General features: G+C 55.2%; 54 protein-coding genes and 1 pseudogene (2 of these 55 only partly in view). 34 read left to right on the forward strand and 21 right to left on the reverse strand.

Features of this window, described 5'->3' with window-relative positions:
- Window positions 1-109, forward strand: partial view of an L-ribulose-5-phosphate 3-epimerase gene (locus ACQ3G7_RS08215; protein WP_430889483.1) — the 3' portion only. It extends 758 nt beyond the left edge of the window; only the last 109 of its 867 coding nucleotides appear in the window; its start codon lies beyond the left edge, outside the window; it ends in the stop codon at window positions 107-109.
- Window positions 96-782 carry an L-ribulose-5-phosphate 4-epimerase gene (locus ACQ3G7_RS08220; protein WP_430889484.1) on the forward strand — a complete coding sequence of 229 codons (687 nt, stop codon included), beginning with the start codon at window positions 96-98 and terminating at the stop codon, window positions 780-782. The genes ACQ3G7_RS08215 and ACQ3G7_RS08220 overlap by 14 nt, the downstream gene beginning before the upstream one ends.
- A 43-nt stretch (window positions 783-825) precedes the next feature.
- Here ACQ3G7_RS08220 and ACQ3G7_RS08225 read toward each other — a convergent pair whose 3' ends face one another.
- Together ACQ3G7_RS08225 and yjfY are read right to left on the reverse strand one after the other, a co-directional pair.
- Window positions 826-2019, reverse strand: coding sequence for an MFS transporter (locus ACQ3G7_RS08225; RefSeq protein WP_430889485.1), 1194 nt, complete (start codon window positions 2017-2019; stop codon window positions 826-828).
- Window positions 2020-2171: 152 nt separating this feature from the next.
- On the reverse strand, window positions 2172-2444 hold the full coding sequence (gene yjfY / locus ACQ3G7_RS08230) for a DUF1471 family protein YjfY (protein ID WP_430889486.1): 273 nt from the start codon (window positions 2442-2444) through the stop codon (window positions 2172-2174).
- Between the two features lie 343 nt (window positions 2445-2787).
- Here yjfY and rpsF point away from each other — a divergent pair, with 343 nt between their 5' ends.
- The 5 genes from rpsF (at window position 2788) to ACQ3G7_RS08255 (ending at window position 5311) form a co-directional block, all read left to right on the forward strand.
- Entirely contained in the window at window positions 2788-3183 is a 396-nt protein-coding gene (gene rpsF, locus ACQ3G7_RS08235; RefSeq protein WP_043955435.1) for a 30S ribosomal protein S6, read from the forward strand.
- Window positions 3184-3189: 6 nt separating this feature from the next.
- Window positions 3190-3504 (forward strand): primosomal replication protein N, encoded by a 315-nt coding sequence (priB, locus tag ACQ3G7_RS08240; protein ID WP_061498391.1) that lies wholly within the window; start codon window positions 3190-3192, stop codon window positions 3502-3504.
- 4 nt (window positions 3505-3508) lie between these two features.
- Window positions 3509-3736, forward strand: a complete 228-nt coding sequence (gene rpsR / locus ACQ3G7_RS08245) for a 30S ribosomal protein S18 (RefSeq protein WP_000135199.1) — start codon at window positions 3509-3511, stop codon at window positions 3734-3736.
- Between the two features lie 41 nt (window positions 3737-3777).
- Window positions 3778-4227, forward strand: a complete 450-nt coding sequence (gene rplI, locus ACQ3G7_RS08250) for a 50S ribosomal protein L9 (protein ID WP_017459146.1) — start codon at window positions 3778-3780, stop codon at window positions 4225-4227.
- Between the two features lie 154 nt (window positions 4228-4381).
- Window positions 4382-5311: a DMT family transporter gene (locus tag ACQ3G7_RS08255; protein WP_430889487.1), complete on the forward strand. Its 930-nt coding sequence runs from the start codon at window positions 4382-4384 to the stop codon at window positions 5309-5311.
- 20 nt (window positions 5312-5331) lie between these two features.
- On the opposite strand, the gene ACQ3G7_RS08260 is transcribed toward ACQ3G7_RS08255, so the two are convergent.
- On the reverse strand, window positions 5332-5976 hold the full coding sequence (locus ACQ3G7_RS08260; RefSeq protein ID WP_430889488.1) for a LysM-like peptidoglycan-binding domain-containing protein: 645 nt from the start codon (window positions 5974-5976) through the stop codon (window positions 5332-5334).
- A gap of 264 nt (window positions 5977-6240) precedes the next feature.
- Here ACQ3G7_RS08260 and bamJ point away from each other — a divergent pair, with 264 nt between their 5' ends.
- Together bamJ and cycA are read left to right on the forward strand one after the other, a co-directional pair.
- The gene (gene bamJ / locus ACQ3G7_RS08265; protein ID WP_263098304.1) at window positions 6241-6861 is read left to right on the forward strand and encodes a BamJ family beta-barrel-assembly machinery protein; all 621 of its coding nucleotides are present in this window, start codon (window positions 6241-6243) and stop codon (window positions 6859-6861) included.
- A gap of 301 nt (window positions 6862-7162) precedes the next feature.
- Window positions 7163-8575, forward strand: a complete 1413-nt coding sequence (gene cycA / locus ACQ3G7_RS08270) for a D-serine/D-alanine/glycine transporter (protein ID WP_263098303.1) — start codon at window positions 7163-7165, stop codon at window positions 8573-8575.
- A gap of 59 nt (window positions 8576-8634) precedes the next feature.
- Here cycA and ytfE read toward each other — a convergent pair whose 3' ends face one another.
- Window positions 8635-9300: an iron-sulfur cluster repair protein YtfE gene (gene ytfE / locus ACQ3G7_RS08275; RefSeq protein ID WP_430889489.1), complete on the reverse strand. Its 666-nt coding sequence runs from the start codon at window positions 9298-9300 to the stop codon at window positions 8635-8637.
- Window positions 9301-9573: 273 nt separating this feature from the next.
- Here ytfE and ACQ3G7_RS08280 point away from each other — a divergent pair, with 273 nt between their 5' ends.
- Window positions 9574-11229: a methyl-accepting chemotaxis protein gene (locus ACQ3G7_RS08280; RefSeq protein ID WP_430889490.1), complete on the forward strand. Its 1656-nt coding sequence runs from the start codon at window positions 9574-9576 to the stop codon at window positions 11227-11229.
- Between the two features lie 45 nt (window positions 11230-11274).
- On the opposite strand, the gene ACQ3G7_RS08285 is transcribed toward ACQ3G7_RS08280, so the two are convergent.
- The 3 genes from ACQ3G7_RS08285 to ACQ3G7_RS08295 all read right to left on the reverse strand — a co-directional run bounded on the left by ACQ3G7_RS08285 (window position 11275) and on the right by ACQ3G7_RS08295 (window position 14075).
- Entirely contained in the window at window positions 11275-12243 is a 969-nt protein-coding gene (locus ACQ3G7_RS08285) for a DMT family transporter (RefSeq protein WP_430889491.1), read from the reverse strand.
- A 75-nt stretch (window positions 12244-12318) separates the two neighbouring features.
- Window positions 12319-13143: an AraC family transcriptional regulator gene (locus tag ACQ3G7_RS08290; RefSeq protein WP_430889492.1), complete on the reverse strand. Its 825-nt coding sequence runs from the start codon at window positions 13141-13143 to the stop codon at window positions 12319-12321.
- Window positions 13144-13226: 83 nt separating this feature from the next.
- On the reverse strand, window positions 13227-14075 hold the full coding sequence (locus ACQ3G7_RS08295) for an SDR family oxidoreductase (RefSeq protein WP_430889493.1): 849 nt from the start codon (window positions 14073-14075) through the stop codon (window positions 13227-13229).
- An 84-nt stretch (window positions 14076-14159) separates the two neighbouring features.
- On the opposite strand from ACQ3G7_RS08295, the gene ACQ3G7_RS08300 reads away from it, so the two are divergent.
- Window positions 14160-14552, forward strand: coding sequence for a winged helix-turn-helix transcriptional regulator (locus ACQ3G7_RS08300; protein ID WP_263098298.1), 393 nt, complete (start codon window positions 14160-14162; stop codon window positions 14550-14552).
- A gap of 67 nt (window positions 14553-14619) precedes the next feature.
- Here the strand turns inward: ACQ3G7_RS08300 and ACQ3G7_RS08305 are convergent, their stop codons facing one another.
- The gene (locus tag ACQ3G7_RS08305; protein WP_430889494.1) at window positions 14620-16563 is read right to left on the reverse strand and encodes a bifunctional 2',3'-cyclic-nucleotide 2'-phosphodiesterase/3'-nucleotidase; all 1944 of its coding nucleotides are present in this window, start codon (window positions 16561-16563) and stop codon (window positions 14620-14622) included.
- 191 nt (window positions 16564-16754) lie between these two features.
- On the opposite strand from ACQ3G7_RS08305, the gene cysQ reads away from it, so the two are divergent.
- Complete coding sequence (gene cysQ, locus ACQ3G7_RS08310; protein ID WP_263098296.1) at window positions 16755-17495, forward strand: 3'(2'),5'-bisphosphate nucleotidase CysQ; 741 nt, start codon at window positions 16755-16757, stop codon at window positions 17493-17495.
- Here the strand turns inward: cysQ and ACQ3G7_RS08315 are convergent.
- Window positions 17485-18042: a YtfJ family protein gene (locus ACQ3G7_RS08315; RefSeq protein ID WP_430889495.1), complete on the reverse strand. Its 558-nt coding sequence runs from the start codon at window positions 18040-18042 to the stop codon at window positions 17485-17487. The two genes, cysQ and ACQ3G7_RS08315, sit on opposite strands and share 11 nt — an antisense overlap.
- A gap of 324 nt (window positions 18043-18366) precedes the next feature.
- Between ACQ3G7_RS08315 and ACQ3G7_RS08320 the strand changes: the two genes are divergently transcribed.
- The gene (locus ACQ3G7_RS08320) at window positions 18367-18573 is read left to right on the forward strand and encodes a DUF1107 domain-containing protein (RefSeq protein WP_008501430.1); all 207 of its coding nucleotides are present in this window, start codon (window positions 18367-18369) and stop codon (window positions 18571-18573) included.
- A gap of 81 nt (window positions 18574-18654) precedes the next feature.
- Here the strand turns inward: ACQ3G7_RS08320 and paeA are convergent, their stop codons facing one another.
- Together paeA and msrA are read right to left on the reverse strand one after the other, a co-directional pair.
- Window positions 18655-19989, reverse strand: a complete 1335-nt coding sequence (paeA, locus tag ACQ3G7_RS08325; RefSeq protein ID WP_430889496.1) for a polyamine export protein PaeA — start codon at window positions 19987-19989, stop codon at window positions 18655-18657.
- 181 nt (window positions 19990-20170) lie between these two features.
- Window positions 20171-20815 (reverse strand): peptide-methionine (S)-S-oxide reductase MsrA, encoded by a 645-nt coding sequence (msrA, locus tag ACQ3G7_RS08330; RefSeq protein ID WP_430889732.1) that lies wholly within the window; start codon window positions 20813-20815, stop codon window positions 20171-20173.
- Between the two features lie 245 nt (window positions 20816-21060).
- Between msrA and tamA the strand changes: the two genes are divergently transcribed.
- The 3 genes from tamA to ACQ3G7_RS08345 are packed head-to-tail and all read left to right on the forward strand — an operon-like array spanning window position 21061 to window position 26923.
- Complete coding sequence (gene tamA / locus ACQ3G7_RS08335; protein WP_263098292.1) at window positions 21061-22794, forward strand: autotransporter assembly complex protein TamA; 1734 nt, start codon at window positions 21061-21063, stop codon at window positions 22792-22794.
- Complete coding sequence (gene tamB, locus ACQ3G7_RS08340; RefSeq protein WP_430889497.1) at window positions 22791-26573, forward strand: autotransporter assembly complex protein TamB; 3783 nt, start codon at window positions 22791-22793, stop codon at window positions 26571-26573. Before tamA ends, tamB begins: the two co-directional genes overlap by 4 nt.
- 2 nt (window positions 26574-26575) lie before the next feature.
- The gene (locus ACQ3G7_RS08345) at window positions 26576-26923 is read left to right on the forward strand and encodes a gamma-glutamylcyclotransferase family protein (protein ID WP_263098290.1); all 348 of its coding nucleotides are present in this window, start codon (window positions 26576-26578) and stop codon (window positions 26921-26923) included.
- Window positions 26924-26982: 59 nt separating this feature from the next.
- Here the strand turns inward: ACQ3G7_RS08345 and ACQ3G7_RS08350 are convergent, their stop codons facing one another.
- The 3 genes from ACQ3G7_RS08350 to ppa all read right to left on the reverse strand — a co-directional run bounded on the left by ACQ3G7_RS08350 (window position 26983) and on the right by ppa (window position 30877).
- Window positions 26983-28980, reverse strand: a complete 1998-nt coding sequence (locus tag ACQ3G7_RS08350) for a TonB-dependent receptor domain-containing protein (RefSeq protein ID WP_430889498.1) — start codon at window positions 28978-28980, stop codon at window positions 26983-26985.
- A 70-nt stretch (window positions 28981-29050) separates the two neighbouring features.
- Window positions 29051-30118, reverse strand: a complete 1068-nt coding sequence (gene yncE / locus ACQ3G7_RS08355; RefSeq protein WP_430889499.1) for a 7-bladed beta-propeller protein YncE — start codon at window positions 30116-30118, stop codon at window positions 29051-29053.
- Between the two features lie 228 nt (window positions 30119-30346).
- Window positions 30347-30877 (reverse strand): inorganic diphosphatase, encoded by a 531-nt coding sequence (ppa, locus tag ACQ3G7_RS08360; protein ID WP_263098289.1) that lies wholly within the window; start codon window positions 30875-30877, stop codon window positions 30347-30349.
- 400 nt (window positions 30878-31277) lie between these two features.
- Between ppa and ytfQ the strand changes: the two genes are divergently transcribed.
- The 5 genes from ytfQ (at window position 31278) to ACQ3G7_RS08385 (ending at window position 37544) form a co-directional block, all read left to right on the forward strand.
- Complete coding sequence (gene ytfQ, locus ACQ3G7_RS08365; RefSeq protein WP_061498330.1) at window positions 31278-32234, forward strand: galactofuranose ABC transporter substrate-binding protein YtfQ; 957 nt, start codon at window positions 31278-31280, stop codon at window positions 32232-32234.
- A gap of 110 nt (window positions 32235-32344) precedes the next feature.
- Window positions 32345-33847 carry a galactofuranose ABC transporter, ATP-binding protein YtfR gene (gene ytfR, locus ACQ3G7_RS08370; protein ID WP_430889500.1) on the forward strand — a complete coding sequence of 501 codons (1503 nt, stop codon included), beginning with the start codon at window positions 32345-32347 and terminating at the stop codon, window positions 33845-33847.
- 10 nt (window positions 33848-33857) lie between these two features.
- Window positions 33858-34883 carry a galactofuranose ABC transporter, ATP-binding protein YtfT gene (gene ytfT / locus ACQ3G7_RS08375; RefSeq protein WP_430889501.1) on the forward strand — a complete coding sequence of 342 codons (1026 nt, stop codon included), beginning with the start codon at window positions 33858-33860 and terminating at the stop codon, window positions 34881-34883.
- Window positions 34870-35868, forward strand: coding sequence for a galactofuranose ABC transporter, permease protein YjfF (gene yjfF, locus ACQ3G7_RS08380; protein ID WP_263098286.1), 999 nt, complete (start codon window positions 34870-34872; stop codon window positions 35866-35868). Before ytfT ends, yjfF begins: the two co-directional genes overlap by 14 nt.
- 110 nt (window positions 35869-35978) lie before the next feature.
- Window positions 35979-37544, forward strand: a complete 1566-nt coding sequence (locus tag ACQ3G7_RS08385; protein WP_430889502.1) for a methyl-accepting chemotaxis protein — start codon at window positions 35979-35981, stop codon at window positions 37542-37544.
- A 75-nt stretch (window positions 37545-37619) separates the two neighbouring features.
- Here ACQ3G7_RS08385 and fbp read toward each other — a convergent pair whose 3' ends face one another.
- Complete coding sequence (gene fbp, locus ACQ3G7_RS08390) at window positions 37620-38618, reverse strand: class 1 fructose-bisphosphatase (RefSeq protein WP_263098284.1); 999 nt, start codon at window positions 38616-38618, stop codon at window positions 37620-37622.
- A 279-nt stretch (window positions 38619-38897) separates the two neighbouring features.
- On the opposite strand from fbp, the gene mpl reads away from it, so the two are divergent.
- Entirely contained in the window at window positions 38898-40280 is a 1383-nt protein-coding gene (gene mpl / locus ACQ3G7_RS08395) for a UDP-N-acetylmuramate:L-alanyl-gamma-D-glutamyl-meso-diaminopimelate ligase (protein WP_430889503.1), read from the forward strand.
- 63 nt (window positions 40281-40343) lie between these two features.
- Here mpl and ACQ3G7_RS08400 read toward each other — a convergent pair whose 3' ends face one another.
- Together ACQ3G7_RS08400 and yjgA are read right to left on the reverse strand one after the other, a co-directional pair.
- Window positions 40344-41552 carry an aldose 1-epimerase family protein gene (locus tag ACQ3G7_RS08400; protein WP_430889733.1) on the reverse strand — a complete coding sequence of 403 codons (1209 nt, stop codon included), beginning with the start codon at window positions 41550-41552 and terminating at the stop codon, window positions 40344-40346.
- Window positions 41553-41861: 309 nt separating this feature from the next.
- Window positions 41862-42416: a ribosome biogenesis factor YjgA gene (yjgA, locus tag ACQ3G7_RS08405; RefSeq protein ID WP_263098282.1), complete on the reverse strand. Its 555-nt coding sequence runs from the start codon at window positions 42414-42416 to the stop codon at window positions 41862-41864.
- Between the two features lie 95 nt (window positions 42417-42511).
- Between yjgA and pmbA the strand changes: the two genes are divergently transcribed.
- The 11 genes from pmbA (at window position 42512) to ACQ3G7_RS08460 (ending at window position 52053) form a co-directional block, all read left to right on the forward strand.
- Entirely contained in the window at window positions 42512-43864 is a 1353-nt protein-coding gene (gene pmbA / locus ACQ3G7_RS08410) for a metalloprotease PmbA (protein WP_263098281.1), read from the forward strand.
- A 55-nt stretch (window positions 43865-43919) separates the two neighbouring features.
- The gene (gene cybC / locus ACQ3G7_RS08415; RefSeq protein WP_061498298.1) at window positions 43920-44306 is read left to right on the forward strand and encodes a cytochrome b562; all 387 of its coding nucleotides are present in this window, start codon (window positions 43920-43922) and stop codon (window positions 44304-44306) included.
- 288 nt (window positions 44307-44594) lie between these two features.
- On the forward strand, window positions 44595-44930 hold the full coding sequence (locus ACQ3G7_RS08420; RefSeq protein WP_263098279.1) for a glycine dehydrogenase: 336 nt from the start codon (window positions 44595-44597) through the stop codon (window positions 44928-44930).
- Between the two features lie 10 nt (window positions 44931-44940).
- A complete protein-coding gene (locus tag ACQ3G7_RS08425) occupies window positions 44941-45303 on the forward strand; it encodes an SFCGS family glycine-rich protein (protein WP_061498291.1) in 363 nt (120 codons plus the stop codon).
- A gap of 2 nt (window positions 45304-45305) precedes the next feature.
- Window positions 45306-45602 (forward strand): DUF4312 family protein, encoded by a 297-nt coding sequence (locus ACQ3G7_RS08430; RefSeq protein ID WP_263098278.1) that lies wholly within the window; start codon window positions 45306-45308, stop codon window positions 45600-45602.
- Window positions 45603-45652: 50 nt separating this feature from the next.
- Window positions 45653-46429 (forward strand): DUF4311 domain-containing protein, encoded by a 777-nt coding sequence (locus ACQ3G7_RS08435; protein WP_061498284.1) that lies wholly within the window; start codon window positions 45653-45655, stop codon window positions 46427-46429.
- 9 nt (window positions 46430-46438) lie between these two features.
- Window positions 46439-47080 (forward strand): DUF4310 family protein, encoded by a 642-nt coding sequence (locus ACQ3G7_RS08440; RefSeq protein WP_061498282.1) that lies wholly within the window; start codon window positions 46439-46441, stop codon window positions 47078-47080.
- Between the two features lie 42 nt (window positions 47081-47122).
- Complete coding sequence (locus tag ACQ3G7_RS08445) at window positions 47123-48256, forward strand: amidohydrolase/deacetylase family metallohydrolase (protein ID WP_430889504.1); 1134 nt, start codon at window positions 47123-47125, stop codon at window positions 48254-48256.
- Window positions 48240-49358: a DgaE family pyridoxal phosphate-dependent ammonia lyase gene (locus ACQ3G7_RS08450; protein ID WP_430889505.1), complete on the forward strand. Its 1119-nt coding sequence runs from the start codon at window positions 48240-48242 to the stop codon at window positions 49356-49358. Before ACQ3G7_RS08445 ends, ACQ3G7_RS08450 begins: the two co-directional genes overlap by 17 nt.
- Window positions 49355-50092, forward strand: a complete 738-nt coding sequence (gene dagF / locus ACQ3G7_RS08455; RefSeq protein WP_430889506.1) for a 2-dehydro-3-deoxy-phosphogluconate aldolase — start codon at window positions 49355-49357, stop codon at window positions 50090-50092. The genes ACQ3G7_RS08450 and dagF overlap by 4 nt, the downstream gene beginning before the upstream one ends.
- A 50-nt stretch (window positions 50093-50142) precedes the next feature.
- Window positions 50143-52053: a BglG family transcription antiterminator gene (locus ACQ3G7_RS08460; protein WP_430889507.1), complete on the forward strand. Its 1911-nt coding sequence runs from the start codon at window positions 50143-50145 to the stop codon at window positions 52051-52053.
- Between the two features lie 53 nt (window positions 52054-52106).
- On the opposite strand, the gene ACQ3G7_RS08465 is transcribed toward ACQ3G7_RS08460, so the two are convergent.
- Together ACQ3G7_RS08465 and ACQ3G7_RS08470 are read right to left on the reverse strand one after the other, a co-directional pair.
- A complete protein-coding gene (locus ACQ3G7_RS08465; RefSeq protein ID WP_430889508.1) occupies window positions 52107-52850 on the reverse strand; it encodes an oligogalacturonate-specific porin KdgM family protein in 744 nt (247 codons plus the stop codon).
- Window positions 52851-52938: 88 nt separating this feature from the next.
- Window positions 52939-54654 (reverse strand): polysaccharide lyase family protein, encoded by a 1716-nt coding sequence (locus ACQ3G7_RS08470; RefSeq protein WP_430889509.1) that lies wholly within the window; start codon window positions 54652-54654, stop codon window positions 52939-52941.
- Window positions 54655-55041: 387 nt separating this feature from the next.
- Between ACQ3G7_RS08470 and ACQ3G7_RS08475 the strand changes: the two are divergent.
- Window positions 55042-55137: pseudogene (locus tag ACQ3G7_RS08475) on the forward strand (type II toxin-antitoxin system mRNA interferase toxin, RelE/StbE family); the annotation flags it as partial.
- A 9-nt stretch (window positions 55138-55146) separates the two neighbouring features.
- Here the strand turns inward: ACQ3G7_RS08475 and nrdG are convergent.
- A complete protein-coding gene (nrdG, locus tag ACQ3G7_RS08480) occupies window positions 55147-55611 on the reverse strand; it encodes an anaerobic ribonucleoside-triphosphate reductase-activating protein (RefSeq protein WP_263098270.1) in 465 nt (154 codons plus the stop codon).
- 169 nt (window positions 55612-55780) lie between these two features.
- Window positions 55781-56427: the end of an anaerobic ribonucleoside-triphosphate reductase gene (nrdD, locus tag ACQ3G7_RS08485; protein ID WP_263098269.1), read on the reverse strand. Its footprint extends 1489 nt past the window's final position; the window shows 647 of its 2136 coding nt (coding positions 1490-2136); its start codon lies off the right edge, out of view — the gene reads right to left on this strand; its stop codon occupies window positions 55781-55783.

Here is a 56427-nt window from a genome sequence, read left to right on the forward strand (position 1 = left end):
GAGCGAAACCGCTGACGATCCACTGGCTGAAGTGGTTAAAGCTCGAAACTGGGTGTGCGAGCGCATGATGCAGGCCGGGCTTATGGAGGATGTGCATGCTACAGCTTAAACAGCAGGTCTTTGAGGCGAATATGGCGCTACCGCGCTATGGGCTGGTGACCTTTACCTGGGGGAACGTTAGCGCTGTCGATCGTGAACGCGGTCTGGTGGTGATCAAGCCCAGCGGTGTGGCATATGACGCGATGACCGTGGACGATATGGTGGTGGTGGACATGGACGGGAATGTCGTTGACGGCAGGTTGCTTCCCTCGTCAGATACCGCGACGCATCTCGCTCTTTACCAGCGTTACCCATCGCTGGGCGGCGTGGTGCATACCCACTCTACACATGCCACCGCATGGGCGCAGGCCGGTCTGGCCATTCCCGCGCTGGGTACGACGCACGCCGACTACTTTCATGGTGATATTCCCTGTTCGCGGGCATTAACAGCGGAAGAGGTGCAGCACGCGTATGAACTCAACACCGGTAAGGTGATTATCGAAACGCTGGGCGCAGGCGAACCGTTGCATACGCCGGGCATTATCGTCTGGCAGCATGGGCCATTTGCGTGGGGTAAGGATGCCCATGACGCGGTGCATAACGCGGTGGTCATGGAAGAAGTGGCAAAAATGGCGTGGATTGCCCGCAGTATCAATCCGCATCTCCATGGCATCGACGATTACCTGATGGACAAGCATTTTCTGCGCAAGCATGGCCCCAATGCGTACTACGGGCAGCGGTAATAGAGCCTTCTGCCAGGCGTGGCGGGGGGGATCCCCGCCGATATTATTGCGCTCGTGGGGTACGTGGAGCGATTCGCATACTCATCAAGGCGAGGATGCAGATAAGCGCACCGGCCCAGAATGTTGACGCTGCGCCGTGTGTTTCCCAAAGAATGCCTGCACCAAGGCTTGCCAGTAGAAGGGCGATGCCGCTGAGCAGGTTGAACACACCAAAGGCTGTACCGCGCAGTTCTGCCGGTGCGGTCTGCGCGACCATGGTTGCCAGCAGGCCCTGTGTCATCCCCATATGCACACCCCACAAGGCGACGCCGAGCAGTAGCATGCTCCAGTGTTGGCTGAGCGCCAGTGCAACATCTGCGAGGATCAGCACCACCAAGCCAAACTGCAATAAATGGCTGTGGCTGATGCGATCTGAGAGTTTGCCGAATGGATAGGCCGTCAGCGAGTAGACGAGGTTCATGGCAACCATCACCAGCGGAATGGTCGCCAGCGGGATCGCCATCTGCTGGGCGCGCAGCACCAGAAACGCTTCGCTAAAGCGGGCGAGAGTAAAGATAAAACCAAGTACCACCACCCACCAATAGGCTTTGCTCAGGCGTTTAAGATTATCGCGGCGGATAGGATTGGTGCGTTTGTGGGCTATTGGCGCTTTCGGTTCGTGCAGGCCAAAAAACAGCAATGCGACGGCCAGCACGCCGGGGATCACCGCAATCCAGAATACGGTCTGGAAGTCGTCATTCCACAGCAGCATAAAGGCGACGGCCAGCAGTGGGCCAAGAAAAGCGCCAACGGTATCCAGCGACTGGCGTAAACCAAAGGCGGCGCCGCGGATCTCCGCCGGCGTTACGTCTGCGACCAGCGCATCACGTGGCGCGCCGCGTATGCCTTTGCCAAGGCGGTCTATCATTCGCGCGCCAAACGCCATGCCGGATGAAGACGCCAGCGCGAACAGTGGCTTGCTCAGTGCGCCCATGCCGTAGCCCAGCAGCGCCAGCCCTTTGCGTTTACCAATATAGTCGCTGAGCACGCCGGAAAAGACTTTCACCATCAGCGCGGTGGCTTCCGCCAGCCCTTCAATAAGGCCGATAATCACCACGCTTGCGCCGAGTGTGGTCGCCATAAACAGCGGCAGTAAGCTGTGGATCATTTCTGACGAGATATCCATCAGCATACTGACGCAGCCCAGTACCCAGACACCTTTCGGTATCTGGCTTAATGTTGCAAAACGCCTGAACATGTTTTCCCCACCATGCTTTCACAATGCAGTCAGACGGTTATTAAACCTGCCGGCAGCTGATTTGATAAGACAGAAGGGGAAATAATTGTTATCAACAGCGGCCCCAGGGCAGGGGCCGCAATATCCAGAAGAGAAAATAGATATCTGTGTGCTTAGCGGTAGATATACGCGCTGGCATGCAGGTTGCCGTTGCTACCCGGTTCGCGGGTCAGCATCGGCCGGTAATATTGGGCGTTTTGCGCGTCCGTTTCGTCATTGAGAGCCTGGTCTGCTTCACTTTCGGTGGCGAAGTTATGATTAATATAGATAACGCCTAAGCTATGCACATCGTCCATGTTCCGGGCTTGCTGGTTATTGAGTTTGATTGCTGCTGCTGCGTTCAGGCTTAGCAGCAAAGTTGTAAGTAAGATTGCGATGTATTTCATGATATTACGCTCCAGTACGACGTGAGTTATTCGTTTTTGAACATCTCTCCTCCTGTGTTTTGAGGCCTGATTAAAGTCTACTCGTTCGCCTGAAAACGTATCGCGACCATTTCTGATGCTGTCGTTCAAAAAATTGCCGTATCAGGCTTGTTTTAATTTTAAGCCGTGCTGGCCAGTTCTCTTTGCGCTTAGTGCGAATTATTTGCTCAATGAACTTGAGTTTGGCGAGGGAGGTAAGTATTATGACGCGTCAATTTTTCAGCCGACCTTTAACACGTTCCTTGCCTCCCCGGGATTCGGCTGACCCAGACAGGAGGCTGAATAATCCGTAAGGAGCAATTCGATGCGTCATTACGAAATCGTTTTTATGGTCCATCCTGACCAGAGCGAACAGGTTCCGGGCATGATCGAGCGTTACACTGGTGCTATCACTGGTGCGCAAGGCACGATCCACCGTCTGGAAGACTGGGGCCGCCGTCAGCTGGCTTACCCGATCAACAAACTGCACAAAGCACACTACGTTCTGATGAACGTTGAAGCACCGCAGGAAGTTATCGATGAGCTGGAAACAAACTTCCGCTTCAACGATGCCGTTATCCGTAGCATGGTAATGCGTACTAAACACGCTGTTACCGAAGCATCTCCGATGGTTAAAGCGAAAGACGAGCGTCGTGAACGTCGCGATGATTTCGCAAACGAAACCGCAGATGATGCAGATGCTGGGGATTCTGAAGAGTAATCCTTGATGGTTAACCGTCTGGAGTTGTCCGGCACCGTGTGCAGGACGCCGCTTCGTAAGGTCAGCCCATCAGGAATTCCTCATTGCCAGTTCGTGCTTGAGCACCGTTCTGTGCAGGAGGAAGCCGGTTTTCACCGGCAGGCGTGGTGCCAAATGCCTGTAATAATCAGCGGGCAAGAGAACCAGGCCATTACTCACAGTATAACGGTCGGTAGCGCAGTAACCGTTCAGGGGTTCATCAGTTGCCACAAGGCAAAGAACGGCTTGAGCAAAATGGTTCTGCATGCCGAGCAGATTGAATTGATAGATTCTGGAGACTAGCCAAATGGCACGTTATTTCCGTCGTCGCAAGTTCTGCCGTTTCACCGCGGAAGGCGTTCAAGAGATCGACTATAAAGATATCGCTACGCTGAAAAACTACATCACCGAAAGCGGTAAGATTGTCCCGAGCCGTATCACCGGTACCCGTGCAAAATACCAGCGCCAGCTGGCTCGCGCTATCAAACGCGCTCGCTACCTGTCCCTGCTGCCGTACACTGATCGTCATCAGTAATCGGTCACGGTCCATTAATACGACTTTGAGAGGATAAGGTAATGCAAGTTATTCTGCTTGATAAAGTAGCAAACCTGGGTAGCCTGGGTGATCAGGTTAACGTTAAAGCGGGCTACGCTCGTAACTTCCTGGTACCGCAGGGTAAAGCTGTTCCGGCTACCAAGAAAAACGTTGAGTATTTCGAAGCACGTCGTGCTGAACTGGAAGCCAAACTGGCTGACGTTCTGGCGGCTGCTAACGCTCGTGCTGAAAGCATCAATGCACTGGGCAGCGTTACCATCGCGTCTAAATCTGGCGACGAAGGTAAACTGTTCGGTTCCATCGGTACTCGCGATATCGCTGACGCTGTAACTGCAGCTGGCGTTAAAGTGGCTAAGAGCGAAGTTCGTCTGCCGAACGGCGTTCTGCGTACTGTTGGCGAGCACGAAGTGGACTTCCAGGTTCACAGCGAAGTATTCGCTAAACTGACTGTAAACGTTGTTGCTGAGTAATTTTTTACTCTAAAACGATGTTGAAACGCCGGCCTTGTGCCGGCGTTTTGCTTTTCTGCATGACCAAAAAAGGCTATTTCGCCTTGTATGGTAGCTATTTCAGGCGCATTCTTCGATAATAAATTGAAACGCAATTTTATTTCTGAGATTTGTCATGGACACAGCTTTACCCACGCCCGTTTTTGCCCGCCGAAATGTTGCTTATGCCTGTGCTACACTCTGTTGCCTACTCTGGGGCAGTTCCTACCCGGCAATAAAAAGCGGCTACGAACTTTTTCACATTGCCACCGATGATATCCCGTCAAAAGTCGTGTTCGCCGGGTATCGGTTTTTATTTGCCGGTGCGCTATTGCTGCTGTTTGCGCTGGCGCAGCGTAAACCGATCGGCAGGATGACCACCGCCCAGTTTGGGCAACTGACGATACTGGGGCTGACCCAGACCACCCTGCAGTACACTTTTTTCTATATTGGTCTTGCCTTCACCACCGGCGTAAACGGTTCGATCATGAATGCGACCGGCACGTTCTTTAGCGTTCTGCTGGCTCACTTTATCTATCAGAACGACAAACTCAGTTTTAACAAAGCGCTGGGCTGTATTTTGGGTTTTGTGGGTGTAATGCTGGTTAACTTCCACAGCGGATTGCGTGACTTTAGCTTTGTCTGGCATGGCGATGGATTCATTATCCTGGCGGCGTTCATCCTTTCTGCTTCCACACTCTACGGCAAACGTATTTCCCAGACGGTCGACCCGACGGTAATGACCGGCTGGCAACTGGCTATCGGTGGCGTTGCGCTGTTGGCGGGCGGATATTTGTCGGGCGGCAGGCTCGACGTGACTGGCGTGGCGGCAGTGGCGATCCTCGGCTACCTGACGTTACTGTCGGCGATCGCATTTGCGTTATGGAGCATGCTGCTGAAAGTGAACCGCGTAAGCATGATTGCACCGTTCAACTTTGTGATACCGGTTGCGGGTACCGTGTTATCCGCCATTTTTCTCGGTGAGAATATTCTGGAACTCAAATACGCGATTGCGCTGGTGCTGGTCTGTTCGGGGATCTGGTGGGTCAATAAACGCGCCGGGTAAACCGCTACCCGGCGGTGAATTTAGCGGGCGCGAATAAAACTGCCGTCCGGCTGGCGGGTGAACAGCACCGGCTGGCCACCGGTCTCAATGGTCAGCCCGGTCACGACGCCGTTGGCGTTCTGGCGAATTTTCACCATCTGGCCGCTTTGCAATGTGCTGAGCGGTTTACCGTCACCCTCCACTTTTGCCATTGCATACACATCCGTTGGCGGCAGGTTATGGTCGCGGAACAGTTGCGCCAGTGTTTTCCCTTCTTCAACGCGATACGCACGCCACTGCTGCTCAATACCGCCAGACGAGGCGACCGGCCGGTTCTGGGTGGCGGCGGGTTGCTGTTGTTGAACGGGCTGTTGCTGCTGCGGCTCGCTAAATGTTGTTGTTTGCTGTGGTTCGCTCACCACTGGCGGCGGTGTCTGCTCTGGTGCGGTTTGTTGTGTCGTCGTTGATGTTGATGAAGGCAACTCAATTTGCGCTTCACGGGGAGCAGATGTGGGAGCGGTGGATGTTGTGTCCGTTGCCGGGAGCAGGAAACCTACCACCACCAGTAAAGCGGCGAGGATCAGACCACGACGGTGCATTGGCGGGAGCGGGTCCATCAGGCGAAAATGGTCCGGGGCGTGCCAGATTTTCGCCAGGGTAGGTTTCAGTTCAAAGCGCCCGGGCATGGCTTTCCTCCTGCTCCGCGTCATGTAATGTCCTGTCTCGTTGAGTATATACACGTTATGCTTTTAGCGTCGTTTCTTCGGCGGATAACTGCCTGATTGATGGTGTAAAGCGGCTTCTTGCGACCACAAATCAGGATTTATCCTGGTTCCCGTTATTCTTTCCCTTTCTCGGTGATTTGTCATCTTTCCTGAGACAAAGTTGTACCCGGCGCAGCGCGACTGTTATGCTGCGCGCTACCTTAAAAAGCGATGGAAGGAAAACCCATGACAACCCCAACTTTTGACACGATCGAAGCGCAAGCCAGCTATGGCATTGGTTTACAGGTAGGACAGCAGCTGAGCGAATCCGGGTTAGAGGGGCTGTTACCGGAAGCGCTGGTCGCGGGTATCGCGGACGCGCTGGCGGGCAAACAACCTGCCGTGCCGGTTGATGTTGTACATCGCGCGCTGCGCGAAATTCACGAGCGTGCCGATGCGGTTCGTCGTTCACGTTTTGAAGAAATGGCGGCGGAAGGCGTGAAATATCTGGATGAAAACCGTGAGCGTGAAGGCGTGAACAGCACCGAATCCGGCCTGCAGTTCCGCGTGCTCAACCAGGGCGAGGGCGCTATTCCGGCGCGCACCGACCGCGTTCGCGTGCACTACACCGGTAAACTTATCGACGGTACGGTCTTCGACAGTTCCGTGGCGCGCGGCGAACCGGCTGAATTCCCGGTTAACGGCGTGATTGCCGGTTGGATCGAAGCCCTGACGCTGATGCCGGTGGGTTCCAAATGGGAACTGACTATTCCGCACAACCTCGCATATGGCGAGCGTGGCGCTGGCGCATCGATTCCGCCATTCAGTACGCTGATTTTCGACGTGGAACTGCTGGAAATCCTGTAATTCCCCGCATGAATACCTCTCTCCGTCAGGAGAGAGGTTGTCTGACTGCGCTGATCGTTCGTTAATAAAACTATTATCAATATATTATCTTGCAAACTGCACGATCGGGTGTATTTTTGTGAACTATTTCGCATTAAGTAAGTGATATGACACTCACTTTAAACAAATATTTAACATTAGATTTAATTCAGAGTATTCATCCCGCCGATTCTTACCTAATATCGTTGCGTCCTGGAAAGGGCGGAACGCGCAGATAAAAAAGGCCAGCAGAGCCCCAACACAACACAGACAGGAACTAAACATGGTAGATCAGGTTAAAGTCGTGGCCGACGAACAGGCCCCGGCTGAACAGTCGCTACGGCGCAATCTTACTAACCGACATATCCAGCTAATCGCTATCGGCGGCGCCATCGGCACCGGGCTGTTTATGGGCTCCGGAAAAACCATCAGCCTCGCCGGCCCTTCGATCATTTTTGTCTATATGATCATCGGCTTTATGCTGTTTTTCGTTATGCGTGCAATGGGCGAGTTGCTGCTGTCGAATCTCGAATACAAATCGTTTAGCGACTTCGCTGCCGACTTGCTGGGGCCGTGGGCGGGGTACTTCACCGGTTGGACGTACTGGTTCTGTTGGGTGGTAACCGGTATGGCGGACGTGGTGGCGATCACGGCATATGCGCAGTTCTGGTTCCCTGGTCTGTCTGACTGGGTGGCAGCGCTGGCGGTGGTGTTTGTGCTGCTGAGTCTGAACCTCGCGACGGTAAAAATGTTCGGCGAGATGGAGTTCTGGTTCGCGATGATCAAAATCGTCGCCATTGTCGCGCTGATCATTGTGGGTGTGGTGATGGTGCTGATGCACTTCAAATCACCGGCTGGCGTAGAAGCCTCTTTCGCGCATCTGTGGAATGACGGTGGCTGGTTCCCGAAAGGCATCAGCGGTTTCTTTGCCGGGTTCCAGATTGCCGTGTTTGCGTTTGTGGGTATTGAGTTGGTGGGCACAACCGCCGCGGAAACCAAAGATCCCGAGAAATCTCTGCCGCGCGCCATTAACTCGATCCCGGTGCGCATTATCATGTTCTACGTGTTTGCGCTGATTGTCATTATGTCGGTGACGCCGTGGAGTTCCGTGGTGCCGGATAAGAGCCCGTTTGTTGAACTGTTTATACTGGTAGGGATCCCGGCGGCGGCGAGCATCATTAACTTTGTGGTGCTGACCTCTGCGGCCTCTTCCGCCAACAGCGGCGTCTTTTCCACCAGCCGCATGCTGTTTGGCCTCGCGCAGGATGGCGTCGCGCCCAAATCGTTCGGGATACTCTCTAAACGCGCCGTTCCGGCGAAAGGGCTGACCTTCTCCTGCCTGTGCCTGCTCGGCGGCGTGGCGATACTGTATGTGAACCCGAGCGCGATTGCGGCGTTCACCATGATCACGACCGTGTCGGCGATCCTGTTTATGTTTGTCTGGACGATTATTCTTTGCTCGTACCTGGTCTACCGCAAGAAGCGTCCGCACCTGCATGAGCAATCCAGTTACAAAATGCCGTTGGGCAAGTTGATGTGCTGGGTGTGCATGGCCTTCTTTGTCTTTGTGCTGGCGCTGCTGACGCTGGAAACGGACACCCGCCAGGCACTGCTGGTGACGCCACTGTGGTTTGTGGTGCTGGGCGCAGGCTGGCTGTACGCCGGTAAAAAGCGTCTGGCCGACCGCCAGCCATAAAAAAAAGAGCCGCAATGCGGCTCTAAACTTCCATGAATCAAGGGCGCTCTCGGGCGCCTTTATTTTTCGCCTGCGAGGGCACGCGGGAACAGATTATTGTTTTCCAGGCTGATGTGTTCCATCAGGTCATCAATCAGCGTATTAATGCCGTTGTACATCGCTTTCCAGGTGGTGCAGGCTTCCGGCGGCGGTGTCACGTTATTAGTGATGTGCTTGATCACGTCCAGCAACTCACCGGCTTCATCATGCTCGCTTTCCATCACGCTGATCGGCCCCATCGCCTGCGACCCCATACCCTGTTTGATCATCGGGAAGAGAATTTGCTCTTCTTTCATCATGTGGCTGGAGAGTTCCTGGTGCAGCATCGTCAGGTATTTGGTTAAACCGCGCGGCACGTTAGGTTTGTCGGCGTGAACGCGCTCCACTTTGGTGGCTTGCAGGATCAGTTCCGGCAGTTGTTCACGGTGGCGATCGTGGTAACGCACAATGATGTGTTCGATGATTTCCGCCAGCCCCGCGATGCGCCAGTCTTTGTCGATCGGCTGTTCCGCCAGCGTCGCCAGCTCCGCTTCGATAACCTCAATATCCAGCTCTTTGCGGGCCGCTGAGCGCCCCAGCGTTTGCTTACCGCCGCAGCAGTAATCCATATCGTATTTACGGAACAGAGCGGAGGCGCGGGGGATAGAGAGCGCCAGCTCACCCAGGGGTTGATCGCGGAAAGCCATAGCAGTTACCTCATCGTGAAATTATAAGTTGTATTTTAAATACATCTTTATGGCGATGATATACCCCTTTCGGGGCAGCGGGAATGGCCTTATGCCTTTCACAGGCAAAAAACCGTGATATTCATCACAAAAATTCTTTCGATGTTAACATATTGAATGCAGATGATTTTTTGGGAAAGTTTTGGATAAGAGAATGTTGCAAGATTAAACAACTCTGTCGCACTGCCGATACAAACACCTCAGACAATATCCTGCACTTACTATAGGCCTATAATGTTCAAACGAATTAAAGTTATTACATTGTTAATCATGGTGTTACTCGTGCTTGGCGCCATGCAATTGATCTCCGCAGGCGTGTTTATCAGCGCGCTGAATAACGATAAAAACAACTTCACCATTTCTCAGGTTTCCAGCCAGAACGTTTCCGAATTTACCGATGCCTGGATCAGCCTTAACCAGGCGCGCGTGACGCTGAACCGCGGCATGCTGCGTCTGCAAAGCAGCACCGCCAGCCAGATTAACGGTGGGCAACTCAGTGAACTGGCAAACAATGCCACTGAACTGCTGAACCAGGCACAAAAGCATTTCGACAAATACAAAGCCATTCCGGAAACCCCGGGTCTCGACAAAAATCTGTCGAAAGATCTGGAAACCCAGTATGGCGTCTACCATGCCACGCTGACGGAAATGAACCGTTTGCTGTTGGCCGGTAAACTGGAAGATATGTTCCGCCAGAACGCCGAGCAGAAGCAGACCGCGATGCAAAAAAGCTACCGCGCATGGCGTGATGCACAGACCGTGCTGGCGAACGAAGGCGTCGTCGAGAACGAACGTGATTACCAGCGCATTATGTGGATCATCGCGCTGGTCATGCTGGTGGTACTGGCGGTTATCGTGATGAGCTGGGCCGCAATGCAGCGCGTCCTGCTGAAACCGTTGCACGAAGTGATGGGTCATATTCGTCATATCGCCACTGGTGACCTGACGCACAACATTAACGCCGATGGCAAAAATGAGATGGCGTTGCTGGCGAAAAACGTGCAGGAGATGCAGCAGTCGCTGGTGAAAACCGTGAGTGTGGTGCGTGATGGCGCAGACACAATTTATACCGGTGCGGGCGAAATCTCCGCCGGTAGCAACGATCTCTCTTCCCGTACCGAACAGCAGGCGGCTTCTCTGGAAGAGACGGCAGCCAGCATGGAGCAATTGACTGCCACGGTGAAACAAAACGCCGACAACGCCCGTCAGGCAACGCAACTGGCGCTGAATGCGTCCGGTACCGCTAAAAAAGGCGGCCAGGTGGTGGATGGCGTGGTGCGTACGATGGATGAAATCGCCACCAGCTCGAGCAAAATTGCGCAGATCACCAACGTCATTGATGGCATTGCCTTCCAGACCAATATCCTGGCGCTGAACGCCGCCGTAGAAGCCGCCCGCGCGGGTGAGCAGGGGCGTGGTTTTGCGGTGGTGGCCGGTGAAGTCCGTACGTTGGCGCAGCGCAGCGCCCAGGCGGCGAAAGAGATCAAAGGGCTGATCGAAGATTCCGGCAACCGCGTTGATGCGGGGGCGGCGCTGGTTCACCAGGCGGGTGAAACCATGGCCGAGATCGTCAGCGCGGTCACGCGTGTGACGGATATTATGGGGGAAATCTCCTCGGCGTCTGATGAGCAGAGCCGTGGGATTGACCAGGTGGGCCAGGCCGTGGCTGAGATGGATCGTGTGACACAGCAGAATGCGTCGCTGGTGGAAGAGTCTGCCGCTGCCGCAGCCGCACTGGAAGAGCAGGCGGCGCGCCTGACCGAAACCGTGGCGGTGTTTAAGGTCAACCGCACACAGCGCGCCAAAACCACCGCGCTGCGTTCTCCGGTCAGCACGCCAACAGTGAAAGCGGCGGAAAGCTTCAATGAAGCGAACTGGGAAACCTTCTAAATCGCGTTAACCCGGCTTCTCCGGCCGGGTCATCTTCCCACCGCGTTACGTCGCATCACTCAGCGGCGTAACGCGGGTTTTCACCGGTTTTGATAACACCGCCGTTACCACGCCGCCCACCAGCAAAATAATGCCGCAGAAGGTCAGTAGCGGCGGCATGCTCTGGCGCAGCAGGAAGGTATAGAGCAGCCCGGCAAGGGTTTCGAAAACAATCAGCGGGCCGACAATCACGGTGGGCAGCCTCTGGCAGGCGATGTTCCAGCACAGCGTGCCAACCCATGAGCAAAACGCCGCAATCACAAACATCAGGCCAATAAACACCCACGGACGCGGGCCAAAAGGCAGGGCAAAGTCCGGTTGTTGTCCGCAGAGCCACAGCGTGGCGGCAATATACCCAACCAGCGACACCGGCAGCGTCACCAGCGCTTGCGCAGTGGCCCACATCATCGGATTTTTATCCGGATTTTCCCGCAACCAGCGGGCGTTACGTAATGCATACCATGCCCAGCAGGCGACCGAGGTAAAGGCCAGCGCAATACCGGAGCCGTAGCGCCAGGCGCTGAAATCGGGCAAACCGTGGCGCAGTTCAGCAATATTTACGCACCCCAGCCCCAGCGCAATGCACACCAATGCAGGTGACAGACGCCGCCACGAGAGTTTACCGTCTCGCTGGCTGTAGAGCAGGTTGGCGCACACCGGGATCACCACTGGCAGCGTGGCGATAATCATGGTGGAGACCGGCGCTCCGGTACGCTGGATAGCGCTAGCCAGGCAGACGTAATAAATCAGGTTGCCCATGATGGTCAGCCACAGCGCGGTGACCCAGTCGCTGCGCGTCAACTGGCGCAGGCGCGCACGGCCCAGCCAGGCCAGCGGCAGGGCAATCAGCCCCAATGCCAGGTAGCGCCCGGTTGATTGCAGTACCGCCGGGTAATCCGGCACAATCAGCGGCCCAACAAAAATCAGCCCCCACAACAGCCCGGCAAGCAGGGCGTACAACACACCACTAATCATCTTCCCATCCATTTCTCTCTTGTTCAGAAGCAGTGTAGGGAAGTGACAGGCAGGAATATTGTATGAGATTGCGCATTAACGGCGCGCAACCTGTTTCTGGTAGCGTCCCGGCGTAATGCCGTAACGATGGGTAAAGGCGCGGGTGAGATGCGACTGATCGCTTAAACCGGTCGCCGCAGCGACATCGGCAGCGGGCATGCCCTGCGAGAGAAATGCTTTGGCGCGCCACAGGCGGATTGCCATCAGCATCTGGTGCGGGGTGACGTGAAAATGGGCCTTGAACTGGCGCTGGAAGTGATACGGGCTGAGCGCTGCGACATTTGCCAGCTCATCCAGCGTCAGGCTGTGCATATAGTTATCGTGCAGGTATTCGCGCACCCGATCAAAACGGTGCGCCCCCTCAGGACGCTGCGGCGCATGGTGCGCCAGTGGGCGGAACGTGTCGATCAGATTCAGCAGGATCCCCTGTTGCGCCAGTGGATCGTCGGTATGCCACAGACTGTGGATCTGCGCGCAGATCAGCCGGGTGCGCAAGGGATCGTGACGCGTGACATCGCTAAACCACCAATGACGGATGCCGGTAACCTGTTCCAGTAACGCTGGCTCCAGATAGACCATGCGATAACGCCAACCGTCGGCGGTTTCCGCTTCGCCGGTATGCAGCTCATCGGGGTTCATAGTGACCACGGAATTCGCCGGGGCGATATATTGCGTGCCGCGATAACGAAAACGCTCGGCACCCGCTTCAATCGCGCCAATGCCGAATGCTTCATGGGTGTGCGGTTCAAAGGCGTAACGGGAGATATGCGCGTGGTACAGCTCGACCCCTGGCAGTAAATCCAGATGACGAAAACTGGCGCAATCTCGCTTGTCGTTAAACTGTTCTGGTACGCCTTCCACTTCAGGTTCCTCCGCACAGGCCATCTCTCTATTATTAGGGATGACCTGGCAGGAGGCTACAAAAATTAACCAACCTGTAACGTTTACAGAATGGTGTCGACGCTGTCGGCAATCGGTGTGGTCGGGCGGCCAATCAGTTTGCTCAACGTTTTGCTGTCGTCAAACAGACCGCCTTTTGCCGCGCCCGCATCGGAGTCCGCCAGCAGGTTCGCAAACACCTCCGGCAGGCCCACTTCTTTCAGCGCAGCGGCGAAATCGGCTTCACTCAGATTCTGATACACCACGTTTTTACCGCTCGCTTTGCTCAGCAGTGCCGCCAGTTCGCTCAGTGTCCATGCGGTGTCGCCCGCCAGTTCATAGATCTTGCCAGCATGCCCTTCTTCGCTGATCACACGCGCTGCGGCGGCAGCATAATCCGCGCGGGTTGCCGAGGCGATTTTGCCCTCTCCGGCCGCGCCAATAAACACCCCGTGCGCCAGTGCAGCAGGCGCGCTGGCGAGGTAGTTTTCGCTGTACCAGCCATTGCGCAGCAGCGCATAAGGAATGCCGGAATCCGCCAGCATTTTTTCAGTTTCGACGTGTTCAACGTGCAGGCCAAGCGGGGAGGTATCCGCATGCAGCAGGCTGGTATAGGCGATAAATTTCACGCCCGCAGCTTTGGCGGCGTTGATCACGTTGCGGTGTTGTACGGCTCGCTGGCCGACTTCACTGCTGGAGATCAGCAGCAATTTATCGACCCCGGCCAGTGCCTGAGTGAGGGCAGCCTGGTCGCCGTAATCAGCCTGACGCACAAGGATGCCTTGTTGGCTGAGATATTCGGCTTTTGCCGGGTTGCGAACAATAGCGACAATCTGTTTCGCCGCCACGGTTTTCAGTAGTTCTTCTACCACAAACTGGCCCAGTTGGCCGGTCGCGCCGGTAAGTGCGATCATGGGTATTCTCCTTCGATTTCGGTGAGTGTCGTGGTACGCTATCACCTTAACTAACTTTTAGTAAGTACGTACAAAAAGGTAAGTATGAAAAAAGAATCTCGCCCTCTGACGTTGAGCGAGCAAGTGCGCAACGGCAACTTGTTCGCAGAGCAGTGTCCGTCCCGGGAGGTGCTCAAGCACGTGACCAGCCGCTGGGGCGTGTTGATCCTGATTGCGCTGCGCGATGGCACCCATCGTTTTAGCGATCTGCGCCGCAAAATGGGCGGGGTCAGCGAGAAGATGCTGTCGCAGAGTTTGCAGTGGCTGGAACAGGATGGCTTTATCAACCGCGTTTCTTATCCGGTGGTGCCGCCGCATGTGGAGTATAGCCTGACCCCGCTCGGTGAGCAGGTGAGTGAGAAGGTTGCCGCGCTGGCGGACTGGATCGAACTGAATGTTCCCCAGGTGCTGGCGCACCATGCCCAACAGGTGGCGTAGCTGCGTAGATCGGGTAACACGACAGCCGCCATCCGGCCTGCGGTTCAGGCCGGACAGGGCACCGCTGTTATTTGCTTAAATCGACTTTATAGACGGCAAAACCGATCTCGTCGTTCGCCACTTTTTCCATCGGGTATTGCGCCTTGTCTTTGATAAACGCAGCGGCTTTATCCGTTGGCGCGGTTTCAAAGCGGATATCCAGCTTACTGTCGGTATGAATGGGCGCCAGCCGCCAGTTATTATCCGCCGCCGGGTGGATTTCACCGGCGCGTTTGGATTCGTCACTGATCCACTTTGCCAGCACCGCACGGTTCTCGTCCGGCGAGGCAAACGCGATATGGCTATCGCCGGTCCCGGCAAACTTGCCGCCATAAGCGCGGTAGTTATTGGTCGCGACGAGGAAAACGGCGTTGGGGTCGACAGGCTTGCCGTTAAAGGTCAGATCCTTAATGCGTTCCGCCTGCGGATTGATGCTCTGGCATTCCCCGTCATAGCGCGCCGGTTGCGTGACATCAATCTGGTAATTAACGCCGTCGATCACATCGAAGTTATAGGTCCGGAAACCGTCCCAGTTCAGCAGGCTTTGCGGCTTATCGCTGTGCGGATCAATACGGTTAAACTGGCCTGCCGAGCACTCCAGCCACTCTTTCACCTCTTTACCGGTCGCTTTGACCACCACCAGCGTATTCGGATAGAGATACAAGTCCGCTGCGTTGCGGAACGTCAGTTGCCCTTTTTCCACTTCAACAAAACTGGCGGGATCGTTTTTACGTCCTCCGGCTTTAAACGGCGCGGCAGCAGAGAGTACCGGCAATTTCGCCAGATCCGGATCGCCCTGAATAAAGTGCTCAACATAGGCTTTCTGCGCGTTGTTCACCACCTGCACGGTGGGATCGTCCTGCACCAGCGACAAATAGCTGTACATGTTGTCGGCGGACTTGCCGATCGGTTTACCGACAAATTCGCGGGTGGCGTCATGATCGTGTTTCAGGATCGCCACCAGTTTGCTGTCTTCGCCGACCAGCGCTTTTTTCGCCGCCGTATCGTAAATGGGCCGCGCTTCGGTTTTGGCGTCGGCAACCTGCCATTTACCGGCGTCATTGTTCATCACCAGATCGACGACGCCCAGATGATCGCCCCACATGCCTGGCATCACCGCCGGAATGCCGTTCAGCGTGCCTTTGCTGATGTCTGCGCCTTTAATGGCGGCAAACTCTTTACCCGGGAACACCGCGTGCGCATGACCAAACAGAATCGCATCGACGCCCGGTACCTGGCTGAGGTAGTAGACCGAGTTTTCCGCCATTGCCTGATACGGTTCCGCAGACAAGCCGGAATGCGCGACCACCACCACCAGATCTGCGCCTTTGGCGCGCATCTCCGGTACGTATTTACGCGCCGTTTCGGTGATGTCGTTGACGGTCACTTTGCCGCTCAGATTGGCTTTATCCCAGACCATGATTTGCGGTGGCACGAAACCGATATAACCAATGCGCAGAGTATGTGCCTTGCCATCTTTATCCTGAACAGCCGTCTCTTTAATCAGGTAGGGTGTGAACAGCGGTTTTTTGCTTTTCGCATCAATGATATTGGCGTTGACGTAGGGGAATTTCGCGCCTGCCAGCGCTTTATGCAGGTAATCGAGACCGTAATTGAATTCGTGGTTACCCAGGTTGCCGACGGCGTAATCCAGGGTGTTCATTGCTTTATAGACCGGGTGCACCTGACCCGCTTTCAGTCCCTTTGCCGCCATATAATCGCCGAGCGGGCTTCCCTGGATTAAGTCGCCGTTATCTACCAGCACGCTGTTTTTGACTTCCTGGCGGGCGGCGTTGATCAGGCTGGCGGTGCGCACCAGTCCGAATTTTTCCGTCGCACTGTCTTTGTAGTAATCAAAATCCATCATGTTGCTATGTAAATCAGTGGTTTCCAGAATCCGCAACTCCACCGTCGCGGCCTGGACGCTTGCCGCGATCAGCGTGGCAAGAAGCGTTACACTAAACTTAATCATCAGAGGCATCCTTTTTCGATCTGGGCCACAAAAGAAATTGTTATGTACATTTTGTTGCTTACAGAATTGTGAATACTGCCATAAAAGTGGGTAAAGAAAACGCAATCACTATCACAGATGGCAGATTCCGGTGCGATGCGATATAAGTAAAACAACGAGTTACAAACCACTGAACAGACAAGAGGTGGAGAATGTTAGATGCAATTTGTCGGCTCGCGCGGGAAGCGGGCGATGCCATTATGCAGGTCTACGATGGGCACAAACCGATGGATGTCACCAGCAAGGTAGATGACTCCCCGGTCACCGCCGCAGATATTGCGGCGCACCAGGTGATTGTGCGCGGTTTGCAGGCGCTGACGCCGGACATTCCGGTGTTATCAGAAGAAGATCCTCCGGGCTGGGAGACGCGCCAGACATGGCAGCGCTACTGGCTGGTTGACCCGCTGGATGGCACGAAAGAGTTCATTAAGCGTAACGGTGAGTTCACCGTCAATATCGCGCTGATTGACCAGGGGAAGCCGGTCATGGGCGTGGTTTACGCACCGGTGCTGAAAGTGATGTATTACGCCGGTGACGGCAAAGCGTGGAAAGATGAAGCGGGTAATCATCATCAGATTCAGGTGCGCGATGCCCGGCCGCCGCTGGTGGTCGTCAGCCGTTCCCATGCGGATGACGAACTGAAAGAGTACCTGCACCAGTTAGGCGAGCACCAGACCACGGCGATCGGCTCCTCGCTGAAATTCTGCCTGGTGGCGGAAGGGAAAGCTCAGCTGTACCCGCGTTTCGGGCCGACCAACGTATGGGATACGGCCGCAGGGCATGCGGTGGCGGTGGCTGCCGGGGCGCACGTTAACGACTGGCAGGGGCGTTCGCTGGATTACACCCCCCGTGAGTCCTTCCTCAACCCCGGCTTCCGGGTCTTTATTTACTAAGCAGCGTGTGCAGCAGGGCGATGACCTGCTGCACCTCTTGCTGGCTCAGCCCGCCATCTTTTGCGTACGCCACGCGCCCGTCTTTATCCAGCACGACAATCGCCGAGCTTTCCTCTTCCAGTTGCCAGGCTTTGCGCGCAACGCCGTCACTATCAACAATGAATTGTGACCACGGGTAGAGTTTCTTATTACTCTCGATGCTGCTGCGCACGAACATGGCGCTGCCGGGAATGGCGTCATCGGTATTGATAATGGTGGTGGTCTGGTAGCGATCGTGCGGCAGGTTGGCGGTTTTGATGGCTTCGATCAGCGCGGCGTTCTTCTCTTTGGCAGAGGTCCGACCGGCAATATGTTGCACAACCCGCACTTTGCCAGGAAGCTGGGCACTATTCCATTTTTTATAGCTAAACTTGTCATTATCAAGCATCAACTCCCCTCTGTCGGCTATGCCCACAGGCGGCACGCGCTGGTTGGTTTCAAAGTTATGGGCTGAAGCAACCAGCGGCAGTAACAGGCATGTCGCTGCCAGAATCTTACGTAGGGTCATGGTTTTTCCTTGTGTTTATGCAGGTGATCCGACCACTTGGGTGGCCATTTTAATCATATGTGCGATCAATCCGTTTTTCCCGCAATCAGGATGCCAGTTTGCGGGTGGACGCACATATCCGCACAAAAATGCGGATTTATACTGCATAGCGAAACGCACTGAAAAGAAAATTCTGAATAATTGTCATCAAAAGGTAAATAAACTTATACACACTATGTATCAGTGCGGTTCTGAACTATAGTCACTGAGCATTAAATTTGCGCTCATCAACGCTGGTCCGATTGTGGTACCGCAAGGGCGTAATGCTTTACAGGAGATAAAAGAATGAAAATTTTCCAGCGTTACAATCCACTTCAGGTGGCCAAGTACGTGAAAATCCTGTTCCGTGGACGGTTGTATATCAAGGATGTTGGCGCTTTCGAGTTTGACAAAGGCAAGATCCTGGTCCCGAAAGTGAAAGACAAGCAGCACCTGTCTGTGATGTCTGAAGTCAACCGTCAGGTTATGCGTCTGCAAACTGAGATGGCTTAACCCGTCGTGCTATGCAGTAGTTTAAGTACTATAAAAAAACGGCCCCGATGGGGCCGTTGACATTTTAGCGTTAGTGGCGCGTCACGCTGCGCCTTTCTCTTCCGCATCCGGCAGCTTTGGCGTGAGCAGCGTTGTACGCGTGTCGACACGCGTCACCAGTAGCTGATCAATTCGGTAGTTATCAATATCCACCACCTCGAACTTATAGCCCGAGAACTTCACTGCATCGGTGCGTTTCGGGATTTTACGCAGCATAAACATCATAAAACCGCCGATGGTTTCATAGTTGCCCGACTGCGGGAACTCATCGATATCGAGTACGCGCATGACGTCGTCAATGGGCGTACCGCCGTCAATCAGCCATGAGTTTTCATCACGGGCGACGATCATCTCTTCCACCTGGCCGACCAGGTCGCCCATCAGCGTGGTCATCACATCGTTAAGGGTGATAACCCCCACCACCAGCGCGTATTCGTTCATGATAACGGCGAAATCTTCCCCGGCGGTTTTAAAGCTTTCCAGCGCTTCGGAGAGGGTTAGCGTGTCCGGCACAATCAGCGTGTTACGGATCTGCACGCCGCTGTTGAGCGCCATGCTCTGGTTCGCCAGCACGCGGTTAAGCAGATCTTTCGAATCCACATAGCCAACAATGTGGTCGATATCGTCGTTACAGACCAGAAACTTCGAGTGCGGATGCTCCGCGACTTTGTTTTTCAGGCTCTGCTCATCTTCGTGCAGATCGAACCAAATCACGTTTTCACGGGAGGTCATGGAGGAAGGGACGGTGCGCGATTCCAGCTCAAACACGTTCTCAATCAGTTCATGTTCCTGCTTACGCAGCACGCCGGCCAGTGCACCCGCTTCCACCACCGCGTAAATATCGTCAGAGGTGATGTCATCTTTACGCGCCATCGGCAGTTTAAAGATGCGGAAGATGACATTCGCCAGGCCGTTAAAGAACCAGACCAGCGGACGGAAAACAAATAAACAGAAGCGCATCGGGTTGATGATACGCAAAGCCACGGCTTCTGGCGCAATCATACCGATGCGTTTCGGCGTCAGATCGGCAAACAGGATGAACATCCCGGTGACCAGCGAGAAGGAGATGATAAAGCTGAGCTGTTCGGCAAGCTCCGGAGAAACCACCCTGACCAGCAAGCTGTAAAACGCCGGAGAGAAGGCGGCATCACCGACGATACCGCCGAGAATGGCGACCGCGTTAAGGCCGATTTGCACCACGGTAAAGAAGGTGCCGGGGTTTTCCTGCATTTTCAGGATGCGTTGCGCATTGATGCTGCCTTCATCGGCCAGCAACTTGAGTTTGATTTTTCTCGATGCGGCAAGTGAGATCTCGGATAACGAGAAAAACGCACTTACTGCGATGAGACAGAGTATGACTAAGATACTGTTTAACATAATTTATCCAGCCATTGACCGGATCCTCGGAAGGGGTTTTTGAATATCCATGTGGTAAACACAATGAAAGCCGGTCCGAAGCGGTGGACCGGCAATTTCGAGAGCTAGTATAGCGTAAGCGTGTTACAAGCTACCAGAGGCTTAATTTTTGCCCGTTTTTATGGCGTATTTCCGCAAAATGTTAAGGGTTAAGCTGCGGCGGCAGGCAAACGCCAATACCGCCGATGCCGCAGTAACCATACGGGTTTTTATGCAGGTACTGCTGGTGATCATCTTCCGCGTAGTAGAACGGCGTGGCGGTTTTAATTTCCGTCGTGACCTGGCGATCGTCTCCGGCGCTGCGCATCGCCGCCTGAAAACGCTCAAGACTGGCACGGGCGGCGTCGTTTTGCTCCGGCGTCAGCGGGTAGATCGCCGAGCGGTACTGGGTGCCGTGATCGTTACCCTGGCGCATGCCCTGCGCCGGATCGTGGTTTTCCCAGAATACCTGTAGCAACTGTTCGTAACTTACCACCTTCGGATCGTACACCACGCGCACCGCTTCAGCGTGGCCGGTCTGCCCGCTGCACACTTCCCGGTAGGTCGGGTTCGGCGTAAAGCCGCCGGTATACCCTGCCGCAGTGCTGTACACACCCGGTAATTGCCAGAACAGGCGTTCAACGCCCCAGAAGCACCCCATTGCGAACAGGGCAATCTCCATGTTTTCCGGAATATGGGTCATTGAATGCGCGTTAACGGCATGTAAACTGGCTACCGGCATCGGTGTATTGCGCCCGGGTAATGCATCCGATTGAGAAACAAGCTCTTTTTTATCAAACAGACTCACGGTGGAACCTCCCGGAGGGTCGAATTGCGGTTCAAGGTTGTCACGGTGCGCGTGTTTTAACACAATAAGCACCATAAACAGACTAGATTTAAACATAAGAAATTTTGGGGTAGTCGTCCGTTTTTCAACCCATGTTTTGGGTTTTTATCGGCTTGTGTTCCGTCACAAAGGCGGAGCAGGGCTCAGCGCGGAGCTGCGCTTACGTTTCCTTCCAGGGGTGGGAACAAGGATATTCAGGAGAGAACGTGCCAAAGATCCGTCTTTTATGTTTTGCCGGTTTGTTGCTGGCGAGCGAAACGGCTTTCGCTGCCAATGTGCGATTGCAACTGGAGGGGCTGACCGGGGCGCTGCAAAAAAATGTGCGCGCCCAGTTATCCACGATCCAGAGTGATGAAGTTACGCCTGACAGACGTTTTCAGGCACGCGTGGATGATGCCATTCGCGAAGGGTTAAAAGCGTTAGGCTATTACGAGCCTACCATTGATTTTGAACTGCGCCCGCCGCCGGAAAAGGGGCGACAGGTGCTGATCGCGCGGGTTTCGCCAGGCGAACCCGTGCGGATTGGCGGCACCGACGTGATCCTGCGCGGCGGTGCGCGTACCGACAGTGACTACCTCGATTTACTCAAAACACGCCCGGCCAATGGCACGGTGCTCAATCACAGCGACTATGACGGTTTTAAAAAAAGCCTCACCAACGTCGCGCTGCGTAAAGGCTACTTCGATAGCCAGTTCAATAAGAGCCAGTTGGGCGTCGCCCTCGACAGGCATCAGGCGTTCTGGGACATCGACTATGACAGCGGTCAGCGCTACCGGTTTGGCGCGGTAACATTTGAAGGGTCGCAAATCCGCGACGAGTACCTGCAAAACCTGGTGCCTTTTCACCAGGGCGATTATTACCAGACCAAAGACCTGGCGGAACTGAACCGCCGTCTGTCGGCCACCGGCTGGTTCAAGTCGGTGGTGGTAGCACCGGAGTTCGATAAAGCGCGGCAAACCAAAGTACTGCCGCTGAAGGGCGTGGTCTCGCCGCGTACGGAAAACACCATTGAAACCGGGGTGGGTTACTCCACAGATGTGGGGCCGCGTGTGAAAGCGACGTGGAAAAAGCCGTGGATGAACTCCTACGGCCACAGTCTGACCACCAGCATGAGCGTCTCCGCGCCGGAGCAGCAACTGGATTTCAGTTATAAGATGCCGCTGCTGAAAAACCCGCTTGAACAATACTATCTGGTGCAGGGCGGTTTTAAGCGCACTGACCTGAACGATACGCAAGCCGACTCCACTACGCTGGCGCTTTCGCGCTACTGGGATCTCTCCAGCGGCTGGCAGCGCGCCATTAACCTGCGCTGGAGCCTTGACCACTTTACGCAAGCCAGCGTCACCAATACCACCATGTTGCTCTACCCAGGCGTGATGATCAGCCGCACCCGCTCTCGCGGCGGCCTGATGCCGACCTGGGGCGACTCCCAGCGCTACTCGGTGGATTATTCCAACACCGCATGGGGATCGGATGTCGACTTCCTCGTCTTGCAGGCGCAAAACGTCTGGATCCGCACGCTCTACGATCGCCACCGCTTTGTGGTGCGCGGCAACCTGGGGTGGATCGAGACCGGCGACTTTGATCGTGTACCGCCGGATCTGCGCTTCTTCGCCGGGGGCGATCGCAGCATTCGTGGTTACAAATACAAATCCATCGCGCCAAAAGATGACGATGGCAAGCTGATCGGTGCCTCAAAACTGGCGACCGGCTCGCTGGAGTATCAGTACAACGTCACCGGGAAATGGTGGGGCGCGGCGTTTATCGACAGCGGCGAAGCGGTCAGCGATATCCGCCGGAGCGACATTAAAACCGGCGCGGGTGTTGGCGTGCGCTGGCAGTCGCCTGTCGGGCCAATCAAACTCGATTTCGCCGTTCCGGTCGGCGACAAAGAGGAACATGGGGTGCAGTTTTACATCGGTCTGGGGCCAGAATTATGAGTTTATGGAAGAAAATCAGCCTCGGCGTACTGGTGTTTATCCTGTTAGTGCTGGGGACGGTCGCCTTTCTGGTGGGGACCACCAGCGGGCTTCATCTGCTGTTTAAGGCGGCGAACCGCTGGGTGCCGGGGCTGCACATTACTCAGGTAACGGGGGGCTGGCGCGATCTGACGCTGAAAAACCTGCGTTACGATCAGCCCGGCGTGGCAGTGAACGCCGGGGAAATCCACCTGGCGGTGAATCTGGGCTGTCTGCGCAGCAGTAGCCTGTGCGTCAACGATCTGTCGTTGAAAGATATCAACGTGGCGATCGACAGTAAAAAGATGCCGCCTGCCGCCCCTGTGCAGGAAGAGGAGAGCGGGCCGCTGAACCTCTCCACGCCGTACCCGATTACGCTCAGCCGGGTGGCGCTGAACAATGTGAATATCAAGATTGACGATACAACCGTCTCTGTGATGGATTTCAGTTCCGGGCTGAGCTGGGAAGAGAAAAACCTGACGCTGAAACCCACCTCATTGCAAGGGCTGCTGATTGCGCTGCCGAAAGTGGCGAAGGTGGCGCAGGAAGAGGTGGTTGAACCGAAAATCCACAACCCGCAGCCGCAGGAAAAGCCGCTCGGCGAAACGCTGAAAGCGCTGTTTGCCAAACCGCTGTTACCGGAAATGACCGATGTGCATTTGCCGCTCAATCTCAATATTGAGTCGTTTCGCGGTGAGCAACTGCGACTCACCGGCGACACGGATATTCTGGTGCGCAGCCTGTTGCTGAAAGTGAGCAGCCTTGACGGGCAAATGACGCTCGATGCGCTGGATATCGACTCGAACCAGGGGCAGGTCAGCGCCACGGGCCGCGCACAATTGCGTGATAACTGGCCGGTGGATTTTACCCTCAACAGCACGTTGAATGTGGAGCCGCTAAAAGGCGAAAAGGTGAAGCTGCAGGTTGGCGGCGACGTGCGCCAACAGCTCACTATGGATGTGAACCTCTCCGGCCCGGTGGATATGACGCTGCGGGCGCAAACGCAACTGGCCCAGGCCGGTTTGCCGCTGGAGGTTGCAATGACCAGTAAGCAACTCTACTGGCCGTTTACCGGTGAGAAACAGTATCAGGCGGATGATGTCTCGCTGACGCTGACCGGCAAGATGACCGACTACACGCTGGCGTTCCGTACTGCGGTGAAAGGGCAGGATCTGCCGCCCGCCGCCATCCGGCTAGATGCAAAAGGCAATGAGCAGCAAATCAACCTCGATAAGCTGACCATTGCTGCGCTGGAAGGGACAACCGAGCTCACGGCGCTGCTCGACTGGCAGCAGGCGATCAGCTGGCGCGGCGAACTGGCGTTGAACGGGATTGATACGGCAAAAGCCTTCCCGGCATGGCCGTCAAAACTGAATGGCCTGATCAAAACGCGCGGTAGCCTGTACGGCGGTAGCTGGCAGGTGGATGTGCCGGAGCTGAAGCTGAACGGTAACGTGAAAAACAACAAGGTGAATGTCGCCGGGCAACTGAAGGGCAATAGCTATTTACAATGGATCATTCCCGGTTTGCATCTGGAGTTAGGGCGCAACAGGGCAGATATCAAAGGTGAACTGGGGGTAAAAGATCTCAATCTTGATGCCAATATTGATGCGCCAGGCCTGGATAACGCACTGCCGGGCCTTGGCGGCAGCGCCAAAGGCGTAGTGAACATTCGCGGCACGGTCGATGCGCCGCAAGTGCTGGCGGACATCACAGCCAATAATCTGCGCTGGCAGGATCTTTCCGTTGCCCGTGTGCGGGTCGACGGGGATGTGAAATCCAGCGAGCAAATTGCCGGGAAGCTCAATGTGCGCGTGGAGCGTATTGTGCAGCCGGGTGTCAATGTCAATCTGGGCCTGGTGACGCTGGCTGCGGAGGGGAGCGAAAAACAGCACACCTTACAGTTGCGTGTGCAGGGAGAGCCGGTTTCCGGGCAACTGGATTTGGCGGGGAGTTTCGATCGCCAGGAGCAGCGCTGGAAAGGCTCGCTCAGTAATACGCGCTTTGCCACCCCGGTAGGGCCGTGGTCGATCAACCGGCCAATCACGCTGGATTACCGGAACCTGGAGCAGAAAATCGCCATTGGCCCGCACTGCTGGCTTAACCCCAACGCCGAGCTGTGCGTGCCGCAACCGATTGATGCCGGGGCGGAAGGCCACGCGCTGGTGAACCTTAACCGTTTCGACCTCGCCATGCTGAAGCCTTTTATGCCGGAGACCACCCAGGCGAGCGGTGTGTTTAGCGGTAAAGCCGATGTGAGCTGGGACACGACAAAGGCCGGGCTGCCGCAGGGGCAGGTGACACTCGTCGGACGTAACGTGAAGGTGACGCAGGTGGTGAACGATGCGCCGTTGCCGGTGGCGTTTGATACCCTGAACCTGAACGCCCAACTGCGTAACGACCGCGCCGATCTCGGCTGGCTGATTCGGCTGACCAACAATGGGCAGTTTGATGGTCAGGTGCAGGTCACCGATCCGCAAGGGCGACGGAATCTGGGCGGCAACGTCAATATCCGCAACTTCTCGCTGGCAATGGCCAATGCCATCTTCAGCCGGGGTGAAAAAGCGGCGGGTACGCTGAACGCCAATTTGCGACTGGGCGGAAACGCGCAGAACCCGCAACTGTTCGGGCAGCTGGGGTTGAACGGACTGGATGTCGAAGGCAACTTTATGCCGTTCGACATGCAGCCCAGTCAGCTGGCGATAAATTTCAACGGTACGAGCTCCGTGCTTCAGGGCGTGGTGCGCACCGGTCAGGGGCAGATTAACCTCAGCGGTGATGCAGACTGGAGTCAGATCAATAACTGGCGCGCGCGGGTAGCGGCGAAGGGCAGCAAAGTGCGCATTACCGTGCCGCCGATGGTGCGGCTGGATGTGTCGCCGGATGTGGTGTTTGAAGCCACACCGAGCCTGTTTACGCTTGACGGCTGCGTGGATGTGCCGTGGGCACGCATTGTGGTGCATGACGTGCCGGAAAGCGCAGTCGGCGTCTCTGGCGATGAGGTGATGCTTAACGATCAACTGAAACCTGAGAAACCGCAAAGCACGTCGATCCCGATCAACAGTAATCTGGTTATCCACGTTGGCAACAATGTGCGTCTGGATGCGTTTGGGCTCAAAGCGCGGCTGACCGGCGACCTGAAAGTGGCGCAGGATAAGCAAGGGTTGGGGCTTAACGGGCAGATCACGATCCCGGAAGGGCGTTTCCACGCTTATGGTCAGGATTTGATTGTGCGCAAAGGGGAACTGCTGTTCTCCGGTCCACCGGATCAGCCCCTGCTGAATATTGAGGCGATCCGTAACCCGGATGCGACGGAAAATGATGTTATTGCCGGGGTTCGCGTGACCGGAACTGCCGATGAACCTAAAGCGGAGATCTTTTCCGATCCGGCGATGTCGCAGCAGGAAGCGCTTTCTTACCTGCTTCGCGGGCAGGGTCTGGACAGTGAACAGAGCGATAGCGCCGCAATGACCTCAATGCTTGTAGGCCTGGGGGTTGCACAAAGTGGGCAGGTTGTGGGTAAAATCGGCGAGACGTTTGGCGTAAGCAATCTGGCGCTGGATACTCAGGGGGTAGGCGACTCCTCCCAGGTAGTGGTCAGTGGCTACGTGCTGCCGGGTCTGCAGGTAAAATATGGTGTCGGAATTTTTGACTCACTGGCGACTCTCACGTTACGTTATCGCCTGATGCCTAAGCTGTATCTTGAAGCGGTGTCTGGCGTAGATCAGGCACTTGATTTGCTCTATCAGTTTGAGTTTTAGCAATGCGAATATTTGTCTACGGCAGTTTACGAAGCAAACAAGGCAACAGCCACTGGATGACCAATGCACAGTGGCTGGGGGATTTTTGCGTCGAAAATCATCAGCTGTTTAGTCTGGGGCATTACCCGGGTGCGGTACCGGGCGAAGGAAGCGTACAGGGCGAAGTGTATCGCATCGATGCGGCAACGCTCGGTGAGCTGGATGCGCTGCGCACCGCTGGCGGCGAATATAAACGCCAGTTGATCCAGACGCCGTATGGCAGCGCCTGGATGTATGTGTATCAACGTTCGGTTGAAGGCAAGACTTTTATCGAAAGTGGTAACTGGCTCGACAGAGAAAAGTACCAGTAATCGTTGTTCTCAGAGAACCGCGCCGCAGGGCGCGGTTTTTTTATTGCGGGTTCGCGGGGTTAAAACTCAATGCGTGCGCCAACGTTGTAGCGGCGACCTTCCACCACGCCATATTCGCCCCAGTTACTGACGCGTTTCGGATCGGCATCGAACAGGTTATACACCCCCGCCAGTAGCTGTGTATTTTTATTCAGCTGATAACGCGCGCCGACATCCACCATGGTGTAAGCGTCATACAGATTGTGATCGCCGCTGTCGCGGTTGTGGCTGCGGTAATTGGCTTTACTCCACAGATCCAGATCCGGTGTGGCTGACCAGGTCAGCGACAGGTTCACCATATGGCGCGGGAAGTCGTTCAGCGCAAAGCCTTTATTCACACCACTTTTTTGTTCGCTGTGGTTAAAGGTGTAGTTGGCATTGGCTTTGACCGTTTCGGTGATGTGCCAGTCGCCATTCAGTTCAACACCGTACACCTCGGCTTTGCCGATATTGAAATACTTGTCGATAGAGTCGGCGTTATAGCCATTCACCGAACACTGGACATCGGCGGTGGTTTCGCAGATGGTCTGCTCTGCAATCTTGTCTTTAAAGTCGGTGTAGAACACCGTGCCATCCAGCGCCAGATCGTCACCGGTCCAGTACAGACCGAGTTCGGCGTTGACGCTTTTCTCAGGCTTCAGATCCTCGTTACCCACCGTGAGGTAAGGGTAAGGCGGCGTGGAGCCGTGCGGCGTAACAAAGTCGCCTGAGGTGGCGCGCAGTTCCGGTTTTTTATAGCCGGATGAGATCCCACCTTTCACTGTCCAGGCGTCATTGACCGCCCAGTTGCCGTAGAGTTTGGGCGTGATATGCGTACCGAAGTAGTTATCCCGATCCAGACGTGCCGAGGTGGTCAGGGTAACGTCGCCGATCTCCCAGCCATCTTCGGCAAACAGCGCCCAGCCATCACGGCTGATTTTGGTCACCGGATCGACGCCAGGGGCTTCTTTATGCGCCACATCGAAGCGATCGTTAAGCTCCTCACGGGTAACGTTAGCGCCGACGGTCAGTTTATGGGTATCCAGCGTGAAGGTCGTCTGGCTGTTGGCTACGTAGTTTTCCGTGGCGATATACTGCGGCGTCAGCCCGTCATACCAGTATTTGGACTTGCCTTTTTCGTAGTTAATATAGTTCCTGGTTATTATCGCATCGTCGTTATACCAGCCCGAGTGGCTGAGGGTGACGGCATCGCGATCAAAGCTCCACAACCATGGGGTGTTGTGCGTCCGGTTTTTCTCCTGCGCGCCGACCACCACATTCAAATCGAACAGGTTGGTTTCATTGGCCGCCAGCCCCAGCGTCATATCCACCGATTTACGATCGTGCTTAATAAAATAGTTGCTGCGTTCGTCATCCCGGCGATTCAGCCAGTCGGCCGCCACGCTCAGCCCGAGCTTCTCTGGTACCAGTGGCCCCATGGCAAACAGGTTCAACTGGTTGGTGTTCCCAAAAGCGCTGTGTTGCTGAATAAAGTAGTTGTTCGCCAGCGCGCCGGTCCAGTCGGTCAGGCCATAGGGTTTTTTGGTGATCACGTTGACCACGCCGCCGATGGCATCTGAGCCGTATAACGAAGACATCGGCCCGCGGATCACTTCAATACGCTCAATGGCTGACATGGGCGGCAGGAAGTTCATCTCCGCGCCAATATTTTGCCCGTACGGGCGTGACTCACCGGTATTTTGTTTCACGCTGTTGACCATAAACGCGGTGTAGGAGGAGTCCATCCCGCGGATCATAATATCGCCGGAGGCAATATTGCTGGCGCCATCACCCACCAGTACCCCGGGAATATCCTGCACGGCTTCACCCACGTTACGGTTGGCTTTTTTTTCCAGCGCAGTGTTGTCGATAACCGAAATCGTGGCCGGTGCGTTGCGTTTTTCCTGCGCGAAACCTGCGGCGGTCACCACCATTTCATCTTCGTCGGCGCTGGTTTGCGTCTCTTGTGCCTGCGCCGTGAAAACAGAACCCGCCAGCAGTGTCACCACACCGGTGAGCGCAATGTGTTTGTTATCCATTTTTTTCCATGACCAGAAAAGGTAAAAACGATCCCCTGTGCCTCTGCAGGTGCAGGGGGATAAAGGCGTGTCAGAAGGTTCCCAGCGCGATTTTGATCACGTCGTCGGGTTGCTTACTCATCTCTTTTTCACCCTGCTTAATGCTGGCGTACAGCGACTGGCCATCAGCAGAGAGCGCCAGGCTGTTGGGCAGCATGCGGGTGGGGAGCGTGGCTTTCACTTTGTAGGTGTCGGCATCGACAATGCTGATTAACTTCGCGGTGCGGTGGCTGATATAGACTTCGTTACGTACGGGGTTAAACAGCACCGCCAGCGAATTGGGAACGTCGATACGGTGGATCAGTTTGCCGCTGTCGGGGCGGATCACCAGTACGCCGGGCAAATCCGGATCGGTAATAAAGGCGCGGTTGGTTTTACTGTCCAGCGCAATATTGAGGAAGAAGTGCTTCTTGTCGGCATCCACTTTATGCCGCGCCGCCAGGGTGTTTTTTTGCGCATCAATCGTGATGATTTCATTGTCGCCATTCACCACATACACGCTGTTTTTCGCGCTGTCGATCGCCAGCCCGGTCGGGTATTTCCCCATGTTCTCCACCGTGGTCAACAGCGTCAGGTTTTGCGTATCCACCACCCAAACAATGCCCTTTTCCGTGACGCCGGAGACGTACAGGCGCTGGCGCTGCTTATCGAGCACCATTTCGCGGGTATGTACCCGATCTTCCGGTTTTTGGGCATCACTCAGTTGCAGCGTCGCCAGCTCTTTGCCGTTGCGTGTATCCACCACCGTGACAGAACCTTCCAGCGTGTTGCCGAGGTACAGGCGGTGGTTTTCTGCATCCAGTGCGGTAGCGAACACGCGACGGCGGGTGGGCCAGCTATCGACAGTGGTCAGCGTTGTTGGGTTTAGCCGATAGATCAGGCCCTGGGTTTTGTCTTTATCGAACGAGGGCGCGGCAGCGACAAACAGGGCGTTCTGACGGCTGTCGACGCTCAGTTCATAGAGACCCGGGCCAGGCGTGGCACTCAGGAACGCATCCTCTGCTGACGTCGCCTGGGCGCACAGGGTAGACATCAGCAGAGTCAGCGTAAGTGTGAAACGACGGACGGTTTTAGGCGGGAACAGTGCAGTTATTTTCATTTACGTTTATTCACATTGTTTTACGTATCGCGAATGATATTAATTGCTAATTGCATTTGCAATTAATCGGGGCAAGGAGAGGCCGCGAATGTTGGTAGCTTGTCCGGATGATGATTTTTTGACAGGAGAGGTGAAAAAACAGGCGGAATGCCTTAAAGATCAACAGGCAGGGGCGAAAAAAAACCTCTGCACCGCGGGAGCGATCAGAGGTTTTTCAGAAAAAACGGATTACTTCTTCGCAGCGCGTTCGAAGGAGGCAACGATTTCCGCTTTAGCGGCTTCCGCGTTGTCCCAACCGTCAACTTTCACCCATTTGCCTTTTTCGAGGTCTTTGTAGTGCTCGAAGAAGTGGGTGATCTGCGCTTTCAGCAGTTCCGGCAGGTCGTTCACATCTTTGATGTGATCGTACTCTTTGCTCAGTTTGGTATGCGGAACGGCAACCAGTTTCGCATCTTCACCGGATTCGTCAGTCATTTTCAGCACGCCAACCGGGCGGCAACGAATCACAGAGCCTGGCTCCAGCGGGTACGGCGTCGGGACCAGTACGTCTACCGGGTCACCATCCAGAGAAAGGGTGTGGTTGATGTAGCCGTAGTTGCACGGGTAGAACATCGCGGTGGACATAAAGCGGTCAACAAACAGCGCGCCGCTGTCTTTGTCCACTTCGTATTTGATCGGATCTGCGTTAGCCGGAATTTCGATAACGACGTAGATATCTTCTGGCAGATCTTTACCCGCCGGAACGTTCAGTAAGCTCATGTTTGTTTCCTTTAAAATGTGTGGCAAACAAGTGCCGGGTATTATAGCCAACTGAAGACGAAAGTCTTCGCCTGTTTTAATTTCCTCACATTTTATACACGTTTTTTAGCCTCTTTTTATGACCATTTTGTCCATAACCATAGCAGCATACTGAATAATATTTTGTAAGCGATTACAGTGAGATCTTCGCTACTTTTCAATGCAGTAAATTTCTGCAATTTCAATGGATAATTGAGGTGAGTTAAAACGCCTCTTTTCGCGCGCCAGATCGCAACTGACTCACAACAATTCGTTCACTTTTCCGATTTGTGATGTAACGCATTTTGTTACATCCCCGATTGTCTATAGTTTTCCCCGCAGGTGAAGTTGTAGCCAACAATAACCCTACGAGGATGCTCTTATGTGGAAGCGCTTACTTCTTGTCACAGCAGTTTCGGCAGCCATGTCGTCTATGGCGATGGCCGCCCCCTTAACCGTAGGATTTTCGCAGGTTGGGTCCGAATCCGGCTGGCGAGCCGCTGAAACCAACGTTGCGAAAAGCGAAGCCAGCAAGCGCGGCATTACGCTGAAAATCGCTGACGGTCAGCAAAAACAGGAAAACCAGATCAAAGCGGTGCGTTCGTTCATCGCTCAGGGCGTGGATGCCATCTTTATCGCCCCGGTGGTCGCTACAGGCTGGGAACCGGTACTGAAAGAGGCGAAAGACGCACAGATTCCGGTCTTCCTGCTCGACCGCTCCATTGATGTGAAAGACAAATCGCTCTATATGACCACCGTCACCGCCGACAACGTGCTGGAAGGCAAGCTGATTGGCGACTGGCTGGTGAAAACCGTGGCCGGTAAACCTTGCAACGTCGTTGAACTGCAAGGCACCGTCGGCGCAAGCGTCGCTATCGATCGTAAGAAAGGCTTTGCTGAAGCCATCTCCAAAGCGTCTAACATCAAAATCATTCGCTCCCAGTCCGGCGACTTTACCCGCAGTAAAGGTAAAGAGGTGATGGAGAGCTTTATCAAGGCGGAAAACAACGGCAAAAACATCTGCATGGTTTACGCCCACAACGATGACATGGTGATCGGTGCGATTCAGGCGATTAAAGAAGCGGGCCTGAAACCGGGCAAAGACATTCTTACCGGCTCTATCGATGGCGTACCGGACATCTACAAAGCGATGATCGATGGCGAAGCCAACGCCAGCGTAGAGTTGACGCCGAACATGGCGGGCCCGGCGTTCGACGCGCTGGAAAAATTCAAAAAAGATGGCACCCAGCCGCCGAAGCTGACCATTACCAAATCGACGCTCTATCTGCCGGACACGGCGAAAGAAGAGTTAGAGAAGAAGAAAAACATGGGTTACTAACCCGCTCTCCACCGAGGAGAGTTCTGATAACCCTCTCCCCACCGGGGAGAGGGCAGGGTGAGAGGGAAACCCTGTGATCGTCCGGGAAATACCGTGAAGTGGAGAGGACCATGACCGACGAAGCACACCAGGAGATTTTGCGAACCGAGGGCTTAAGTAAATTCTTTCCCGGCGTAAAAGCGCTTGATAACGTCGATTTTAGCCTGCGTCGCGGCGAAATCATGGCCTTACTCGGGGAGAACGGCGCGGGGAAATCCACGCTGATTAAGGCCCTGACCGGGGTCTACCACGCTGATAAAGGCACTATCTGGCTGGAAGGCCAGGAAATCCGCCCGAAAAATACCGCCCACGCTCAGCAACTGGGGATCGGGACGGTTTATCAGGAAGTGAATCTGCTGCCCAATATGTCGGTGGCGGATAACCTGTTTATTGGCCGCGAACCGCGGCGTTTTGGTTTGCTACGCCGCAAAGAGATGGAAACGCGCGCCACGGCGTTGATGGAATCCTACGGTTTCTCGCTGGATGTGCGCGAGCCGCTCAACCGCTACTCGGTGGCGATGCAGCAGATTGTGGCGATCTGCCGTGCAATCGATCTGTCGGCGAAAGTGCTGATCCTCGACGAACCCACTGCCAGTCTTGACACTCAGGAAGTGGAAATGCTGTTTACCCTGATGCGCCAGCTCAGCGCCCAGGGCGTCAGCCTGATTTTTGTCACCCACTTTCTCGACCAGGTTTACGAAGTCAGCGATCGCATTACCGTACTGCGCAACGGCGGTTTCGTCGGCTGCCGTTCCACCAGTGAACTGCCACAAATCGAGCTGGTGAAGATGATGCTGGGGCGCGAACTGGACAGCAACGCGCTGCAACGCGCCGGGCGTACGCTGCTGAGCGAAAAACCGGTGGCGGCGTTTGAGGGCTTTGGTAAGAAAGGGGTCATTTCCCCCTTCAATCTTGACGTGCGCCCCGGCGAAATCGTCGGTCTGGCCGGGTTACTCGGTTCCGGGCGTACCGAAACCGCTGAGGTCATCTTCGGCATCAAACCGGCCGACAGCGGGAGCGCCACCATCAAAGGCAAACCGCAAACGCTGCGCTCACCGCATCAGGCGTCGTGCCTGGGCATTGGTTTTTGCCCGGAAGATCGTAAAACGGACGGCATTATCGCTGCCGCATCGGTCCGGGAAAATATTGTGCTGGCGCTACAGGCGCAGCGCGGCTGGTTGCGTCCTATTGCCCGCAAAGAGCAGAACGCCATCGCCGAACGCTTTATTCGCCAGCTTGGCATTCGTACCCCCAGCGCCGAGCAGCCCATTGAGTTCCTCTCCGGGGGAAACCAGCAAAAAGTGTTGCTCTCACGCTGGCTGCTGACCCGACCGCAATTCTTGATCCTCGATGAACCGACGCGCGGCATTGATGTTGGCGCTCACGCCGAGATCATTCGCCTGATCGAAACCCTGTGTGCCGATGGTCTGGCGCTACTGGTTATTTCGTCAGAACTGGAAGAGCTGGTGGGCTATGCGGATCGGGTGATTATCATGCGCGATCGCAAACAGGTAGCGGAGATCCCGCTCGCTGAACTGTCGGTCCCGGCGATCATGAATGCCATTGCGGCATAAGGAGTAGAGTGTGATGCCTCAATCTCTTGGGCAAACCGGGGCGCCCAGGCGGCGTATTAACTGGCCAACCGGCACGCCGCAACTGATAGCCCTGCTGCTGGTGCTGCTGGTGGACAGCCTCGTCGCGCCCCATTTCTACCAGGTGGTGCTACAGGATGGTCGCCTGTTTGGTAGTCCTATCGACATTCTTAACCGGGCCGCGCCGGTCGCACTGCTGGCGATCGGCATGACACTGGTCATCGCGACGGGCGGGATCGACCTGTCCGTGGGCGCGGTGATGGCCATTGCTGGCGCAACAGCGGCGTCGATGACCGTCGCCGGACACAGCCTGCCAGTGGTGTTGCTGGCCGCGCTGGGGACTGGCGTCCTGGCTGGTCTGTGGAACGGCATACTGGTGGCGGTGCTGAAAATTCAGCCTTTTGTCGCCACGCTGATCCTGATGGTCGCAGGGCGCGGTGTGGCGCAGTTGATCACCTCCGGGCAAATCGTCACCTTTAACGCCCCGTCGCTGGCCTGGCTCGGCAGCGGTTCCCTGCTGCTGTTTCCGACGCCGGTCATTATCGCGCTGGTCACACTGTTGCTGTTCTGGTTGTTCACCCGCAAAACCGCGCTCGGTATGTTTATCGAAGCGGTGGGGATTAACATTCGCGCGGCGAAAAACGCCGGGGTGAATACCCGCACGGTGGTGATGCTGACCTATGTGCTGAGCGGCGTGTGTGCGGCGATAGCCGGGGTGATTGTCACGGCGGATATTCGCGGTGCTGATGCCAACAACGCCGGGTTGTGGCTGGAACTGGATGCGATCCTCGCGGTGGTGATTGGCGGGGGGTCATTAATGGGCGGGCGTTTTAACCTTGTGCTGTCGGTGGTTGGCGCATTGATTATTCAGGGGATGAATACCGGGATTTTGCTCTCCGGTTTCCAGCCAGAACTCAACCAGGTGGTGAAAGCGGTCGTGGTGATGTGCGTGCTGATTGTGCAGTCGCCGCGCTTTATCGCGATGATTAAAGGAGTGCGCGGCCATGATAAAACGTAACTTACCGCTGATGATAACGTTGGGCGTCTTCGTGCTCGGCTATCTCTACTGTCTGACGCAATTTCCGGGGTTCGCCTCCACGCGTGTGATTTGCAACATTCTGACGGATAACGCCTTTCTCGGCATTATCGCCGTGGGCATGACGTTTGTGATCCTCTCCGGCGGCATCGATTTGTCCGTCGGGTCGGTCATCGCCTTCACCGGGGTATTTCTGGCGAAAGCCATTGGCGACTGGGGCATCTCGCCGCTGATGGCTTTTCCGCTCATTTTGATTCTGGGCTGTGCGTTCGGCGCCTTTATGGGGTTGTTGATTGATGCGCTAAAAATTCCTGCTTTTATCATTACCCTTGCCGGGATGTTTTTCCTGCGCGGGGTCAGTTACCTGCTGTCGGAAGAGTCGATTCCGATCAACCACCCGATTTACGACACGCTCTCAAGCCTGGCGTGGAAAATTCCCGGCGGCGGCAGACTGAGCGCTATGGGATTGCTGATGCTGGCGGTGGTGGTGATCGGTATTTTCGTCGCCCATCGCACCCGCTTCGGTAACCAGGTTTACGCCATTGGCGGCAATGCCACCTCGGCGAACCTGATGGGCATCTCCACCCGCAGCACCACCATTCGCATTTATATGCTCTCCACCGGGCTGGCGACGCTGGCGGGTATTGTCTTCTCCATTTATACCCAGGCGGGATACGCGCTGGCGGGCGTCGGCGTTGAACTGGACGCCATTGCGTCGGTGGTGATTGGCGGCACGCTGTTAAGCGGCGGTGTGGGCACGGTGCTGGGAACGTTGTTCGGTGTGGCGATTCAGGGGCTGATTCAAACCTATATCAACTTTGACGGCACGCTCAGTTCGTGGTGGACAAAAATCGCCATTGGTATTCTGTTGTTTATTTTTATCGCGTTGCAACGTGGCCTTACCGTGCTGTGGGAGAATCGGCAGAGCTCTCCTGTTACACGTGTTAGCACAAACGCTACAAAATAATAACACACTGAAATCTTTATTTTTTCCTAAAGTAATTCCGTTAGCAGTCGATAACTGACGAATGGGCTTAATTTACGCCAAAAAGTATCACTGCTACCGGAATTCACATCATGCTTAAAACGCTTTCGATCCGTACTGGTTTACTTTCGTTGTTGGCTGTTATGACTCTCCTCCTGCTGCTGGTGAGCGGCATTGGAGTGTATGCACTAAATAAAAGTTCCTCATCGCTGGAGCGTATCAGTCAGTTGCAGGGCGAGAAGATGGCGCGCCTGAGCGAAGGCTATACCCAGATCCTGCGCGCCCGTAATGAAGCAGGTCAGGCCGTGCGTATGATGGAAGTCGGCTTGCTGGATGATGCGGCAAAATCGGTCAAGATGATTAATGCCGAAATCACCCTGGGCGAAACATCCCTCACCAGCGTTATCAAGGCTGGCATCGAGGATGAAAAAGGCGCAGCGCTGCTGGCGCAGGTGGCGAAAAGCTACGGCGATTACGTCAGCCAGGGCATTACGCCGATGCAGGATGCGCTGAACAAACAGAGCGCCGACACCTATTATGAACTGCTGGAAAACAAGCTGATCCCGATCTCCCGTCAGTTCGATACCGATATGCAGGCCTTCCAGAGCTGGGGCGAAGCGCGCGGCAAAGCGGAAGTGACCGCCGTTCAGAGCAGCAAAAACGTCGTGATGATGCTGATTGTGGTGGTGGCGCTGCTGGTGGCGGGCATTATCGTGCTGGCCTGGCTGGCGCTGCGCCATATGCTGCTCAAACCGCTGGAAACTTCAATACAGCAGCTTGAGCATGTGGCGGCAGGGGATTTGACGTCGACCACCTCCGGAGCAGCCAGTGTCGAGTTCAACCGGCTTAACGCGGCAATTGAAGAGATGCGCCAGTCGCTGGTCGGGTCGGTGACGCGGGTGCGCGACGCCAGCTCGCAAATTGATACCGGCAGTCGTGAGCTGGCCGCTGGCAACGTCGATCTCTCCCAGCGTACCGAATCCACGGCGACATCGCTGGAGCAGACCGCCGCCAGCATGGAGCAAATCACCGCCACGGTGAAACTGAATGCCGACAACGCCGAGCAGGCGCATAAACTGGCGCAGGCCGTCTCCGATACCGCCGATCGCGGCAGCGAAATGGTTTGCTATGTCATTGAAAAAATGCGCGATATCTCCGGAAGCTCCGATCGTATCGCCGATATTCTTAGCGTTATCGACGCCATCGCTTTCCAGACCAATATTCTTGCGCTGAACGCCGCCGTTGAAGCCGCGCGCGCCGGAGAACAGGGGCGCGGTTTCGCCGTGGTTGCCGGTGAAGTGCGTAACCTTGCCAGCCGCAGCGCCGAATCGGCGAAGGAGATCCGCTCGCTTATCAGCAGTTCGCAGGCGCACGTGTCTGAAGGCAGCGATCTGGCGATGCAGGCCGGCGAAACGATGGACGAAATCGCTGAAGAAGTGTTGCGAATGACCAAACTGATGCGCGAAATCGCCAATGCCTCGCAGGAACAGAGCCGCGGTATTGAGCAGGTCAATATTGCCGTCAGCCAGATGGATGAAACGGCGCAACAGAACGCGGCGTTAGTACAACAATCTTCGGCGGCCACGCGCTCGCTGGAAGAACAATCTCGTGAATTGTTGCAGGCAATGGCGTCGTTCCGCCTGCAACCTCAGGGATAAATCAGCAAAGAAAAACGCACCGTTGTGCGCTAAAAAAAACGCCACATAACGTGGCGTTTTCTCTTCTTTCCGGTCTTACGCGTCCGGGAACTCACGCATGTAGCGTTCAACATCGTCAACCATATGCTCATTGCCGACGAAGAACGGACGGCGCTGGTGCAGGCTTTCCGGTTGAATATCCAGAATACGCGCTTTACCGTCGCTGGCTTTACCGCCCGCCTGTTCAGCGAGGAAGGCCATCGGGTTGCATTCGTACAGCAGACGCAGTTTCCCTTCCGGGTGGCTGGCGGTGCTTGGGTAGAGGTAAATCCCACCCTTCAGCAGGTTGCGGTGGAAATCCGCCACCAGAGAACCGATGTAGCGCGTGGTATAAGGGCGGTTTGTCGCCTTATCCTCTTCCTGACAGAACTTCAGGTATTTCTTCACGCCCTGCGGGAATTTGATGTAGTTGCCTTCGTTGATGGAGTACGTGTTGCCACGCGCCGGGAAGCGCATACGCTCCTGACACAGGCAGAAGACGCCCAGCGACGGATCGTACGTGAAAGCATGAACGCCGCAGCCGGTGGTGTAAACCAGCATGGTTGAAGAACCATACACGACGTAACCGGCGGCAACCTGTTTGTTGCCCGGCTGCAGGAAGTCTTCCATGGTGACCGGCGTGCCTACCGGCGTAATACGGCGGTAGATAGAGAAAATGGTCCCGACAGAGACGTTAACGTCGATGTTGGAAGAGCCATCCAGAGGATCCATCAGCACCACGTATTTGGCGTGCTCGCAACCTTCGAAAACGACAATTTCGTCTTCTTCTTCAGAGGCGATGCCTGCCACGATATCGCGGGCGCGGAGTGCAGCTTTCAGTTTTTCATTGGCGAACAGGTCGAGTTTTTGTTGCTCCTCACCCTGCACGTTTTCAGCACCGCTGGCACCCAGGATATCGACCAGACCGGCCTTATTGATATCACGATGAATGATCTTGGCGCCCAGTTTTATCGCCGACAGCAAAGCAGTCAGTTCACCCGTTGCATGCGAGAACTCATGCTGCTTTTCGACAATAAATTCACCTAACGTTTTCATAACACTTTCCCTGCATTTTTAATATGGAGTAAAGCGATTGTAGCCTGTGGTTTTCAGGTTGCTTAGAACAGCAAGTTCCGGATATTAAACAGCTCGCGCCGTAACAGCCAGAGCTTTCGCAAACGAAAACGCGGCGGACATACAACAATACTAACAAAGATTAAAAACTTCGCGCACAGGTGAATCGCGCCAGCTACATACGGATTATCCTGAAATGCATTTCTCAGACGTTAAACATATGAGTAAAATGTGCGCCAGTTTAAGAAAGGATAATGACGTATGCGCATTCATATTTTGGGGATTTGCGGCACTTTTATGGGCGGGCTGGCCATGCTGGCGCGCTCGCTGGGTCATCAGGTTACGGGTTCGGATACCAATATTTATCCGCCGATGAGTACCTTGCTGGAAAAAGAAGGTATTGATCTGATTCAGGGATATGACGCAAGTCAGCTCGATCCCGCGCCGGATTTGGTGATTGTTGGCAACGTGATGAAACGCGGAAACCCGTGTGTGGAAGCGGTGCTGGAAAAAAACATTCCGTTTATGTCCGGCCCGCAATGGCTGCACGATTTTGTCCTGCGGGATCGCTGGGTTGTGGCGATTGCCGGAACGCACGGTAAAACCACCACTGCGGGCATGGCGACCTGGATCCTCGAAGCTTGTGGTTACAAACCCGGCTTTGTGATTGGCGGCGTACCGGGTAACTTCGACGTCTCCGCACGTCTGGGCGACAGCCCGTTCTTCGTGATCGAAGCTGATGAGTATGACTGCGCCTTCTTCGACAAGCGTTCCAAATTCGTCCATTACTGCCCGCGCACGCTGGTGCTCAATAACCTTGAGTTTGACCATGCGGATATCTTCGACGACCTGAAAGCGATCCAGAAGCAGTTCCACCACCTGGTGCGAATTGTGCCGGGGCAGGGGAAAATCATCTGGCCGGAAAATGACATCAATCTGAAACAGACGATGGCGATGGGCTGCTGGAGCGAGCAGGAACTGGTGGGCGAGCAGGGCCACTGGCAGGCGAAAAAACTGAACACCGATGCATCCAGTTGGGAAGTGTGGCTGGATAATGCGTGCGTGGGTCAGGTGAACTGGGGGCTGGTGGGCGAGCACAACATGCACAATGGCCTGATGGCGATTGCCGCGGCGCGCCATGTCGGCGTTGCCCCGGCGGATGCGGCGAATGCCTTGGGTTCCTTTATTAACGCCCGCCGCCGCCTTGAGCTGCGTGGCGAAGCTAACGGCGTAACGGTGTATGACGACTTTGCTCACCACCCGACGGCCATCCTCGCGACGCTGGCTGCGTTGCGCGGTAAAGTTGGCGGCACCGCGAAGATCATTGCCGTGCTGGAACCGCGCTCGAACACCATGAAAATGGGGATCTGCAAAGACGACCTGGCACCATCTTTAGGACGCGCGGATGAAGTTTACCTGCTGCAACCGCAGCATATTCCGTGGCAGGTTGCAGAAGTGGCCGACGCCTGCGTGCAGCCTGCGTACTGGAGTGCGGATGTTGACGTGCTGGCGGACATGATTGTCAAAAGCGCGCAGCCGGGCGATCACATCCTGGTCATGAGTAACGGCGGCTTCGGCGGCATTCACCAGAAACTGCTGGATGGCCTGGCGAAAAAAGCGGAAATCGCAGCCGAAAACGCCTGACCCCGGCAGTGCAAATAAAAAACCGCGCCTGGTATCCCGGCGCGGTTTTTTTATGGCTGTGGTTTACTCTTTCGCCATGGGGGTCTCAATGGCTTGCGGGGTTTTGCTGCCCTGAATCTCTTTTACGCGTTTTTCCACATCCGCCACCTGGCTACCGTTATGCAGCAGGGTGTAGGTCAGATCAAAGCGTGTGCTCTGGCCCGGTTGCAGCTGTTTCACGCGTTTTTGCTGGCGTTCAATGGTGACCGGGTAGGCATAGCTGGTGCCCGGCTCGATGCCGGTGACGTAGCCCTGTTTTTCCGTGTCGGTGTTTTTCCACAGCGTCAGCACCGGCAGTTGTTCGGTGTTGTAGCTGATGGATACGCCTTTATCGCCGGCTTTGTTCAGCAGGGCGGCGACGGTTTGTTTATTGGCGTCGGCCAGCGGTTTGATGTTAAACACCATTTCGTCGAAGCCCTTGGTTGGCCCGGCGTAGGTTTGCCACTCTTTCAGACCCGCTTTCGCGTAATCGTTGAACGGGCTGACGTTTTCGTACGGCGTGATAAAGCGAGCGCCTTGTTCAAGGATCGGTTTGCCGAAGTTGCTGTGATAGATAATCTGGTAGTCGTGGGGGTAATCCGCGTGGTTGGTCAGCACATCATGCAGGCTGAAGCTGTTGCTGCCCGGAATATAGCGCAGCTCCATTTCGGTTTGCAGATCGGCTTTTTTAAAGGTGCTCTCCTTCACCAGCCCACGAATGCGGATCTCATACGGCGCGGTTTCGCTGACGTCCACCGACACCTGTGATGCAGGCGTATTGCCCACTTTGCCATGCAGGGTGTAAATCTGCCCGTCTGCGGTGACCGGGTGGCCGGTCCATTCGTAACCGCAGCGCACCACCATCTCGTTGAAACCTTCCAGCCAGCCAAGGCCGTTACGGCTTTCGAGGTTGATAAATGCCGGGTTCACCACTTCTTTGACCGGGGAACTCCACCCCATATGCACCCCGAAGCCGTCGGCATACAGCAGGTTCATGCCGCGAGTGGGGCTCAGGGCAATAGTGAGCCCGTTTTTGCTGGTGATCTTGATGACTTTACTGCCTTCCTGTTTGCCGCCGTGCAGTACGATTTGTTCAATGCTGAACTGCTGTCCTTTGACGTTCAGCTGATCGCTGCTGATCCGCCAGTTTCCTTGTTCAATACCGCCTTCAGCACTTGTCAGCACCCAGGTTTTCGCCATCACAGGGCCAGAAATAAGCAGTGCCAGCGCGGAAAGCATTACGGTTTTTTTCATCATTTATTCCTTTTATGCTGAATCGATTATGTTTACCACGATTGAAATCTACGTTTTGCGCAGGCAGGAAAATGTGATCCGTTTCATCTGATGAAAATGAGCGGCAACAAGAGGTTAAATAACTGGTATTGATCGCATTTATTTATGAAATGCAAAATATTGATAGGAAGAATTTGTGAGATGCATTGATTTTAGCTTTAACGATTCAGCTAAAATACTCAATGCCGAAATGTCGGCAGTGTACGGCGGTAAAACAAAGGGATAAATAAAAGAAAACCCTCCCGACAGGGAGGGTTGTACGTGCGGTTATCAGGCGTCGTTACTCTCAGCCAGTTCGCGCAGATACTGGAAGATCAACCGCGCGGACTTCGGCGGTTTGTTGCCTTCTTTCTCTTTTTGGGCGTTGCGGATAAGTGAACGCAATTGCTGACGATCGGCCTCCGGCCACAGATTCAGCACATCCGGTACGGCATCGTCGCCCTCTTCAATCAGACGATCGCGCAGATGTTCCAGCTTGTGGAAAAACGCCACCTGCTGGTTATGACGGTTTTTCAGCTTATCCAGCGCCTGGCGGATAGGATCCACATCGCGTTGACGAAGCATTTTGCCAATCAATTGCAACTGACGGCGACGACCCTCTTTCTTAATGCGCTGCGCCAGTTCAATGGCATCGCGCAGATCCGGGTCAAGCGGGAGTTTATCCAGCGCGTTTTTGCCCAGCTCTACCATTTCTGCGCCAAGCTGCTTTAACTCTTCAGCATCGCGCTTAATTTCACTCTTACTGACCCAGATGATCTCATCATCTTCGTCTTCAATATCATCACCGGGCACGTCGTCGAGCCAGTCGTCGGGCTGCTTTGTCATCTCAGGCTCCTTAAAAAAAGAGGCTAATGTTACCAGTTAAGGCGCGCACTGAAAAACGGTTCTCTGTTAGACTTCAAAGATTCTCTCCCTTAATTATGGCATTGGCGATGAAAGTGATCACACAAGTTGCACAACAACGCAAAGTACTGGAAGACGCAGTTTCCACGGCGCTGGAGCTGGCCTCCGGGAAGGCGGATGGTGCGGAAGTGGCTGTCAGTAAAACCACCGGCATCGGTGTCAGCACGCGCTACGGCGAAGTGGAGAATGTTGAATTTAACAGCGATGGCGCACTGGGCATTACCGTCTATCACCAGAACCGTAAAGGCAGCGCGTCATCCACCGATCTCAGTCCGGACGCCATTGCCCGTACGGTGCAAGCGGCGATCGATATCGCCCGTTACACCTCGCCGGATCCTTACGCGGGCGTTGCGGATAAAGAGCTGCTGGCTTTTGATGCCCCGGATCTCGATCTGTTCCACCCGGCGGAAGTGACGCCGGATGAAGCCATCGAGTGGGCTGCGCGCGCGGAGCAAGCTGCGCTGAAAGCAGACAAACGTATCAACAATACCGAAGGCGGGAGCTTTAACAGCCACTATGGCATCAAAGTGTTCGGCAACAGCCACGGTATGCTGCAAAGCTACTGTTCCACCCGTCACTCCCTGTCGAGCTGCGTGATTGCGGAAGAAAATGGCGATATGGAGCGCGATTACGCCTACACCATCGGGCGCGATATCCGCGATTTGCACACGCCGGAATGGGTTGGTGAAGAGTGCGCGCGCCGTACTCTGTCCCGCCTGTCGCCGCGTAAGCTGTCGACCATGAAAGCACCGGTGATTTTTGCCAACGAAGTCGCGACCGGGCTGTTTGGTCACCTGGTCGGCGCGATCGCCGGCGGCGCGGTATACCGTAAATCCACTTTCCTGCTGGATTACCTGGGCAAACAGATCCTGCCGGAGTGGCTGACGATTGAAGAGCATCCGCATCTGCTGAAAGGCCTGGCTTCCACGCCGTTCGACAGCGAAGGGGTGCGCACCGAGCGTCGCGATATTATTAAAGACGGCGTGCTGACCCAGTGGCTGTTGACCAACTACTCAGCGCGCAAGCTGGGGCTGAAGAGTACCGGGCATGCGGGCGGCATTCATAACTGGCGGATTGCCGGGCGCGGCCTCAGTTTTGAACAAATGCTGAAAGAGATGGGCACCGGTCTGGTGGTAACAGAATTGATGGGGCAGGGCGTTAGCGGCATCACCGGCGATTACTCACGCGGCGCCGCCGGTTTCTGGGTGGAAAACGGTGAAATCCAGTATCCGGTGAGCGAAATCACCATTGCCGGCAACCTGAAAGAGATGTGGCGCAATATTGTTACTGTCGGTGACGATATTGAACAACGCAGTAATATTCAGTGTGGTTCAGTGTTACTCCCGGAGATGAAAATCGCCGGACAATAACTCCGTGGCGCTAAGACCTGCGCCTTCAGCGTGATAATAAAAAAGGAAGTGAGCAATGCGTAAAAACCTGTTAGCAATCCTTGCTGTGTCGTCGTTGTTTATGGGCTCGGCGGTGTTTGCCGCCGATCTTGAGGATGATATGGGCACCCTGAGTGACAACCTCAAAGTGGTGCAGAAAACCAATGATGCCACCGAGCTGAAAGGCGCATTAACCAATATGCGCACCGCCGCGCTGGATGCGCAAAAAGCCACCCCGCCGAAGCTGGAAGGGAAAGCGCCGGATAGCGCCGAGATGAAAGATTATCGTCACGGCTTTGATGTGCTGGTTGGGCAGATTGACGATGCGCTGAAGCTGGCTAACGAAGGCAAAGTGAAAGAAGCGAAGGCGGCCGCTGAAGGTCTGGCTAACACCCGCAACACCTATCACAAGAAATTCCGCTAAGCATACCCGGCGGGGCTGCGGCCCCGCTTTACCGATAAGTAAACCTTATTCATCTCACACTTTTCCCCTTCGGCTCGCCGTTTTTTTATTCTCATTTCCCCACTGATTTCCGCAACTTTTCTGCATTCCTGTGACCTTTGCCCAGTCAAAAATCTCCAATGACCCGTTTTATGTGGCGCAGATCACTAAGACCTTCCGCCTTTCCACTTCGAAGTGGAAAACTCCTCGCTACAAACTCTTAACCTGCAACGTTAGTTTTATCCCGAAGCCATGAGTGGGGTAAGACGAGTGAATAACGGAGCGGTAATGAACGACGCGGAGCAGGCAGCGCAAACGGCAACCCTCGCACAGCGCATGCTGACGCAGGTGTACACCTTGTTAAGCGATCAGGGCATCACGCCGAATGCAGTACAGCAGCAGATGCTGACCTCGCATGTCCGGGCAATGGCGCACCGTTCCGTGACGGGCGAACCGCTGCCGGATGTAGATGCCAGCCTGTTTGATGAAATTTCGGCCGGGTCGATGGACCTTGCCCGCGAGGTGGTGGCGGCATTCGGCAATTTACCGGAAGAAGAAGCCTGGCTGCTGTCGGTGCACTTCGAAGTGGCGAAAGACAACCTGTAAGGAGCGAAAGATGGAACAAATTACCGTAGTGATTGGCGATCGTCTGGGTAAAGGCCAGAAAGTGGCGGCAGGCGTAGAAAAAGCAGGCGGCCGCGCGGTGGTTGTACCGGGCGTGGCGGCGGATATGAAACTTGGCGACGTGATGAAAGCGGAAAACGCTACCTTCGGCATTTCATTTTGCGGCAGCGGCGGCGCAGGTGCCATCACCGCGCAAAACAAACATGGCTACAAAGCGAAGTACGGCATGCGCTCCGTGGAAGAGGGCGTTACCGCCATCAATGAAGGCTGCAACGTGCTGGGATTCGGTTTTATGGACAAAGAAGAATTGGGCGAGCGCCTGGTGCAGGCGTGGCTGAAAAAATACGGCGCATAACCATGAAAGAACAGTTCACCACTACGGTCAGGGTTAACGGCAAGGGCGATGCGAAAACCCGCGCCTTCGCCGATGCGCTGAACCACGTTCAGGCCGCGGTGATGAAAGCGTCGCCGCATATTTTACTGCGTATTGAGCCACAGGATGTGCAGGTTGTTCATGCGCAGGAAACGACGCGGAAAGAGGCCTTTTTGTTCCTCTTCCTGCGTCGGGAAAGACGCACCTACAGCGTGGAGCTGGATGTGACCGTCAACGTGACCGCCATCAATCTCGATAAAGTGGATTTCGTCGCGAAATAACTCAATGCATACCCGTGAGTCCGTTCCACCGGGTAGAAGAGGGCAGACTGATGTTCTTAATCATACTAATAAAATCGCTCATCATCGGCGGCCTGGTCGGCGTCGGTGTGGGAGCCGGGGCTGCACGCATGTTCCATGCGCCGACCACTCAGGGAATGGGCGCATTTCGTACTTTGGGAGAACTGAACTCCTGTGAAGGGGATCCGGCATCGCACTTCTCCTTTGGCTTAGGGTTCTTCTTTAACGCCTGGGCGTCATCCGTTGCCGCGGGTTCATTTACCCAGGACGTTGACCACCGCATTATTCCCAACTGGGGCGCGGCGGCGCTGATGGTGAAAAACCGTAACGTCGGCGAAACCCTGCACGATCCGAAAAAGATGGCCATTGCCTGTGGGCTGATCGGCATGGTGGTGGTCACCTTCCTCAACCTGACGGCCTCTTCCGTGCCGGCAGCGCTGCAAGTCACGGCGGTGAAAGTGCTGGTACCGGCGGCAAACTTACTGGTGAATACCGTGATGCCGGTGATCTTCTGGCTGGCGGCCATCGACGCGGGTAAAAAATCCGGCTTCTGGGCCACCGTTTTTGGCGGCGCGGCGCAGTTAATCATGGGCAACGCCGTACCGGGTCTGGTGCTGGGCATTCTGATCGGTAAAGGCGTGGAAGAGAGCGGCTGGAACCGCGTCACCAAAGTGATGATGACCGCGATTGTCGCCCTGTTTGTCCTGAGCGGTTTCTTCCGCGGCTTCGATCTGAAAATGATCGAGTCCTTCCACCTGAGCGCGCCGAACTGGCTGGAGCTCATCCACAATTCGCTCAGCGGCAAATAAGGAAAGACGATGGAACAGAATAAAGGCTTTTGGTACGCCGACTGGTCATTCCCGATTTTCGTCGGCCTGCTCTCATCCGGCGTCTTCGCCGGGACACATATGTACTACCTGTACGGCATTGGTGCGTTCAACGAAGTGGCGTTTGTCTCGATGCTGCGATCCGGCATGGACACCGGCGTATACGGCGCGGTGGCGGCGTTTGGCGCCAGCTTCCTGTTCGCGCGCATTATTGAAGGTTCGCTGGTGGGGATTCTGGATATCGGCGGCGCGATCCAGACCGGTGTCGGGCTGGGTGTTCCGGCACTGCTGCTTGGCGCGGGCTTTGTCTTCCCGGTGGCGAACTTTGTTGCCTCGCTGGCAACCGGTCTGGTGATTGGCGTGTTGATTGGTTACCTGATTATCCTGGCGCGTAAGTTCACCATTAACCAGAGCGACTCCACCTACGGCGCAGACGTGATGATGGGGGCGGGTAACGCGTCGGGTCGCTTCCTTGGCCCATTGATTATTCTCAGCGCCATGACGGCCTCGATCCCTATTGGCATCGGTTCACTGGTGGGCGCACTGCTGTTTTACCTCTGGCAAAAGCCGATCACCGGGGGCGCAATCCTGGGTGCGATGTTGCTGGGCGCCATCTTCCCGGTGGCCCTCTGATACCCGCGGGCGCTACGGCGCCCGTTACTTCTGGAGATACGCATGTTTGATTTACTCCTGCGCCGGGCGCGTCTGGTTGACGATACGGTGACGGATATCGCCATCAGCGCGGGTAAAATCGCCGCGTTGGGCGATATCAGCGGCCCGGCGGTGAAATCTGTTGATTTACACGGTGAACATTATGTCAGCGCCGGGTGGATCGACTCCCACGTCCACTGCTACCCGAATTCGCCGATCTATCACGATCAGCCCGACAGCGTCGGGATCGCAACCGGGGTCACCACGGTGATCGATGCGGGCAGCACCGGTGCGGATGATATTGACGATTTTTATGCCCTCACCCGCCAGGCAACCACGGAAGTCTATGCGCTGTTGAATATCTCCCGCGTGGGACTGATTGCACAAAATGAACTGGCGAACCTGAATAATATCGATGCCAGCGCCGTACGTGATGCGGTGCAACGCCACCCGGATTTTATCGTTGGCCTGAAAGCGCGGATGAGCAGCAGCGTGGTGGGTGACAACGGCATTACACCGTTGGAACGCGCGAAAGCGATACAAAAAGAGAACGGTGATTTACCGCTGATGGTGCATATCGGCAACAATCCGCCGAACCTCGACGAGATTGCCGATCTGCTCACCTCCGGCGACATCATCACCCACTGCTACAACGGCAAACCGAACCGCATTCTGACCCCCGGCGGGGAGTTGCGCGCGTCCGTTGCCCGCGCGCTTCGCCGTGGTGTGCGGCTGGATGCCGGGCACGGCAGCGCCAGTTTTAGCTTTGCGGTGGCAAAACACGCAATAGGTTTGGGCATTTTGCCGCAGACCATCAGTTCCGACATCTACTGCCGCAACCGCATTGACGGTCCGGTGCGCTCGCTGGCGAACGTGATGTCCAAATTTCTCGCCATTGGCCTGTCGCTGCCGCAGGTGATTGCCTGCGTGACCGACCACGCTGCCGAGGGCCTGCGCCTGAAACAGAAAGGGCGACTGGCGGTCGGTTATGACGCCGATCTGACCATTTTCGACCTGAAGCGCCAGCCGGTGCTGTTTACCGATGCGGAACACGAAAGCTTACAGGCTGAACAGTTAATCACGCCGCTGGCCGCCATTCGCGCAGGCCACGGCTATATGACCGAACAGGGGAGTGCGGAATATGCCTTCGATTTATGATAAGTACCAGTTAAAACAGGTGATTAATGCCTCCGGGCGCATGACGGCGCTTGGCGTCTCCACCCCGCGCCCGGAAGTGGTTGAGGCGGTCTTAAGCGGCATGAATCACTACTTCGAAATGAAAGATTTGGTGAACAAGACCGGGGAGTACATCGCGAATCTGCTGGAGGTTGAGGGCGCGACCGTGGTCTCTTGCGCGTCTGCCGGTATTGCACAGTCGGTGGCCGCCGTACTGGTGAAAGAGAGCGACTGGCTGCTGGAAAACCTGCACAGCACGGTGATTGAGAACAACGAAATCGTGCTGCCGCGCGGCCACAACGTTAACTTTGGCGCACCGGTCGGCACGATGGTGGCGCTGGGCGGCGGCAAGGTCGTGGAAGCCGGTTACGCCAACGAATGCTCCGCCGATCAACTGGCGGCGGCGATCTCCCCGCGCACCGCGGCGATCCTCTATATCAAGTCCCATCACTGCGTACAGAAAAGCATGCTCAGCGTTGAGCAGGCTGTCGTGGTCGCGCGTAAACACGATCTGCCGCTGATTGTTGATGCGGCGGCGGAAGAGGATTTGCAGTGTTACTACCGTGCTGGCGCCGATCTGGTTATCTACAGCGGCGCGAAGGCGATCGAAGGGCCAACCAGCGGGCTGGTGATCGGCAAAACGCAGTACGTCGAGTGGGTCAAACGCCAGACGGCGGGCATTGGTCGGGCGATGAAAGTGGGCAAAGAGGGCATTCTTGGGCTGACCTGCGCCATTGAACATTATCTTAGCGCCCGGAAAGAGAGCGGGGCGGAAATGGTCGCCAAAATGACGCCGTTTATCGACCAGCTTAATACGCTGCCGGGCGTCAGCGCGCGCGTGGTATGGGATAGCGCCGGGCGCGACATTGCCCGCAGCGAAATCAAGTTTGACGAAGCGGTGACCGGTATCGCCACGGGTGATTTAGTCAGCGCCCTGAAACAGGGGGAGTACGCCATTTACTTCCGTGGCTATAAAGCCAATGAAGGCATTATCGAAGCCGATGTTCGTAGCGTAACCGCCGACCAACTGGCGGTGGTGTATCGCCGCATCGCCGAAGAACTGAACAAGGAGCAACGCCCATGAAACTGACCCCCAATTTTTACCGTGACCGTGTATGTCTGAATGTGCTGGCAGGCAGTAAAGAGAATGCCAGTACCATTTACGAGGCGGCAGAAGGCCATGTGCTGGTGGGCGTACTGTCAAAAAACTACCCGGACGTGGCAACGGCGGTCGCCGATATGCGCGGCTATGCGGCGCGCATTGATAACGCGCTCTCTGTTGGCCTGGGCGCGGGCGATCCGAACCAGTCTGCCATGGTCAGTGCCATCGCCCGCGAGGTGCAACCGCAGCACGTGAATCAGGTCTTTACCGGCGTGGCAACCAGCCGGGCGCTGCTGGGGCAGCGTGAGACGGTGGTGAACGGTCTGGTCTCGCCAACGGGAACGCCAGGGCTGGTGAAAATCTCCACTGGCCCGCTCAGCAGCCAGGCTGCGGACGGCGTTGTGTCAGTTGAGACCGCGATTGCACTGTTAAAAGATATGGGCGGCAGCTCGATTAAATACTTCCCGATGGGCGGTCTGACGTGCCGTGATGAGTATCAGGCGGTAGCCGAAGCCTGCGCGCGTTACGATTTCTGGCTGGAGCCGACCGGCGGTATCGATTTGGATAATTTCGGTGAGATCCTGCAAATCGCGCTGGATGCGGGGGTCAGCAAAATCATTCCGCATATTTATAGCTCTATTATTGATAAGGTGAGTGGTGATACCCGCCCGGCAGATGTGCGCCAGCTACTGGCCATCACAAAGGCGCGGGTTTAACGGGCCGGGCCTGTCGCTGGCTGGCAGAAAATGATGACGAGGACAACGACGTGCGATTTCCGAACCAACGTTTAGCGCAGCTGTTTACTATGCTGCAAAACGAGACGCTGCCACAGGACGAGCTGGCGCAGCGGCTGTCGGTCTCCACGCGCACCGTCCGGGCGGATATCACCGCATTAAACGCGCTGCTGGCACGCCACGGCGCGCAGTTTATTTTGAACCGTGGCAGCGGTTATCAACTGAAAATCGACGATGCCTCGCTGTACCACTCTTTGCAGGCCACGCGCCCGCGTGCGCTACGGATTCCGCGCAGTGCTCCGGAGCGGGTGCACTATCTGGTGGTGCGTTTTCTCACCTCCGCGTTTTCCCTCAAACTGGAAGATCTGGCGGACGAATGGTTTGTCAGCCGCGCCACGCTGCAAAACGACATGACGGAAGTGCGCGAGTGGTTTTCCCGCTATCGCCTGACGCTGGAAACCCGCCCGCGCCATGGTATGAAGCTGTTTGGCAGTGAAATGGCGCTGCGCGCCTGCCTGACGGATCTGCTGTGGGAGCTGGCGCAACAGAATGCACAGAACCCGCTGATCACGGAAGATGCGCTCAATCCGGGCGTGCCGGAAGCGCTGGCGTCTGTTCTGCACGACTGCTTTAGTCGTTATCACATTCGCCTGACTGATGAGGGCGATCTGTTTATCCGCTTGTATTGCGCGGTCGCCGTACGCCGCATCAGCGAGGGCTATCCGCTGTCGGAATTTACTGCCGACGATGGCGATGAGAACGTGCGCGACGCCGCGCGGGATATCTCAGCCGCATTGCAACAACTGGCGGGGAAACCGCTGGCGGCGGCGGAAGAGCACTGGCTGCGGGTCCATATCGCCGGGCGTCGCGTTCAGGAACTCGCACCCAGCGCCATCAGCGCCGATGATGATGAAACGCTGGTCAACTACATTCTTGGCTATATCAATAGCCACTATAACTACAACCTGCAAAACGACACGCAACTGCGTGCAGACCTGCTGACGCATATCAAAACTATGATCACCCGCGTGCGCTACCAAATCATGATCCCGAACCCGCTGCTGGATAACATCAAGCAGCACTACCCCATGGCCTGGGACATGACGCTGGCGGCGGTCTCCAGTTGGGGGAAATACACACCGTATGTGATCAGCGAAAATGAGATCGGTTTTCTGGTGCTGCACATTGGCGTGGGGCTGGAGCGTCACTACAACATTGGTTACCAGCGGCAACCGCAGGTGTTACTGGTGTGTGATGCCGGAAATGCGATGGCGCGCATGATTGAAGCTGTGCTGGCGCGGAAATACCCGCAGATTGTGGTCACCCGCACCGTGACGCTGCGTGATTACGAGCAGTGCGCCAGTATTGCCGAAGATTTTGTGATTTCCACCGCGCGGGTCAGCGAAAAAGATAAGCCGGTGGTCACCATTGCGCCGTTCCCCAGCGACTACCAACTGGAGCAGATCGGCAAACTGGTGCTGGTGGACAGAACGCGCCCGTGGATGCTGGAAAAGTATTTTGATGCGCTCCATTTCCGCATTATCGACGGTGAGATGGATCAGCAAACGCTGTTTACCACCCTGTGTGACCAACTGCGCGATGAAGGTTTTGTCGACGCAGAATTTCTCGACTCGGTCATCGAGCGTGAAGCGATTGTCAGCACCCTGCTGGGGGAAGGCATTGCTTTACCGCACGCCCTTGGGCTGCTGGCGAAAAAAACCGTGGTCTATACTGTGCTGGCCCCGCAGGGGATCCGCTGGGGAGACGACACCGCGCATGTCATTTTTTTACTGGCGATCAGCAAAAGCGAGTACGAAGAGGCGATGGCGATCTACGATATTTTCGTCACTTTCCTGCGTGAACGCGCCACCGCCAGGCTTTGCACCTGCGCAGACTTTGCCACCTTCAAAAGCGTGGCGATGGAATCGCTCAGCCGTTTTTAGTGCCTGTCGGGGATGGAAGAGACCGCAATACTCTTCCATCGTCGCGGGCGGGTTTATTTAAAGGTATAAGCGATACCGGCGCGTAAACGTAACTGGCGCTCGCTGGATTTTGATGAGCGGTTAATATCGCCGAAGCTAATATAAGGGCTCCACTCTCTTTTATCGCCTAACGCGTAGTTAAACTGTAATTCCTGCTCATAATTATATTTTTTATTCGCGTAGAGATTTTCATCACCCAACTGATAAATCAATTTATAGGTGGTGGTCAGATTCGCCACATTATAACGCAGGTAGCCATCCACCCGATTAACGGTACGGTGCCGGTTCGTGCTGCAATTCGCGCACCCGCTGTTGTCGTGAGCATAATCGGTTAATTCGAGACGATAAAGACCGCCAACCGACCAGCTATCATTAATTTTATACCACGGTGATACGCCGACTTTCCACTCGGTACGCGTGGAGTTAAATTCTGGCTGGAAAAGCGGTGATACGGTCCAGTTACCAAAACGGTATTTTTTCGCCAGTGTCATTTCGACCGCGTTTAATACCGGGTCTTCATAATATTTGTCTTTTACGTCAGAACCACCGGTTTTAAATTTTGTTTCGACTGCAAAAGAGTAGTCATAAGGAAGTTGCGTCGCCAGCGTTAATTTATCGTAATGCGTGCGATCACGCAGGCGATATTCGTGGCGATAATCCATGCTGACGTTGCTTAATACCACGTCGGCGGCACTCGCATAGCCAACGGAGAATAACGAAAGCGGGATGCAGAGCGTATTGATAATTTTCTTGTTCATTATTAAAAACCTTTTCACTTTTTAATTGGCAAGGGGCAGACGCCCGTATTGTGGTTTTCACCACAATACGGTTAAGAAATAAAAATGCTTATTCGCTCAGGGTTATGACGTCATACATCACGCTGCCGCCATTCAGTTGCAGCGAAATCTGATTATTACCTTTGCGTAACAGATCGGCGCTGATCGGAAGCGTTGCAAGGTGATATTGCCCGTTACGCAGCGCACCGCGATAGAGGGTTTTATCGTTAGCGTACTTCAGCGTATCCAGCACCTTGCCGTTAACATTCACCGTGAGCGACGGCGCGCTGTTTGCCGCGCCCATCCCACTGTTGCTGGCGGCGGCAAGGGCAATGTTCAGCGTATAGCTGGGTTTATTGGGAGTCATAGCAAAACGGATATCCCAGTGTCCGGGTTGCGTCTGGGCGTAATACCAGTCGCGGCTGTAGTCGCTGTGGCCAATATCAAATACCAGATTCGCCGGGACATCCTGCTGCCAGTGGTAACCCCGCGCCTCACTGCCGAAGCGGAATTCGCGTGCCTGGCGGTCGGCCTGGCCTATCGCCCATACCACTTTCGGCGCGGGAGGCAGCGTGATGTCGTGCAGCGTCTGTTTCTCCCCGCTGATCTCTACCTGTTGCTGTGCCAGCACGCCAGGCTGTGTTCCGGCGTTGGCATATACCGCAAGTTGGTAATGGCCGGGGATCACATTATCGAGGTGAAATGCGCCCTGGCGGTCAGTGGTGGCCGTGAAGAGGTAACCGCGGGTTTGCACATCAAAAGGTTCATCCAGCGATGAGGAGAGCACGACGGTAACCGGTTGATCTGTCGCGATATGACCGTTGACCTGGGTACGTTTGTCGGCATAACGCGCATCTCCAACCCATTGATAGGGCCAGTTCGCCCGCTCGGTAACGGCTTGCTGGCGGGCGTCGGCGAGCATCTGCTCGCTACTGCCCTGGTTGATATACAGCAGCCATGGCCCATACAGTTTTTTCCAGCCGGGTTGTGCCTGCATATCCGGTGTTCCCATATGTGCGCCGGTCATGTAGTTCAGGATGATAGCGTCCTGATGGACCATTAAATCTTGCTTCAGAGCATCGCCGGAGAAGTATTCACCGCTACCGGGGATCAGCCATGCGCCCCTGTTTTTTCCGTATACGCCCCAGAATGCGCTGCCGCGCTGATAACCGGCAAAATCATATTTTGTATAGACTTCGCCGTTTGGCAGTCGCCAGGTTTCATCCTGCACTTTTGGCATTTTCTCAAGATCGGCATACAAATAAGGGCGGCCTTCCCGTTCACCGTTAGAAATATGGTCGAGCAGGTGCGGGTTGAAACGATACACATTGCGTAATTCACTGACTGTCACCGTCTCTTTCCCGGTATTTTCCGCGACCACATAACTGTAAAAACCGCTGACGCCTTTTCGCATAATTAAGTGGTATTCCAGGCGCAGTAAGCTTTTTTTGTCATCAATCCAGGCGATATGCGCAATCTCTTTATCGTTGCGGATTATTTCCAGCCGTTCAGGAAGAAAATCTTTCACCCCTTTCGAATAAAAGTCGAGGTAAGCGCTGCGGTTTTTACTGGGATCGCGTTGTGCGCCAGACAGTGATGTCGTCAGATTAATGCCGTCTTTAACGATGGCAACGGCGCTGGCGTCATCTTTAAATTCGACGTGCAGTAATCCATTATCCAGCGTGGCATTCATTCCTGATACGGTCAGCGATACGGGTAAATCGGTATTGCTGTAACTACAGGCAGAAAATAACAGTAAAGCGGCAGTTTCATAACGAATAGGCATGTTTGTGTTCCTGTTCCAGCACCCTGTTTCCACAGGGCTAATGGTTTTATTAAATGTAGGGTTGTGTGGCGTAAAACCTGTCTGACGTTATTTTGTGGGTGGTTTAAAATACTTGAGGAGAGTAATCCGATGTTTTTTCAACCACCTTTGCCTTACTGCCACGCTTGCCGCTTCGCTGGCAACCAGATGAAGATAGGTGCGATCCTTATCTAAAATTAAAAATAAGACATTTAAAAGTGAAATAACGTTTTAATTTTACATGAAAGCGTGAATGATTGGTTTTATAAATAGAAACAGGAAGTAATAATTAAGTGGCTAATTATTGGAGGATCGTGCTTTTGATGAACGTGTGAGCTGTTATCCAAAAATGCATGTAATGCCAGGGGAATATACCCGGTCAGGGACAACCCGGCGACGGTTTTTGTTGTGGCTGTGGGCAAACGAGAAAACGCGGCCGCTTACCGGGATGCCACTGAACGGCTGCCGCGCTGTTTAGCGCAAGTGATGCACGACCTGGTTGCTGCTGCCGCGCCAGATCAGCATCGGGTCTTTCAGATCCTGGACAAATTTGCCGTCCACCAGCACGTTGATCAGTGCGACCACTTCACGCTGTGCGGCGTCGAGTTCGTCGATCTTGTAGCCTGTCCAGACCCAGATATCCTTACCGGGGCATTCGGCGCGAATGCGGGTGACCAGTTTTAAAATATCCGGTACGTTTTGCGGGTGCAGTGGATCGCCGCCGGAGAGTGAAATCCCCTGGCGTTTAACGCGGGTGTCGTTGAGATCCGCGATAATGCGCTCTTCCATTTCAGCCGTGAACGGCACGCCGGAGTTCAGCCGCCAGGTGCTTTTGTTGTAACAGCCGGGGCATTCATGCACGCAGCCGGAGACGAACAGCGTGCAGCGGGTGCCGGGGCCGTTCACAATGTCGACTGGGTAGTATTGGTGATAATTCATGTTTCCTCGTCGCATTTGGCGCTGTAGCCGTGTTGGCTACGCTCGTGCACCCGGGTCACTTACTGATATAGGCTCGCCGGGACACACGCAATTGCCGCCTTGTTCTGACGTCAATTGCGTTGCGGATACATAGCAGATTGATAGCGCAGTGCCATCGGGCAAATAGACGTTAGCCAATCTGCCCGTTGCCGAGGTGTTTGACGCGGCGTTTCACTTCTTCCTGCTTCCCGGCGTTAAACGGACGTGCGTCCGGGCTGCCAAGATAACCGCATACACGACGGGTCACCGACACGCGGGCGGCATCGTGGTTGCCGCATTTCGGGCAGGTGAAGCCTTTGCTGGTGCACTCAAACTCACCGGTAAAACCGCACTCGTAACATTCATCGATCGGCGTGTTGGTGCCGTAATACGGTACATGCTGGTAACTGTAATCCCAGACATCTTCCAGCGCCCGCAGGTTGTGCTGAATGTTCGGGTATTCGCCATAGCAAATGAAGCCCCCGCTGGCCAACGGCGGGTACGGCGCTTCAAAATCGATTTTGTCGTACGGGTTAACCTTTTTCTCGACGTCGAGATGGAAACTGTTGGTGTAGTAACCTTTGTCCGTTACGCCATCCACCACGCCAAATTCGGCGGTATCGATACGGCAGAAACGGTCGCACAGGTTTTCGCTCGGCGTGCTGTACAGGCTAAAGCCGTAACCCGTCTCTTCTTTCCACTCATCCACCGCTTTGCGCAGGCGTTCAACAATCGCCACGCCTTTCGCACGCAGGGCTTCACTGTCGTAAATATGTTTATTACCCGACAGCGCGTTAA

Source organism: Kosakonia sp. N21 (genome assembly GCF_050587465.1).
In the GTDB taxonomy this organism is placed as follows: domain Bacteria; phylum Pseudomonadota; class Gammaproteobacteria; order Enterobacterales; family Enterobacteriaceae.

What these genes read in the sequence shown, in the direction of transcription:
- ACQ3G7_RS08320 (WP_008501430.1), top strand. Translation starts at nt 18,367, where the DNA reads ATGAAAATTTTCCAGCGTTACAATCCACTTCAGGTGGCCAAGTACGTG.
- tamB (WP_430889497.1), top strand. Translation starts at nt 22,791, where the DNA reads ATGAGTTTATGGAAGAAAATCAGCCTCGGCGTACTGGTGTTTATCCTG.
- cybC (WP_061498298.1), top strand. Translation starts at nt 43,920, where the DNA reads ATGCGTAAAAACCTGTTAGCAATCCTTGCTGTGTCGTCGTTGTTTATG.
- ACQ3G7_RS08280 (WP_430889490.1), top strand. Translation starts at nt 9,574, where the DNA reads ATGTTCAAACGAATTAAAGTTATTACATTGTTAATCATGGTGTTACTC.
- ytfE (WP_430889489.1), bottom strand. Translation starts at nt 9,300, where the DNA reads ATGGCTTTCCGCGATCAACCCCTGGGTGAGCTGGCGCTCTCTATCCCC.
- ppa (WP_263098289.1), bottom strand. Translation starts at nt 30,877, where the DNA reads ATGAGCTTACTGAACGTTCCGGCGGGTAAAGATCTGCCAGAAGATATC.
- yjgA (WP_263098282.1), bottom strand. Translation starts at nt 42,416, where the DNA reads ATGACAAAGCAGCCCGACGACTGGCTCGACGACGTGCCCGGTGATGAT.
- paeA (WP_430889496.1), bottom strand. Translation starts at nt 19,989, where the DNA reads ATGTTAAACAGTATCTTAGTCATACTCTGTCTCATCGCAGTAAGTGCG.
- yncE (WP_430889499.1), bottom strand. Translation starts at nt 30,118, where the DNA reads ATGAAAATAACTGCACTGTTCCCGCCTAAAACCGTCCGTCGTTTCACA.
- ACQ3G7_RS08295 (WP_430889493.1), bottom strand. Translation starts at nt 14,075, where the DNA reads ATGATCGCACTTACCGGCGCGACCGGCCAACTGGGCCAGTTTGTGGTA.
- rpsF (WP_043955435.1), top strand. Translation starts at nt 2,788, where the DNA reads ATGCGTCATTACGAAATCGTTTTTATGGTCCATCCTGACCAGAGCGAA.
- ACQ3G7_RS08285 (WP_430889491.1), bottom strand. Translation starts at nt 12,243, where the DNA reads ATGATTAGTGGTGTGTTGTACGCCCTGCTTGCCGGGCTGTTGTGGGGG.
- fbp (WP_263098284.1), bottom strand. Translation starts at nt 38,618, where the DNA reads ATGAAAACGTTAGGTGAATTTATTGTCGAAAAGCAGCATGAGTTCTCG.
- ACQ3G7_RS08465 (WP_430889508.1), bottom strand. Translation starts at nt 52,850, where the DNA reads ATGAACAAGAAAATTATCAATACGCTCTGCATCCCGCTTTCGTTATTC.
- ACQ3G7_RS08445 (WP_430889504.1), top strand. Translation starts at nt 47,123, where the DNA reads ATGTTTGATTTACTCCTGCGCCGGGCGCGTCTGGTTGACGATACGGTG.
- ACQ3G7_RS08435 (WP_061498284.1), top strand. Translation starts at nt 45,653, where the DNA reads ATGTTCTTAATCATACTAATAAAATCGCTCATCATCGGCGGCCTGGTC.
- ACQ3G7_RS08300 (WP_263098298.1), top strand. Translation starts at nt 14,160, where the DNA reads ATGAAAAAAGAATCTCGCCCTCTGACGTTGAGCGAGCAAGTGCGCAAC.
- ACQ3G7_RS08220 (WP_430889484.1), top strand. Translation starts at nt 96, where the DNA reads ATGCTACAGCTTAAACAGCAGGTCTTTGAGGCGAATATGGCGCTACCG.
- ACQ3G7_RS08255 (WP_430889487.1), top strand. Translation starts at nt 4,382, where the DNA reads ATGGACACAGCTTTACCCACGCCCGTTTTTGCCCGCCGAAATGTTGCT.
- ACQ3G7_RS08305 (WP_430889494.1), bottom strand. Translation starts at nt 16,563, where the DNA reads ATGATTAAGTTTAGTGTAACGCTTCTTGCCACGCTGATCGCGGCAAGC.
- ACQ3G7_RS08350 (WP_430889498.1), bottom strand. Translation starts at nt 28,980, where the DNA reads ATGGATAACAAACACATTGCGCTCACCGGTGTGGTGACACTGCTGGCG.
- rpsR (WP_000135199.1), top strand. Translation starts at nt 3,509, where the DNA reads ATGGCACGTTATTTCCGTCGTCGCAAGTTCTGCCGTTTCACCGCGGAA.
- yjfF (WP_263098286.1), top strand. Translation starts at nt 34,870, where the DNA reads ATGATAAAACGTAACTTACCGCTGATGATAACGTTGGGCGTCTTCGTG.
- mpl (WP_430889503.1), top strand. Translation starts at nt 38,898, where the DNA reads ATGCGCATTCATATTTTGGGGATTTGCGGCACTTTTATGGGCGGGCTG.
- ACQ3G7_RS08450 (WP_430889505.1), top strand. Translation starts at nt 48,240, where the DNA reads ATGCCTTCGATTTATGATAAGTACCAGTTAAAACAGGTGATTAATGCC.
- ACQ3G7_RS08440 (WP_061498282.1), top strand. Translation starts at nt 46,439, where the DNA reads ATGGAACAGAATAAAGGCTTTTGGTACGCCGACTGGTCATTCCCGATT.
- ytfQ (WP_061498330.1), top strand. Translation starts at nt 31,278, where the DNA reads ATGTGGAAGCGCTTACTTCTTGTCACAGCAGTTTCGGCAGCCATGTCG.
- cycA (WP_263098303.1), top strand. Translation starts at nt 7,163, where the DNA reads ATGGTAGATCAGGTTAAAGTCGTGGCCGACGAACAGGCCCCGGCTGAA.
- ytfR (WP_430889500.1), top strand. Translation starts at nt 32,345, where the DNA reads ATGACCGACGAAGCACACCAGGAGATTTTGCGAACCGAGGGCTTAAGT.
- ACQ3G7_RS08470 (WP_430889509.1), bottom strand. Translation starts at nt 54,654, where the DNA reads ATGCCTATTCGTTATGAAACTGCCGCTTTACTGTTATTTTCTGCCTGT.
- pmbA (WP_263098281.1), top strand. Translation starts at nt 42,512, where the DNA reads ATGGCATTGGCGATGAAAGTGATCACACAAGTTGCACAACAACGCAAA.
- bamJ (WP_263098304.1), top strand. Translation starts at nt 6,241, where the DNA reads ATGACAACCCCAACTTTTGACACGATCGAAGCGCAAGCCAGCTATGGC.
- ACQ3G7_RS08425 (WP_061498291.1), top strand. Translation starts at nt 44,941, where the DNA reads ATGGAACAAATTACCGTAGTGATTGGCGATCGTCTGGGTAAAGGCCAG.
- dagF (WP_430889506.1), top strand. Translation starts at nt 49,355, where the DNA reads ATGAAACTGACCCCCAATTTTTACCGTGACCGTGTATGTCTGAATGTG.
- ACQ3G7_RS08225 (WP_430889485.1), bottom strand. Translation starts at nt 2,019, where the DNA reads ATGTTCAGGCGTTTTGCAACATTAAGCCAGATACCGAAAGGTGTCTGG.
- ACQ3G7_RS08400 (WP_430889733.1), bottom strand. Translation starts at nt 41,552, where the DNA reads ATGAAAAAAACCGTAATGCTTTCCGCGCTGGCACTGCTTATTTCTGGC.
- cysQ (WP_263098296.1), top strand. Translation starts at nt 16,755, where the DNA reads ATGTTAGATGCAATTTGTCGGCTCGCGCGGGAAGCGGGCGATGCCATT.
- rplI (WP_017459146.1), top strand. Translation starts at nt 3,778, where the DNA reads ATGCAAGTTATTCTGCTTGATAAAGTAGCAAACCTGGGTAGCCTGGGT.
- ACQ3G7_RS08315 (WP_430889495.1), bottom strand. Translation starts at nt 18,042, where the DNA reads ATGACCCTACGTAAGATTCTGGCAGCGACATGCCTGTTACTGCCGCTG.
- ACQ3G7_RS08345 (WP_263098290.1), top strand. Translation starts at nt 26,576, where the DNA reads ATGCGAATATTTGTCTACGGCAGTTTACGAAGCAAACAAGGCAACAGC.
- yjfY (WP_430889486.1), bottom strand. Translation starts at nt 2,444, where the DNA reads ATGAAATACATCGCAATCTTACTTACAACTTTGCTGCTAAGCCTGAAC.
- priB (WP_061498391.1), top strand. Translation starts at nt 3,190, where the DNA reads ATGGTTAACCGTCTGGAGTTGTCCGGCACCGTGTGCAGGACGCCGCTT.
- ACQ3G7_RS08430 (WP_263098278.1), top strand. Translation starts at nt 45,306, where the DNA reads ATGAAAGAACAGTTCACCACTACGGTCAGGGTTAACGGCAAGGGCGAT.
- ACQ3G7_RS08385 (WP_430889502.1), top strand. Translation starts at nt 35,979, where the DNA reads ATGCTTAAAACGCTTTCGATCCGTACTGGTTTACTTTCGTTGTTGGCT.
- nrdG (WP_263098270.1), bottom strand. Translation starts at nt 55,611, where the DNA reads ATGAATTATCACCAATACTACCCAGTCGACATTGTGAACGGCCCCGGC.
- ACQ3G7_RS08260 (WP_430889488.1), bottom strand. Translation starts at nt 5,976, where the DNA reads ATGCCCGGGCGCTTTGAACTGAAACCTACCCTGGCGAAAATCTGGCAC.